Below are 54276 nucleotides of genomic sequence, written 5' to 3'. Positions count from 1 at the left end.
ACTGCCGTGAACGAAACATGGTGCTCCCCGTACGTGCCACGTGTTCAGCAGGTCTGCCCCCCGATGCCGCCGGATGGTCGGCCGGACGGCGGGGGCGATTGAGACACTCGCACAGGAGGCAGTCGGTGTCATGGACACAGTCATGCGACAACACAGGGCATTGATAAGGGAATCACCATGGTCGCAGGTAATGACGGGGGACGGGCGGCGCGGGGGAGCGGGACGGGGGAGCCGACGATCCACCAGCTGCGGCTGTTCCTGGCGCTGAGCGAGGAGCTCCACTTCGGGCGCACCGCGAAGCGGTTGTTCATGACGCAGTCCGCGCTCAGCCAGCAGATCCGGGACCTGGAGAAGCGCCTGGGCGTACGGCTGCTGGAGCGCACCAGCCGCACCGTCGAACTCACCCCGGCCGGCCGGGCGCTGCTCCCGGAGATCAGGGCGTCGGTCGCGGCCACCGACCGATTACGCCGGGCGACCAATGCCCAGCAGCGCCAGCTCTCCGGGCAGCTGGTGGTGGGCGCGATCGGCGCCGAGGTCGCCATGCCGCACACGCGCGCCGTGCTCGGGGCACTGCACGCACGCCATCCCGCCCTCGCGGTACGGATCGTCAGCCTCAACTTCGCCGACCACATCGCCGCCCTGACCGGGGACGAGGTCGACGTGGTCTTCCTGCGCCCGCCGGTCCCCGAGGGCATCGAACTGCACCCTCTCGCGACCGAGCCCCGCGTCGCCTGCCTGCCGGCCGACGACCCGCTGGCGGAGCTGGAGCACGTCACGCTCGCCCAGCTCGCCGATCGCCCGGTCGTCGACGTCCCGCCGCCCGCCCCCCGGGTCTGGTGGGACTTCTGGTCGGTCAACCCGCGACCCGACGGCTCCCCCGTGCGGTACGGGCCCGTCGTCGCGGACATGGAGGCCCTGCTGCACGCCGTCGCGCACGGGCAGGCGATGTGCTTCCTGCCGGCGGCCGCCCGCCACCTCTTCCCCCGGCCGGGCGTGCGGTACGTCGACGTCGTCGACCTGCCCCCGTCCCACTCGGCGCTGGCGTGGCTGGCGAAGAACCGCACCCGGCCCACGGTGCTCGCCGTCCGCCGGGCCGCGCGGTCACTGCGCGCGGACGGCGGGGCCGCGTATCCGCCGGACGAACGGCCCGTCTCCTGACCTTCCGTCAGATTGGAACGTGTTCTAGTCTGCCGCGCATGGGTATCGGAATCACGCAAGAGCATCGCGACCTGGCGGACTCCGTACGCCGCCGGCTCGCGCGGGCGGTGCCGCGCGAGGCCGTGCGGAAGGCGCTCGACGGGGCGCAGGAGGGGCGGCCTTCCTACTGGGACGGGGCCGCGGAGCAGGGGCTGCACGGCATCCACCTGCCCGAGGAGTACGGCGGCGGGGGCGGCACGCTGCTCGACCTCGCCGTCGTACTGGAGGAGACCGGCCGGGCGGCGCTGCCCGGTCCGTACCTGCCCAGCGTGCTCGCCTCCGAGGTGCTGCGGCGCGGCGGACAGGAGTCGCTCGTCGCCGAACTGGCGTCGGGAGCCCGCATCGGCGCCGTCGCGCTCGGCGCGGGGACGCTCACCGCGACGCCGGCCGGCGGCGGTCACCGGCTCGACGGGACCGCGCCGCCCGTCCTCGGCGGCGCGCAGGCGGACGTCGTCGTGCTCGCCGCCGGGAACGCGTGGTTCGCCGTGGACGCCGGGGACCTGGCGGTCCGGCCGCACGTGAGCGCCGACCCGACCCGGGCCACCGCCGAGGTCGCCGCGCAGGCCGTCACCGTCCCCGCCGACCGCCTGCTCGCCCTCGACGGCGACGCCGTCCGCGACCTCGCCGCCGTGCTGTACGCCGCCGACGCGTGCGGCACCGCGGGCTGGGCGCTGGACACCGCGGCCGAACACGCCAGGACCCGCGAGCAGTTCGGGCGGCCCATCGGGCGGTTCCAGGCGGTCAAGCACCTGTGCGCCGACATGCTCGTACGCCTCGAACAGGCCAGGGCCCTCACCTGGGACGCGGCCCGCGCGGCCGGGACCGACGCCGGGGGACTGGTCGCCGCGCTCGCCGCGTCGGCCGCACTGGACGCCGCGTACTCCTGCGCCAAGGACTGCGTCCAGATCCTCGGCGGCATCGGCTTCACCTGGGAGCACGACGCCCACCTCCACCTGCGCCGGGCGCTCGTCGCGCGCCAGCTGCTCGGCCCGGGCGACGCGCACCGGCTGCGCGCCGCACGTCTGGCGGCGGCCGGCGCGCGGCGCGAGCTGCGCCTGGAGCTGCCACCGGAGGCGGACGCGTACCGGGAGCGGGCGCGGGAGGCGATCGCGGCCGCGCACGGTCTCGACCCGGCCGCCGCCCGCCGCGCCCTCGCCCCCACGGGGTACGCAGCCCCGCACCTGCCGCCGCCGTACGGGCGGGGGGCGGGGCCGCTGGAGCAGCTCGCGGTGCAGCGCGAGCTGCGGGAGGCGGGGGTGCGGGTCAGCGATCTGGGCATCGCGACCTGGGTCGTGCCCTCGCTGATCGCGTACGGGACGCCGGAGCAGCAGGAGCGCTACCTGGGCCCGACGCTGCGCGGCGAGATGCTGTGGTGCCAGTTGTTCTCGGAGCCGGACGCGGGGTCGGATCTGGCGTCGCTGCGCACCCGTGCGCACAGGACGCCGGACGGCTGGCGCGTCAGCGGACAGAAGGTGTGGACGAGCGCCGCGCGGTGGGCCGACCACGGCATCCTGCTCGCCCGTACGGACCCCGGCGCCCCGAAGCACGAGGGGCTCACGTACTTCGTCGTCGACATGAAGGCGGCCGACGGCATCGACATCCGGCCGCTGAGGGAGATCACCGGCGACTCGCTCTTCAACGAGGTCTACTTCGACGACCTACTGCTGCCGGACGACGCGGTGGTCGGAGAGGTGAACGGCGGCTGGCGGGTCGCCCGCAACACCCTGGGCAACGAGCGGGTCCACATGGCCGACCAGGTCGCCTTCGACACCGGGCTCGAATCCCTGATCGCGCGGTCCGCCGGACTCGACGACGCGTGCCGCGCCCGCGTCGGGGCGCTCGTCGCCGAGGCGCACGCCCTCGCCTGCATCGGGCTGCGTACGACGACGCGGCAGGTGTCGGGCCTGGACCCGGGGGCCGGCGCGAGCGTACGCAAACTCGTCCAGACGTCGCACCAGCAGAAGGTCGCCGAACTCGCCCTCGAACTCCTCGGTCCGCAGGGCGCGGTGTGCGAGGGGGCGGGGGAGCGGGCCGTGCACGGGTTCCTGATGTCGCGCTGCCTGACGATCGCGGGCGGCACGACCCAGGTCCAGCTCAATGTCGTCGCCGAGCGCCTGCTCGGCCTGCCGCGTGACTGAGGGGAGCTCCGCCCATGACCGGGAAGGCATACGTCGTCGGTGTCGGAACGACGAAGTTCGAGAAGCCCGAGAGTTGTGACTGGCAGTTCTGGGACATGGCGAAGGAGGCCGGGACCGAGGCGCTGACCGACGCCGGGATCGCGTACGGGCAGGTCCAGCAGGTCGCGGCCGGCTACTGCTTCCAGCCGTCGGCCGCCGGCCAGCGGGCGGCGTACGAACTCGGCCTGACCGGCGTGCCGGTCTACAACGTCAGCAACAACTGCGCCACGGGGTCCACGGCGCTGATGCTGGCCCGGCAGCTCGTCGAGGGCGGCATCAGCGACTGCGTGCTGGCGCTGGGCTTCGAGAAGATGAAACGGGGCGCGCTGGGGGGCGGTTCGGACGGGAGCGACTTCGCCACCTCGCCCGTCGCCCGGCACTACGGCGTCATGGCCGCCGGCCACGGTTTCGACATGACCCCGCCCACCGCGCAGATCTTCGGCAACGCGGCGCGCGAGCACATGGAGCGGTACGGCACCACGCCGGCGCAGCTCGCGGCGGTCGCCGCGAAGAACCACCGGCACTCGGCGGACAACCCCAGGGCGCAGTTCCAGGACGTGTGGACGGTCGAGGAGATCCTCGCGGCGAAGACCGTCCACCGGCCGCTCACCAGGCTCCAGTGCTCGCCGACCTCCGACGGGGCGGCGGCCGCCGTGGTGGTCTCGGAACGCTTCCTGGTCCAGCACGGCCTGCACGGCAGGGCTGTCGAGATCGTCGCCCAGGCGATGACGACCGACACCGAGGAGTCGTTCGCGTCCGGCTCCTGCCTCGACGTGGTGGGCCGGCCGATGTCGCGGGCCGCCGCGCTCCAGGTGTACGAGGCGTCCGGCCTCGGCATCGGGGACGTCGACGTGATCGAGCTGCACGACTGCTTCTCGGTCAACGAGCTGCTGACGTACGAGGCGCTGGGCATGTGCGGGGAGGGCGGGTCCGGCAAGCTCGTGGAGAGCGGCGCGACGACGTACGGGGGGCGCTGGGTCGTCAACCCGTCCGGCGGCCTCATCTCCAAGGGCCATCCGCTGGGCGCGACGGGCCTCGCGCAGGCGGCGGAACTGACCTGGCAGCTCCGGGGCGAGGCCGGCGCCCGGCAGGTGGAGGGAGCGCGGGTGGGTCTCGCGCACAACATCGGTCTGGGCGGTGCGGCGGTGGTCACGCTGCTGCGGCGGGCGTGAGCCGCGGGGCGTGGGAGGATGCGCGCGGGCCGGCAACCGGTGGGCCCGCGGAAAGGGCGTCGGCACATGGCAGCGGGATTCTCGGCTTGGAAAGTAAACCGGCGGTACGCGGTGAACGACCGCGTCGCTCACCTGGGCAAGCAGTACCGCTGCCTGGTCGCTCACACGTCGAATTCAGCGAGCAATCCGAAGACGACCGTGAAGATGTGGCAGAAGGACACCCCCTAGGACGACGGTGAGGGCCGTACCGAGCAGCGGCTGCGGCGGGTGCGGCGGGCGTGAGCCGCGGGGCGGCACGCCGATGTACGGGGTGCACCGATGCTGCGAGCATGACAGGCATGGTCCAAGCCTCCTCCTCCGCAACCCGCATACCCGCCGCCCGCACACCGTCCCGCACGTGGGTGGTCGTACTCGCCGCCTGCGCGGGCCAGTTCCTCGTCGTGCTCGACGTGTCGGTGGTCAACGTCGCGCTGCCCTCGATGCGGGCCGACCTCGGCCTGAGCGCGGTCGGTCTCCAGTGGGTGGTCAACGCCTACTCGATCGCCTTCGCCGGATTCATGCTCCTCGGCGGGCGCGCGGCCGATCTCTTCGGCCGCAAGCGGACCTTCCTCACCGGCCTCGCCCTGTTCACCGCGGCCTCCCTCGCCGGCGGGCTCGCGCAGGAGGACTGGCACCTGCTGGCCGCCCGCGCCGTGCAGGGCCTCGGCGCGGCGGTGCTGGCCCCGGCGACGCTCACCATCCTCACCTCCGCCGTCCCCGAAGGCCCCGCCCGTACGCGCGCCATCGGCACGTGGTCGGCGGTCGGCGCGGGCGGCGGGGCGGCGGGCGGGCTCGTCGGCGGCCTGCTGACGGACGCGCTGTCGTGGCGCTGGGTCCTGCTGATCAACGTGCCCGTCGGCGCGCTCGTCCTGGCCGGCGCGGCGCTGTGGCTGGTCGAAAGCCAGGCCCCCGGCGCCCGGCGGCTGGACCTGCCCGGCGCGCTGCTCGTCACCGCCGGGCTCGCGACCCTCGCGTACGGCATCGTGCAGACGGAGGCGGGGGGCTGGGCGGCGGCCGAGACCGTGGTGCCTCTGGTGGCGGGACTCGCGCTGCTCACGGCGTTCGTGGCGGTGGAGGCGCGGACGAGGGCGCCGCTGATGCCCTTGCGGTTCTTGCGCGTGCGCGCGGTGTCGGCGGCGAACGCCGCGATGTTCGTGAACGGCTCCGCGATGTTCTGCATGTGGTTCTTCATGACGCTGTACGCCCAGAACGTCCTGGGCTACACGCCGCTCGGCGCCGGGCTCGCCCTCGTCCCCAGCTCGCTGAGCGTCGTGATCGGCTCGAAGCTCGCCCCGCGCCTGATGGCCGGGATGGGCGCTCGCCGGGTCGCGATCACCGGCACGCTGGTGGCGGCCTGCGGCATGCTGTGGCAGTCCACGATGGGCGCCGACGGGACGTACCTCACCGCCGTCCTCGGCCCCGGGGTCATGATGATGGTCGGCGGCGGCCTCGCGTCGACGCCCCTCGCCTCCCTCGCCACGTCGGGCGGCGAGCCGGGCGACGCCGGCCTGCTGTCGGGCCTCATCAACACCTCACGCACCATGGGTGGCGCGCTGGGCCTCGCGGTGCTGTCGACGGTCGCGGCGTCGCGGACGGCCGGCGCCACCACGGCGGAGGCCCTGACGGCCGGATACGCGCTGGCCTTCCGGGCCGGGGCGGGCGCGCTGCTCGGCGGAGTGCTGCTGATGCTGATCTGGCTGCCGCGCCAGAAGAAGCAGGCGTGACGCGGGAGGCCGGCGCGGGCGGGCCGCACGAGGGCGTAGCGCGGGAGGCCGAGGACGGCGGCGGACGTCCCCCCGTCCACCGCCGCGTTCAGCACGTCTCAGCGCGGCGGGCCGCTCGGGCCCGCGTCCTTCGCGGCCGCCGCGAGCACGGGGTCGACGACGGTCTCGCCGGTCAGCACCCGGCGGATCGTCGCGGCCAGTTCCTCCACCGGGCCGTCCTTGACCAGGAAACCCGCCGCGCCCGCGTCCATCGCGCGCCGCAGCCGGCCCGGCCTGCCGGACGTGGTGAGGACGACCACCCGGCAGTCCGGCGTCTCGTCCCGCAGCAGCGCGGCGGCGTCGAGGCCGCTGAGACCGGGCAGGTCGGCGTCCAGGAGCGCCACGTCGGGCCGGGAGAACAGGGCGGCGTCCACGATTTCGTCGCCCGCCTCGACCTGGGCGACGACCTCGATGTCCGCCTCCATGCCGAGCCGCAGGGCGAGAGCGCCGCGCGTCGTGCCCGGGTCCTCGGCGAGGAGCACTCTGATCACGGGAAGGGCTCCAGTTCGGATCGGTGCCGGCGGACGCCGCGGCGCCCACCGGGTGACGGGCCGGCCGGAGCCTGCGCCCCGGCCGTCGTCCCGATCCTCACACGCACACGGTCCGATGCGTCGGACCGTGGCCGTGCCGGGGTCGTCGGGCTCGCCGGCGCGCGGGCCGGGCGGCGCACAGGCGCGCGTGCGAACCGTGCCGCGCGGCACGCACCGGCGGCCGCCCGCCAGTCACCTGACGTAGCGTCAGTGAACAGCCTTCCCAACTGACGGGGGGTGCGTTATACATAAGCCGCATCGGCCTAGAACGCGTTCTAGAACCGGCGGTCCGCGGCCGGTCCCGTACGACCTCGGTGCGGCCGACGGTGCGGACGGCCGCGCCGAGGTCTTCCCTCCCTCAAGGAGCAGCCTCCTCATGCCCATCGATGCCGCACAGGCCGTCGCAGCCGAACCCCGCAGCGCCGAGATCGCCTGGGACCACAAGGACGTCCAGCTCTACCACCTCGGCCTCGGCGCGGGCACCCCCGCCACCGACCCCGGCGAACTGCGCTACACCCTCGAGTCCCGGCTGCACGTCCTGCCCAGCTTCGCCACCGTCGCCGGAGCCGGGACGGCCATGGCCGGCGGTCTCTCCGCGCCGGGCATCGACGTCGACCTCGCCCACGTCCTGCACGGCGGCCAGAGCATCGAGCTGCACCGCCCGATCCCCGTCAAGGGCGAGGCGGTGCAGAACTCCAAGGTCCAGGCGGTGTACGACAAGGGCAAGGCGGCGGTCGTCGTGCTGCGTTCCGAGGCCGCCGACGCCGACGGGCCGCTGTGGACCAGCGACGCCCAGATCTTCGTACGCGGCGAAGGCGGCTTCGGCGGCGACCGCGGCCCCTCCGCCCGCGCCGAGCGGCCCACCCGCGCGCCGGACGCGCAGACCGAGCTGCACGTGCGTGAGGACCAGGCCCTCCTCTACCGGCTCTCCGGCGACTGGAACCCCCTGCACGCCGACCCGGAGTTCGCGAAGCTCGCCGGCTTCGACCGGCCGATCCTGCACGGCCTGTGCTCGTACGGCATGACGCTCAAGGCGGTCGTCGACACCCTGCTCGGCGGCGACGTCACCCGCGTGAGCGCCTACAGCACCCGCTTCGCCGGGGTCGCCTTCCCCGGCGAGACCCTGCGCCTGCGGATGTGGAAGTCGCCGGGGCGCGTCCAGGTGTCGGTCACCGCCGCCGGGAGGGACGACGCGCCGGTCCTGGCCGACACCACCGTCGTACACATCTGACCTCCGTGAAGGGAGTCGTACCGTGCGCGCAGCCGTACTGCACGAGATAGGGCAGGACAAGCTCGAAGTCCTCGACGACGTCGAGGCGGTGGGCTTCGGCCCCGGCAAGGTCAAGATCCGCGTCCGGGCCACCGGACTGTGCCACTCCGACCTCTCCGCGATGAGCGGCGTCCTGCCGCAGCCCGGCCCCTTCGTCCCGGGGCACGAGGGCTCCGGCGAGGTCGTCGACGTCGGCGACGGCGTCACCGGCCTCAGCCCCGGCGACCGGGTCCTCGTCTGCTGGCTGCCCGCGTGCGGCGCGTGCCCGTCCTGCCGGCGCGGGCAGACGCACCTGTGCCTGGCCGGGCTCATGAACGCGGGCACGCCCAACTTCCGGCGCGCCGGCGGAGACGACGTGTTCGGCTTCGCCGGTACGGGCACCTTCGCCGAGGAGGTCGTGGTCGACGCGGGCTGCGCCGTCCCCATCCCCGACGACCTGCCGTACGAGATCGCCGCGCTCATCGGCTGCGGTGTGACGACGGGCCTGGGCGCGGCCATCAACACCGCGCGGGTGGAGGCCGGTTCCTCGGTCGCCGTCATCGGCTGCGGCGGCGTCGGCATCTCCGCCGTCCAGGGCGCCCGCGTGCAGGGCGCGGCCCGGATCGTCGCCGTCGACCCGGTCGCCTCCCGGCGCGAGGCGGCGCTGCGGTTCGGCGCCACCGAAGCGGTCGCGCCGGACGAACTCGCCGACGCCAAGCAGCGCGTCACGGCGGGGGAGGGGTTCGACTACGTCTTCGAGGTCGTCGGCAGGGCGGCCACCGCCCGGACCGCGTACGAGACCACGCGGCGCGGCGGCACCCTGTGCGTCGTCGGCGCGGGCGCGATGGACGACCTCTTCCAGGTCAACATGTTCGAGCTGTTCTTCGACGAGAAGCGGATCCTGCCGTCCATGTACGGAGGCGGCGACGTGCTGCGTTCGTACGAGCGGGCCATCGCCCTGTGGCGCGCCGGCCGCATCGACCTGGAGGGCCTGATCACCCACCGGGTGCGGCTGGACGGGATCAACGACGCCCTGGACCAGATGCGCACGGGCGAGGCCCTGCGCACCTGCATCGAGATCTGAGGGGACGGCGGATGTCACTGTCACCGCAAGCGCTGCCGCTCGACGGCCTGTCCGCGATCGTCACCGGCGCGGGCCGCGGGCTCGGCCGCGCCGAGGCCCTGGAACTGGCCCGGCTCGGCGCGAGCGTCGTGGTCAACGACTACGGGCAGCCCGGGCGCGACGGCTCCGGCGAGGCGTCGGCGGCCCCGGCCGAGGAGGTCGCCGCCGAGATCCGGGCGGCGGGCGGGCGGGCCGTGGCCCACCTGGGCGACGTGGCGGACCACGAACAGGCCCGGGCGCTGGTCGGGTCGGCCGTCGAGACGTACGGAAAGCTGGACATCCTGGTCAACAACGCGGGGATCCTCCGCGACCGGATGATCTTCTCGATGACCGAGGACGAATGGGACGCGGTGATCCGCGTCCACCTCAAGGGCCACTTCAACACCACCCACTTCGCGGCGGCGCACTGGCGCGCACGCTCCAAGGCGGCCGGCGCACCGGTCTACGGCCGGATCGTCAACACCTCGTCGGAGGCGTACCTGGCGGGCTCGGCCGGCCAGCCCAACTACGCGGCGGCCAAGGGCGGGATCGTCGGCCTGACGACGTCGACGGCCCTGGCGCTGGCGAAGTACGGCGTGACGGCCAACGTGATCTGCCCGCGCGCCCGGACCCGGATGACGCAGGACGTGTTCGCCGGCTTCGCCGAACCGGCGGAGGGCGCACTGGACGCGCTGGCCCCCGAGCACGTCTCCCCGCTGGTCGGCTACCTCGCGTCACCCGCCGCCGGGAGGGTCAACGGCCAGCTGCTCGTCGTCCACGGCGGCATGGTCGCGGTCATGGAACGGCCCAGGGTCGCGGCCAAGTTCGACACGGCGAAGGAGGCCTTTTCGTACGAGGAGCTGACCGGGCGGCTGTCGCCGTACTTCGAGGACCGCCCGCCGGACGAGACGTTCGCGGCGGCGGAGGTGCTGGGTCTGAAGCGGGGCTGAGGCCGGACCCGACGGCCGGACGGGCGACCTCCGCGAGGTACGACCGGTCCGGCGGCCGGGAACCGGTGTGGGGACCGGGGGGCGCTCCCGTACGGGGCCGCCCCCGTACGGCGTGCGCCGCGTCCCTACGCCCGGCGGTGGCGGCCGTGCGCCGGAGCGGTGGCGTCCTCCGTCGTGGCCGCACCCCCTCGGTGCTTTCCGGTGCGGCCGGCGGCGTCCCGCTCGGCGGCCGAAGGCTGCGGCCGCGTCTGGGTCGTGTCGGTTCGTGCGTCAGACATGGTGGGAGATCCCCTGGAATCACTCGATCGCTTTCACGTGGTGCAAGGCCCGTCCCGCCGTCACCACCGGCGTTCAGCCGAATCGACCGCGTGGCCCCGGCGGAGTCTCACCCACGTGCACCGCGCCCGGTGAGGGGCGCCTGCTGGAGCGGTACGGGCTTGCACACAACAGGAGTGTCCGGAGCCTCGAACGGTTCCCCACCTGTGCGTTCCCCGGGTTCGGGTTCCCTGGTCACCACGTCCTGCGGGGCCGCGATCCGCGCCACCCCGCACGGCACCGCACCCGTCGCGTACGGCAGTCGCAGCACCCCCTCGCGCGTCCAGAGACCCGCCCCCCGCACCCACCCCTGGGGCGCCGCGAGGTGATGCAGCCGCCGTCCCGCCGGACGCCACACCCCGACCCAGCTCCCCGCCGCACCGTCGACCCGCAGCGCCACCGCGCAGCTTTCCGGAGTCAGGACCTGTCCGGGCTGCACCGCGAACGGCACCACGGCGACATCGGCCGGTCCCAGGCACTCCGGGAAGCGCACCGGCAGCATGCTGCCCAGTACGCCCCACCCCAACCGGTCGCGTCCCGGCGCGTCCGACCGGATCAGCAGCAGCCCGCTGTCCGGATCGGCCAGCAGCAACCGGTCGTTGCTGCCCTCCGTGATCTGGAGCAGCGGCGTGACCTCCCCGCCCCGCTCCAGGTCGACGGCCACCGCCTTCGTCACCCCGTCGGCCTCCCGGTCCAGGGCGAGCATCCGGCCCGTACGGTCGAGCCACACGCCGCCCGAGCAGCGCCCCTCGACCTCGGCCACGTGCTCGGGGCCGAAGGCGCCGCCCGCCACCTGCCAGATCGTGGTGGAGCGTTCGCCGACGGACAGGGCGTACGCACACCTGCCGTCCGGGGCCGGCGGCAGCAGTTCCAGCCGCTCGCACTCGACCGCGCCCACCGGCACCTCCCCGGTGCGCGGTCCCGTCGGATACAGCAGAGCGAACGAGTGCCGCCCACCGCCGCCGGCGAAGGCGTGCGAGGCTCCCCCCTGCTTCCGGTGGATCAGCACCCGCCCGTCCGCCAGCGGCAGCAGACCGGTGTCCGGCTCCTCGGGCTGGTCGGCCGGCAGCGGCACGGCGTACGGCTCGGGTCCGTCCAGCGTCCACCGCTCGGGGAACCGCGCGTCGCCCTCACCGGCCAGCCGCGCGGCGTAGGAACCGTCGGCGGCGATCGTGAACACCGCCTCACGCACCGCGTCACCGTCGGCCGCGGTCTCGATGGCACAGGCCGTCATCAGGCCATCACCTCCGGCGAACGAAGCTAGTTTTCGCACTTCCTGCCGAACAACACAAGACTGCCCACTTCACACATAAGGGTGGCCGCTGTCCGGTTCCGCTGAGGTCCCGGGGGCTGATGTGCTGGGAGAAGTCCCCATGTCGACAAATGAGGTGGCGCGGCCGGCTCTTTCCGGAGCTCCCTGACGGCCGTACGACGCCGTGGTGCCGCCGCTGAGGCACTCCTCGACGCCGCCACCCCCGACCGGAGCGCCGGGGCGGACGCCGCCCCCCGCTCTCGACGACCTGCGCGGCCACCCGTTCGAACAGAGGGGGCCGGCCTGGTGGAGCAGAGGGGCCGGCCTCGGTCGAGCAGGGGGCCGTCGAGCAGGCCGCCCACACCATGGCGGGCGGGGCACCCGGCGCAGGTAACCTGTCTGCGTGCCCCGTCTGTCTGAAGTCATCGCCGCGCTCGACGCCCTCTGGCCCCCCGAGCGGGCCGAGAGCTGGGACGCGGTCGGTACGGTCTGCGGCGACCCCGACGCGGAGGTGACCCGGGTCCTCTTCGCCGTCGACCCGGTCCAGGAGACCGTCGACGAAGCGGTGAAGCTCGGCGCGAACCTGCTGGTCACCCACCACCCGCTCTACCTGCGCGGTACGACGACGGTCGCGGCGTCCACCTTCAAGGGCCGCGCCGTGCACACCCTGATCAAGAACGACATCGCGCTGCACGTCGCCCACACCAACGCCGACAGCGCCGACCCCGGGGTCTCCGACGCCCTCGCCGGAGCGCTGGACCTGCGGGTCACCGGACCACTGGTCCCCGACCCCACCGATTCCTCCGGGCGCCGCGGCCTCGGCCGCGTCTGCGAACTCGACCCTCCGGCCACCCTCGGCCACTTCGCCGCCCGCGTCGCCGCCCGGCTGCCCGCCACCGCGCAGGGCATCCGCGTCGCCGGCGACCCGGACGCGCTCATCGGCCGGGTCGCCGTCAGCGGCGGCTCGGGCGACAGTCTCTTCGCCGACGTACGGGCAGCCGGCGTCGACGCCTTCGTCACGGCCGACCTGCGCCACCACCCGGCGTCCGAGGCCCGCGAACACACCCCTCTCGCGCTGATCGACGCCGCGCACTGGGCCACCGAATGGCCCTGGTGCGAGCAGGCCGCCGCGCAGCTGGACGAGATCTCCGACCGTCACGGATGGGACCTGCGCGTCCACGTCTCGAAGATCGTCACCGACCCCTGGACCTCCCACCACGCCCCCACGACCGCCCTTCCGACGAGCGCTTCGCGCGCCCCCTTTGATCCTTCTGGAGCCCCCAACTGAACGCCGCGCCCGCCGACCAGATCCGTCTCCTCGACGTACAGGCACTCGACCTGCGCCTGTCCCAGCTCGCCCACCGGCGCACCTCCCTGCCCGAGCACGCCGAGCTCGAATCGCTCACCAAGGACCTCGCGCAGCTTCGCGACCTGCTGGTCGCCGCGCAGACCGAGGAGAGCGACACCACCCGCGAGCAGACCAAGGCCGAGCAGGACGTCGACCAGGTCCGCCAGCGCGCCGCGCGCGACCAGCAGCGCCTCGACTCGGGCGCCGTCTCGTCGCCCAAGGACCTGGAGAACCTCCAGCGCGAACTCGTCTCCCTGGCCAAGCGCCAGGGCGACCTGGAGGACGTGGTCCTCGAGGTCATGGAGCGCCGCGAGTCCATCCAGGAGCGCGTCGCCGAGCTGACCGAGCGCGTCTCCTCCGTCCAGGCCAAGGCCGACGACGCGACCGCGCGCCGCGACGCCGCGTTCGAGCAGATCGACGGCGAGGTCGCCACGGTCACCAAGGAGCGCGAGGTCGCCTCCGCGACGATCCCCGCCGACCTCCTGAAGCTGTACGAGAAGCTGCGCCTCCAGTCCGGCGGCGTCGGCGCGGCCCGCCTCTACCAGCGCCGCTGCGAGGGCTGTCAGCTGGAGCTCAACATCACCGAGGTCAACGAGGTGCGCGCCGCCGCCCCCGACGCGGTGGTGCGGTGCGAGAACTGCCGCCGCATCCTGGTCCGTACGTCCGAGTCCGGCCTGTAGCCGTGGGGCGCAGCTTCGTCGTCGAGGCCGACGGCGGTTCCCGGGGCAACCCGGGCCCCGCCGGTTACGGCGCGGTCGTCCTCGACCCGGAGACGGGGGAGACGCTCGCCGAGGCCGCCGAGTACATCGGCGTCGCCACGAACAACGTCGCGGAGTACAAGGGTCTGATCGCCGGGCTGCGCGCGGCGCACGCGCTCGCGCCGGACGCGACCGTCCATGTCCGTATGGACTCCAAGCTCGTCGTCGAGCAGATGTCCGGCCGCTGGAAGATCAAGCACCCGGACATGAAGCCGCTCGCGGCCGAGGCGGCCACGGTCTTCCCGCGCGTACGGGTCACCTACGAGTGGATCCCGCGCGAGAAGAACAAGCACGCCGACCGGCTCGCCAACGAGGCGATGGACGCGGGCAAGAAGGGCAAGAAGTGGGAGCCGTCGGCCTCCACCGCCGACCTCGCCTCCCGTGCTTCCGCCGAGCCGCGCGTGGTGGGCGACGCGGTGGCCGGTGCGGCGAAGGCCCGGGCGGCGATGGGGCGCGCCGCGACGGTGGCCGAACCGCTGACCCTGCCGGAGGCCGCCGAGGCCGAGCCGGTCACCGCCCCCGCCGTGGGCTGGGGCGCTTCCGCGGACCTGGGCGCGCCGTCGACCTTCGTGCTCCTGCGCCACGGCGAGACCGCGCTCACCCCCGAGAAGCGGTTCTCCGGGAGCGGTGGCTCGGACCCGGAGCTTTCGGCGGTGGGCCGCCGGCAGGCCGAGGCGGTCGCCACCGCGCTGGCCGCGCGCGGCACCGTACAGGAGATCGTCAGTTCCCCGCTGCGGCGCTGCCGTGAGACGGCGGACGCGGTGGCGGCGCGGCTCGGACTCGACGTACACGTCGAGGAGGGCCTGCGCGAGACCGACTTCGGGGCGTGGGAGGGCCTGACCTTCGCCGAGGTCCGCGAGCGGTACCCCGACGACATGAATGCCTGGCTGGCTTCCCCAAAGGCGGCCCCCACGGGCGGCGGCGAGAGCTTCGCGACGGTGGCGCGGCGGGTGTCGACGGCCCGGGACAAGCTGATCGCCCGTTACGCGGGCCGCACGGTCCTGGTCGTCACGCACGTGACACCGGTCAAGACGCTGGTACGGCTGGCCCTGGGAGCGCCGCCCGAGTCGCTGTTCCGCATGGAGCTCTCGGCGGCGTCGCTGTCGGCGGTGGCGTACTACGCGGACGGCAACGCGTCGCTGCGCCTGCTGAACGACACGTCGCACCTGCGCTGAGCCCGGTGGTGACGGTTCCGGGTGCCGGGCCTACGGGAACGGCATTCGGGCCCGCCGCAGGCGCTATTGGCGCAGCCCCGCCGCCTCCCGGGCCAGCGCCTCCACGCGGCCCCAGTCCTTCGCGGCCAGCGCGTCCGGGGGGAGCATCCAGGTGCCGCCCACACAGCCGACGTTGGGCAGGGCCAGGTACGAGGGGGCCGTGGCCAGGGTGATGCCCCCCGTCGGGCAGAAGCGGGCCCGGGGGAGCGGGGCGCCCAGGGATTTCAGGTACGGCGTGCCGCCCGCCGCCTCGGCCGGGAAGAACTTCATCTCCGTCACGCCGCGCTCCAGCAGCGCCACGACCTCCGACGCCGTCGAGACCCCCGGCAGGAACGGGACCCCGGACGCCGCCATCGCCTCCAGCAGCGCGTCCGTCCACCCGGGGCTGACCAGGAAGCGGGCCCCGGCTCCCACCGCGTCGGCGGCCTGGGCCGGGGAGATCACCGTGCCCGCGCCGACCACGGCGTCCGGCACCTCGGCGGCGATGGCCCGCACCGCGTCCAGCGCGGCGGGCGTCCGCAGCGTCACCTCGATCGCCGGCAGCCCGCCCGCGACCAGCGCCCGCGCGAGCGGCACCGCGTCGGCGGAGTCCTCCAGGACGACGACAGGGACGACGGGCGCGAGGTCGAGCACGGAAGTCATGCCGCCATCCTGCCGTCGCCTCACGCTGTGCGCAACGACCGTTGCGCATTGTGCAACGACATGCCCGTGTGCGGCGCCGATGGAACGGTGGCCCTCGCACGTCGACGCGCGTCAGCGGATCACCACCACGCCACCGCGCGTCAGTGGATCTGCGTCACCACCACGTCCAGTGCCCATGCCTTGCCAGCCTTGGCCGGAGCCGTGGCCTCCACGACGTATCCGAGATCCCGCAGCACCGTCACGAGCTCCGCCGGTCCGGCGGGAGCCGCCCCCGCCACCAGCAGGTCCCGTACGATCCGCCCCTTCGTCGCCTTGTTGAAGTGGCTGACGACCGACCGCTTCTCGACCCCGCTCGCGTCGGTCTGCGCGTGCAGCACCCGCACCGTCGCCGTGCGCCCCGCCACGTCACCCTTCGGCTTCCACGCCGACGCGTACGCCGACGACCGCAGGTCCAGCACCAGCCCGTCGCCCGCCGCCACCGGCATCGCGGCGGCCATCGGCTCGCGCCAGTACGCCCCGAGCGCGCCCAGCGCCGGCAGCTTCACGCCCATGGAGCACCGGTAGGAGGGGATCCGGTCGCCGACCCCCACCGCGCCCCACAGCCCGGAGAAGACCAGCAGCGACTGCCGGGCCCGCTCGCGCGCGGCCGCGTCCAGAGTGGCGAGGCCGAGCGCGTCGTACAGCACGCCCGTGTAGATCTCCCCGGCGGGACGCGCCCCGGCGGTCCGCAGCACGACGTTCTTGGCGATCTCACCACGCAGGCCCTCGCTGAGCCCGAGGACCACCCGCGCCTTCTCCTCGTCGGCGGCGCACAGCTCCACCAGCTCGTCCAGCACCGCGGCCCGCGCTCCGGCCAGCTCCGGCAGGGAGAGGGACTCCGGCTTCAGGGGCGCGCCGGACCCGCTGGCGGCCTTTCCCTCGGAGGGCGGCAAGAGGACGAGCACGGCGGAACTCCTTCGGATACGGACACACCAACACGCCAGGGTAAGCGGAGTCCGCTGTGCCGCTCGGCCCCACCCGGCCTACGCTCGGACCATGCCCCGTCGCCCCATCCATGTGACCGGCGCACCGGAGGCCCCTCTCCGGGCGGCCCTGCGCACCCTGCGCGGCACGCTCGACGTGCCGCGCGCGTTCCCGGCGGAGGTCCTCGCGGAAGCGGAACAGGCCGCGCAGGCGCCCCGGCTGCCCGCGTACGACGCGACCGGCGTCCCGATGTTCACCATCGACCCGCCGGGTTCCGTCGACCTCGACCAGGCGATGCACCTGGCCCGCCGCGCGGGCGGCGGCTACCGCGTGCACTACGCGATCGCCGACGTGGCCGCCTTCGTCAGGCCGGGCGGCGCCCTCGACGCCGAGGCCCACCGCCGGGTGATGACGCTGTACTTCCCGGACGGGAAGGTGCCCCTGCACCCGCCGCTGCTCTCCGAAGGGGCCGCGAGCCTGCTCCCCGACCAACCCCGCCCGGCCCTCCTGTGGCGCATCGACCTCGACGGGCACGGCCGCACCGAGTCGGTCGACGTGCGGCGCGCGCTCGTACGCAGCCGGGCGAGGCTCGACTACTCCGGCGTCCAGCAGCGGATCGACGCGGGCACGGCCGAGGAGCCGGTGGCCCTGCTGCGGGACGTCGGGCGGCTGCGCGAGGAACTGGAGCGCGAGCGCGGCGGCATCTCGCTGAACGTTCCGGAGCAGGAGATCATCGAGCGCGGCGACTCGTACTTCCTCGGCTTCCGCGCCCCCCTGCCGGCCGACGGCTGGAACGCCCAGATCTCCCTCCTCACGGGCATGGCCGCCGCCGACCTCATGACCGCCACCGGCACCGGCATCCTGCGCACCCTGCCCGCCGCCCCGCTCGGCGAGGTCGCGCGCCTGCGCCGGTCGGCGAAGGCGCTGCGCATCGAGTGGCCGCACCACACGTCGTACGCCGAGATCGTCCGTTCCCTGGACCCGACGAAGGCCGCGCACGCCGCGTTCCTCCAGGAGTGCACGACGCTGCTGCGCGGCGCGGGCTACACCGTCTTCACGAACGGCGAGGTCCCCGACCCGTCCGTCCACGCGGCCGTCGCCGCCCCGTACACGCACTGCACGGCCCCGCTGCGCCGCCTCGTCGACCGGTACGCGGGCGAGCTGTGCGTCGCCGCAGCGGCCGGCGAGGAGCCGCCGCAGTGGGTGCTCGACGCACTGCCCGGCCTCCCGGGGCGGATGGCCGAGGGGACGCGGCGGGCGGCGGCCGTCGAGCGCGAGTGCGTCGACATCGTCGAGGCGGCGCTGCTGATGGACCGGGTGGGCGAGCTGTTCCACGCCCACGTGGTCGACGTGAAGGAGCGCGACCGGTCCGTCGGCACGGTCCACCTGGAGGACGTGGCGGTGGTCGGCCGCGTGGAGGGCGGCGACGGCGACCTCCCCCTCGGCGAACGCATCAGGGTCCGGCTCACCCAGGCGCACCCGGAGTCGGCGAAGGTGGTGTTCGCCCCCGCGTGACGGCGGCGACGAGCGCGCGCGGGTCGTCGGCGTGGAAACGCACGGCCCGTGCTTCGGCGCGCGCCCCGAGCGGCCGCGAGTAGGCGACGGGTTCGGTCAGTTCCACCAGTACGGTGGTCTGTCCGCCGACGCCGAGGCCCAGGACACCGTCCTCCTTGGCGGCGGAGTAGCGCCGGTCGACGCGTACGGAACCGATGACGGCGGCCGGGACGCGCACGTCGTAGAACCCGGCGTACCGGATGCGCAGCGAACCGTCAGCCGCCACCACGTGCGGCCGGGTGACGCAGCCGGCGTGCAGCCCGAGGATCTGGACGATCGTGTAGACGTCCAGGAAGAGCACGACGGCATGCACCGCCGGCCACGGGATGAGCAGCGCCAGCATCACCGTCTCGACGACGGCGACGAACAGCAGGCCGTACATCATCGCCGTCTGCGGCCCGGTGTACGGCGCCGCGTACACGCCCGGCCCGCCGACCCCGTGCCGCCGCCGGGCTGCCCACAGCGCGAGGCTGTGCAGCGCCCGCAGTTCGTGGCCGACGATGCGCAGGAGGCGCACCGGTGCGGCGGCGCGCACCGCCGCCCAGCCCCCGTCGGCGTACAGCCGCCACACCCGCACGCCCTGCCACACCAGCAGGCCGAGCACCAGGGCCTCGGCAGCGGCGATCAGCGGCAGCGGCACGCGGACCCCGGCCAACAGACACGTGACCAGCGCGATCTCGGCCCCCGCGACGAAAATCCCCGAGGTCGCCCGCCCCGTCATCGCCGCAGCCTCTCCGCGAGCAGCTCCATCACCCGTCGTACGACGGCGGCCTGGGCGGGAGCGAAGTCCGCGAGCATGGCCTCCCCGTACGCACCCGCAGCCACGACCGGCCCCTCGGCCGGGATCGCCGCGATCACGGCGTCCGGCACGGCCGCCGCCAGCTCGTCCGCGAGCGGCCCGATCCGGGCATCGTCGAGCGGGGCGCCGGCGAGCGCGTCGAGCCGCTCGTACAGCGCCGGCATCCGGGGGTCCCGGCTCACCGGCGCGAGCGCCGTGAGGACGTCGTCGCTGCGCCCGTCCCCGGCCAGCAGGGTCAGGTGCGCCCGGTCCTTCGCCGCCGACGGCGAATCGGTGACCGGCAGCGCGCCCAGCAGGCCGGCCAGTGCGGGCGGGAGCGGCCCCTCGGCGGGCAGCGTCCCGGCCTCGGCCTGTGCGAGCAACTCTCCGAGCCGCTCGCGCCGCCGCCGGATCTCCGTCTCCTGGCGCGCGAGGTCGTCGTCGAGTTCACGCAGTACGACGGCGAGCTCGGCCCCCGCGTCGTCGGCGAGAACGTCCCGCACCTCACCGAGCCCGAGCCCGAGCTCGGTGAGCCGCCTGATCCGCGCCAGTACGACGGCGTGCCGCACCCCGTACACCCGGTACCCGTTCGCCCGCCGCGGGGGCTCGGGCAGCAGCCCCTGATGGTGGTAGTGCCGCACGGCCCGCGGGGTGACCCCGGCGAGCGCGGCGAGTTCTCCGATCCGCATGCCCCCAGTAGAAACCCTGACGCTGCGGCAGGGTCAACTGCACCGTCCCCTTCGGCAAGGCACTCACCCTTCCCGAGCCTTTCGGCTTCGATCTGGAGACGGCGGCCTTCGTCTGAGCCGCCCCGCCCCGGCGGGTAGCATGGTCGGCACGGCAGACGAGCCGGGCGGACGGCCGCGTGGAGATCCCCGGATCTCCCCGAGGAACGTCCGGGCTCCACAGGGCAAGGTGGTGGCTAACGGCCACCCGGGGTGACCCGCGGGACAGTGCCACAGAAAACAGACCGCCAAGGACCTCGGTCCTCGGTAAGGGTGAAACGGTGGTGTAAGAGACCACCAGCGCCTGAGGTGACTCAGGCGGCTAGGTAAACCCCACCTGGAGCAAGGTCAAGAGGGGGCGTCGCGAGACGTTCCTGCGCGGACGTTCGAGGGCTGCCCGCCCGAGTCCGCGGGTAGACCGCACGAGGCCGGCGGCAACGCCGGTCCTAGATGGATGGCCGTCGCCCCGACGACCGCGAGGTCCCGGGGCACAGAACCCGGCGTACAGCCCGACTCGTCTGCCGCTCACCCCCGGCTTCCGCCTGCGGGGGCTCCGCGTCCGCCGGCACGCGAGTGGCATCCGCGGGTGCGGGGTTCGGCCGGTGTGCGCATCCTTGACGGGAGTGTCCCAGCGAGTCGAGGAGTCCTCCCGTGGTCATGACCGCCGATCAGCTGTCGGAGCCCGCCGTGCGGGCGTTCGTCTCCGCCGTGAACGCCAACGACCGGGCGGCGTTCCAGCAGGTTCTCGCACCCGGGGCGACCATGTCCGACGACGGCACGGAGCGCGACCTGGCCGAGTGGACGGAGCGGGAGATCTTCTCCTCGGACGGTCGGATGGTCGTCGAGACGGAGAAGGCGGGCGGCCGGTCGCTGGTCGTCCGGTACAGCAACGACACCTGGGGCGAGATGCGCACCGCCTGGGACTTCGTCGTGGACGGCGGGAAGATCACCCGTTTCGAGACGGGGCAGGCCTGAAGCCTGTCCCGTCTCGCGGGGCTCCCCCCTGACGGCTCACGCCGTCACGCGTTCACGCCGGTCCCGTCCGGGGTGCGGGTGCCGTCCGCGGCGTCGGTCGTCCCGTCCGGGATACGGGCGCCCGCGCCGCCGACCCCGACCCGCGCGTCGTCCGCGTGGAGTTCGACCGTCAGGACACCGGGGCGGCCCATGTCGGCGCCCTGGTGGAGGGTCAGCACCGACTGGCCGGGGACGAGGCCCAGTTCGCGGGCGTACGCCCCGAACGCGGCGGCGGCCGCGCCCGTCGCCGGGTCCTCGACCACGCCGCCCACAGGGAACGGGTCGCGGACGTGGAACGTGGTGTCGTCCTCACGCCACACCAGCTGCACCGTCGTCAGGTCCAGCCGGCGCATCAGCGCCGCCAGCCGCTCGAAGTCGTACGACAGGCGTGCCAGCCGCTCGCGGGTCGCGGCCGCCAGGACCAGGTGGCGTGCGCCCGCGTACGCGACGCGCGGCGGGAACGCCGGGTCCAGGTCGGCGGCCGGCCAGTCCAGCGCCGCCAGCGCCTCCGCCACATCTTCCCCGGCCACGTCCTCGACGCGCGGCTCGACGCTGGTCAGGACGGCGCGGTAGGTGCCGTCCGCGCCCCGGGTCACCCGCACCGGCACCGTGCCGGCCTGCGTCTCGAAGACGATGTCGCCGCCCCGGCCCCGGTGCTCGGCCAGCGCGACGGCCGTCGCCACCGTGGCGTGGCCGCAGAACGGGACCTCGGCCTTCGGGCTGAAGTAGCGGACGGCGAAGGCGCGTCCGGGCTCCAGTTCCTCGGTGAGGAATGCCGTCTCGCTGTAGCCCACCTCCGCCGCCACGGCGAGCATCGCCGCGTCGTCGAGCCCGGCCGCGTCGAGGACGACCCCGGCCGGATTGCCGCCCTCCGGGTCGGTCGAGAAGGCGGTGTAGCGCAGGACGTCGGTGCCGCTGATTGACTTCATACCGGGGCCAACGGGCGGCGGGGCGCCGGTGTTCCCTCAGCCCCGTCCCACGTACGGCATCGTCGTCGCCATCACCGTCGCGAACTGCACGTTGGCGTCGAGCGGCAGCTCCGCCATGTGCAGCACCGTCCGCGCCACGTCCCGTACGTCCATCACCGGCTCCGCCATCAGCCCGCCGTGCGCCTGGAGGATGCCGGTCTGCATCCGCTCCGTCATGTCCGTCGCCGCGTTGCCGATGTCGATCTGGCCGCAAGCGATCCGGTACGGCCGTCCGTCCAGCGAGAGGGACTTGGTCAGGCCCGTCATGGCGTGCTTGGTGGTCGTGTACGCGATCGAGTGCGGCCGGGGCGCGTGCGCCGAGATCGAGCCGTTGTTGATGATCCGGCCGCCCTGCGGGTCCTGGCCCTTCATCTGCCGGAACGCCGCCTGCGCGCACAGGAACGAGCCCGTGACGTTGACGTCGACGACCGAGCGCCACTCCTGGTACCCGATGTCCTCCAGCGGCCCGCGCGGGCCGAACGTGCCCGCGTTGTTGAAGAGCAGGTCGAGGCGTCCGTACCGCTCGCGCACGGCGGCGAAGAGCGCGTCGACCTCGTCCGGGAGCGACACGTCCGCCCGCACGCACAGCGTCTCGCCGCCGGCCTCCCGCGCCGTCTCCTCCAGCGGCCCGGTACGCCGCCCTGCCAGCGCGACCGACCAGCCCGCGCCGGCCAGGGCGCGTGCGACGGCGCGGCCGATGCCCGAGCCGGCTCCGGTCACCAACGCGATCTTCGTCTCAGGGTTCATGGGCCAGCAGCGTACGTGACACGTACATGGAAGCGCGGCGACGCCCCGCACCGCTCTCCTGGCGGTGACCACACCCGTCGGGAGAGGGGAAACGCCGCATGTCAGAGCGCGTCGGCCGGGTAGCGCACGCCGATGCGTCCGCGCACCGCGTCGAGCGTCCGCATGACGGCGAGGGTGCCCTCCAGCGGGACGAGCGGCGACTCCTTCTCGCCCGCGCGCAGGCAGCGCATGACCTCGGCGGCCTCGAACCGCAGGCTGTGCCGGCTGTCGACCCCGGCGGTGAACTCCTCGGGCTCCGCGCCCTCCCGGTGCAGGACGAACCGGTCCGGGTAGAAGAAGCCGCGCCCCAGCTCGATCCGGCCCTTCGTGCCCGTCACCGCCGCCGTCATGGGGGTGTCGGCGGTCAGGGAACAGCTCAGCAGCGCCGTCGCGCCCGCCTCCCAGCCGAGCAGCATGCCGGTGTTCAGGTCCACGCCCTCCGGCGACAGCAGCGTGTCCGCCTGTACGCGGTCGGGCTCGCCCAGCAGCAGATGTGCGAACGACACCGGATACACCCCGAGGTCCAGGAGCGCCCCGCCGCCGAGGGCGGGGTCCCGCAGCCGGTGCTCCGGGCCGAAGGGGCCCGCGAGCCCGAAGTCGGCGTGCACGGTCCGCACTTCACCGATCGCGCCGTCCCGCACCAGCTCGGCGAGCCGGCGGACGACCGGGTTGCAGTACATCCACATCGCCTCCATCAGGAAGCGGTCGTGGTGCCGGGCCAGGGCGACCAGCTCCCCGGCCTCCCGGGAGTTGAGGGTGAACGCCTTCTCGCACAGCACCGCCCGGCCCGCCTCCAGGCACAGACCCGCGGCGGCCCGGTGCGCCGAGTGGGGGCCGGCGACGTACACGACGTCCACGTCCTCGTCGGCGGCGAGCTCCGCCCAGCTTCCGTACGCCCGCGGTATCCCGAACCGCTCGGCGAACGCCTTCGCGCCGGCCGTCGTACGGGAGGCCACCGCGACCACCTCCGCGCCGTCGGTGTCGCGCATCGCCAGCAGGTCGGCGGTGAACGACGACGCGATGCCGCCAGTGGCCAGCACGCCCCATCGCACGGTTTCCTTGTGCATTCCAGCCCCCGGGAAAAGGTCTCGACCACTCGGGACGAGCTGAGAGCATAGGTGCAGATTCAACGACATGGAGACGCGAATGCCGGAGACAGGCCAGTCCACGCAAGGTCACATATCCGGCACAGGGGGAACCAAGCAGCGCAATTCGCTCCCCCTCGCCCGTCGCGCGAGCCTCCTGGTCACCCTGGTGCTCGGCGGCCTCACCGCGCTGCCGCCGCTCTCCATGGACATGTACCTCCCCGCGCTCCCGGAGGTCACGCGGTCCCTCGGCTCGCCGGCCGCCACCGTGCAGCTCACCCTGACCGCGTGCCTCGCCGGCATGGCGCTCGGGCAGCTCGTCGTCGGGCCCATGAGCGACCGGTTCGGCCGCCGCAAGCCCCTGCTCCTCGGCATGACCGTGTACGTCGCGGCCACCGCGATCTGCGCCTTCGCGCCCACCATCGAGCTGCTGATCGCCTTCCGGCTGCTCCAGGGACTCGCGGGGGCGGCGGGCATCGTGATCGCGCGCGCCGTCGTCCGCGACCTGTACGACGGCGTGGAGATGGCCCGGTTCTTCTCCACCCTCATGCTGATCTCCGGGGTGGCGCCGGTCATCGCGCCCGTCATCGGCGGACAGGTGCTGCGCATCACCGACTGGCGGGGCGTCTTCGTGGTCCTCACCGCGGTGGGCCTCCTTCTCACCCTCGTGGTGTGGAAGTGGCTCCACGAGACGCTGCCGCAGGAGCGGCGGCACGGGGGAGGCGTCGGCGAAGCCCTCCGTACGATGCGCGGGCTGCTCGCCGACCGGGTCTTCACCGGCTACATGCTGGCCGGAGGCATGGCCTTCGCCGCCCTCTTCGCGTACATCGCCGCGTCCCCGTTCGTGGTCCAGGAGATCTACGGGGCATCGCCCCAGACCTTCAGCCTGCTCTTCGGCCTCAACTCGGTCGGCCTGATCGCGGTCGGCCAGATCAACGGCAAGCTGCTGGTGGGCCGGATCAGCATGGACAAGGTGCTGGCGACGGGGCTCTCCCTGATCGCCCTGGCCTCCCTCGCGCTCCTCCTCATGACCGCCGGGGTCTTCGGCGAGGTCGGCCTGGTCCCGGTCGCGGCCGGCCTGTTCGTCCTGATGTCGTCGATGGGGCTCGCCCTGCCCAACACGAACGCCCTGGCCCTGATGCGCACCCCCCACGCGGCGGGCTCGGCGTCGGCGCTGCTGGGCACGTCGTCGTTCCTGATCGGCGCGATCGCCTCGCCGCTGGTCGGCATCGCGGGCGAGGCGACGGCGGTTCCGATGTCCGTGGTCCAGCTGACCTGCGCCCTGACGTCCCTGGCCCTCTTCGCGGCCCTGTGCCGCCCCTGGCAGCGCACGACCGCGTGACGACCGGTTGACGGCTCGGGCCCCCGCCCGGCGGGGGGCCGCTCAGCCCCGCCGCGCGTAAGCGATCAGATGCGGGCGGTCCTTGCGGTCCGTCCAGAGGAACAGGGCCGTGCCGGCCACCTCCACCGCCGGTACGTGCACGTTCGCCGCCAGCGCCGCCGGCCGACGGGTCGTGAGGTCCGCCTCCACCGGCGTGCGGGTCGCCGTCGTGCCGTAGGCCACGCCCGTGTCCGTCACCACCGTCAGGGACAGCGGCCGGGTGCCGTCGGCCTCCTCGAAGCAGTGCCCCGTCCCCGTCTCCAGGTCGAAGCCGAGGCTCCCCGCCACCAGGTACCGGCCCTCCGGGGACAGCGCCGCCCGCGGATGCGTTCCCGGTTCTATGGCCGGCTTCCGGCACTGCGTCCTCGCGAGCACCTTCCCGGTCGTCGCGTCGTGCACCGCCCACACGTCGTAGTCGGCCGCGCCCTCGCTGCCCCGCTTCTTCCGCCACCGCGCGAGGATCCGCCCGTCCGTCACGGAGGTCGGCACCCCGGAGGCCGCCTCCGTGCCGCCCGGCGCGTGCGTGCGGCTGTGCCAGCCGCCCCGCACCCAGAACTCCCGGCGCCCGCTCACCAGCAGCCCCTTGTCCGTCACCGCCCGCACCTGCGTCTGCACCCGGCACTCCCCGCAGCCCTTCGGGTGGCGCAGGTCCTTCGGGGACGTACGGGTCACCAGGCCCGTCACCGGATCGACGACCGCGCTGTCCGCACCGCCGTCGCTGACGAGGACGCCGGGGCCGTCCGCGCTCACGCTCGGTACGCCGGGCCAGGGCAGCTCGACCCGCTGCTGCGCACCGCTGCGCACGTCGTACACGTCCAGCGCGACGATCGCGTCGGCCGAGGACAGCGCGTCCTCGCCGACCCTCCCGTACGACCAGGTGACGAAGAACTCCCGGCCGTCCTTGGCCACCGCGAGCAGCCGGGGGAAGTGCGCGGGATCCGACAGCGGCTGCCACGCGTCACCCGCCCACCGCGTCCGGCCGCTCGCCGCGTCGACGGTCCGCAGGCGGAACCGGGTGGCGGACGCCCGCTCCAGGAAGCCCACCCGCCCCGCGCTCGCGGCGACGGCGTACTCCTGCGACGCGCCGGTGACCTCCCAGCCCCGTGCGGTGGTGTACGCCGAGGGAACGGCTAGCCGCGTCGCGGGCCCGGCCGCCGCGCTCTTCCTCGCGGGCGCGGAGGACCGGGGCGGCTTCGGCTTCTCGTCCGCGTCGTCCCCGCCCCCGCCCCCGCCCCCGCACGTGGCCAGCAGGAGCAGCAGCGCCAGGACGATCACACCGGCCACCAGAGCCACCCGTACGACCCGCTGTCCCATGGTCCCCCCGAGGGTCACGACAAGGGCGTCAGCGTAGCAACTCCCGCACCCCCCGGATCAGTTCGCCGCCGCCCCGCGACGGGCTCCACGGCCGCCCGGCGGGCGGCGTCCGGTGGACTCCGCGGGGGCCTAAAATTTGACGGTGAACTCCACCCTCCCCACCGCGGAAGCCCTGCGCGGCGCGCTCGCCGGACTTCTGGACGGGCTGCCGCCCAAGCAGGCCGCGCAGGCCGTCGAGCGGCTGATCGCGAACTACCGGGGCGAAACCCCCACCGGCGCCCCCGTGCTCCGCGACCGTTCCGACGTCGCCGCGTACGCCGCGTACCGGATGCCCGCGACCTTCGAGGCCGTACGTTCCGCGCTCGCAGCGCTGCGCGACGCCGCCCCGGAGTGGACCCCGGCGACGCACACGGACCTCGGCGGCGGGACCGGCGCCGCGACCTGGGCGGTCGCGGAGGCGTGGAGGGAGAAGGCGGCCAGTACGGTCGTCGACTGGGCGGAGCCCGCGCTCGCCCTCGGCCGCGAGCTGGCCGAGGCCAGCGGTTCCCCCGCCCTCGGCGCCGCGAGGTGGCAGCGCTCCCGTATCGGATCGGCGCTCCGGATCGAGAGCACCGATCTCGTCACCGTCTCGTACGTGCTGAAGGAACTGACCCCGGCCGACCGCGTCGCCCTCGTGGCCGAGGCCGCCCGCGCCGCGCAGGCCGTCGTGATCGTCGAACCCGGCACCCCCGACGGCTACCTCCGCGTCATCGAGGCCCGGCAGCAGCTGATCGACGCCGGTCTGAGCGTCGCCGCGCCCTGCCCGCACAGCGGCGCCTGCCCCATCGAGCCCGGCGCCGACTGGTGCCACTTCTCGGCGCGGGTCAGCCGCTCCTCCCTGCACCGCCAGGTCAAGGGAGGATCGCTCCCGTACGAGGACGAGAAGTTCAGCTACGTGGCCGCCGTCCGCGCCGGGTTGCCCGCCGAACCGGCCGGCAACCGCGTGATCCGCAGGCCGCAGATCCGCAAGGGCATGGTCCTGCTGGAACTGTGCGCGAAGCCGGAGGAACTCACCCGCGAGACGGTCACCAAGAAGCGCCACGGCGACCTCTACCGCGCGGCCCGCGACGTCGACTGGGGCGACGCCTGGCCGCCGCCCCAGCCGCCCGCCTCCTAGCCGCGCGGCTCGCCGCGCAGTTCCTGCGTGCAGCACTTCACGCTGCCGCCGCCCTTCAGCAGCTCCCCGAGGTCCATCCCGACCGGCTCGAACCCCCGCGCCCGCAGCGGCGCGAAGAGCCCCAGCGCGGCCTGCGGCAGCAGCACGTGCCGCCCGTCGCTCACCGCGTTGAGCCCGAGCGCCGCCGCGTCCGCCTCCTCCGCGACGATCGCGTCGGGGAAGAGCCGGGCGAGGACGGCCCGGCTGCCGGGGGAGAAGGCGCCGGGGTAGTACATGACCTCGTCGCCACGGTCGTCGAGGACGGCCAGCGCGGTGTCCAGGTGGTAGTAGCGCGGGTCGACGAGGTCCAGGCCGATGACGGGACGGCCGAAGAACTCCTGCGCCTCGTCGTGCGACAGCGGGCTGGAGCGGAATCCGCGCCCGGCGAGGATCCACGACGAGGTGACGGCGAAGTCGCCCTCGCCCTCGTTGATGTGCGCGGGCTCGTGGATCTCGGTGAAGCCGTGGGCGCGGAACCACTCCACGTGCGCCTGCGCCTCCAGGGCCCGTTCCGCGTACGCGAACCGGGCGCCCAGTACCCGCCCGTCGACGACGGTGGCGCCGTTCGCGGCATACACCATGTCGGGCAGGCCGGGGCGGGGGGTGAGGAGTTCGACGGTGTGTCCGAGACTCCGGTAGCGGTCGCGCAGGTCCTCCCACTGGGCGAGCGCCAGCGGCAGGTCGACCGGCTTTCCGGGGTCCATCCACGGGTTGATGGAGTACGTCACCCTGAAGTGCTCCGGGGGGCACATCAGGTAGCGGCGGGGCGAGGCGTCACGAGGCAATGAGGGCTCCTCACGAGCGGCGTGGGGGCACAGAGTGTGCGTGAGGCCATGGTCCGCCGAACCGTCCCGCCGCGCAGTGAACCGATCGGGTGGTTCCCGACTGGTCAGCTCGCGTACATCCGGCGGACCGGGCCCCGTACCGTCCCGCCGGAACTTCTCCGGCCGGGGCGGGGACCCATCCGGACCCATCCGGCGAGACGTGACGTCTCGCCCCACTGCTAGATTGGGTCCATGGCCGAGACCCGCACCCCCAAGCCCGGCGGCAGGACCCCCGACACCGCGCGCCGCAGCGAGCGCTCCCGCCGCGCGATCTACGCGGCGGCCCTCTCCCTCGTGGGCGAGGTGGGCTACCCGAAGACGACGATCGAGGGCATCGCCGCCCGCGCCGGCGTCGGCAAGCAGACGATCTACCGCTGGTGGCCCTCGAAGGCCGCCGTCCTGCTCGAAGCCTTCATCGACCTCGGCGAACAGGCCGCGGAGGCGGCCGACTCCGACAGCGGCTCGTACGGGATCCCGGACACCGGCGACCTCGCGGCCGACCTGAAGACGGTCCTGCGCGCCACCGTCGACGAACTCGTCGACCCCGTGTACGAGGCCCCCACCCGCGCCCTCACCGCCGCGGGCATCGTCGACCCGACTCTGGGGGCCGAGTTCGTCGAGAAGCTGCTCGAACCCTCGCTCCAGCTGTACGTGAAGCGGCTGCGCGCCGCGCAGGAGGCCGGCGACGTACGCGCCGGAATCGATCCGCGCGTCGCGCTCGAACTGCTCGTCGCCCCGCTCGCCCACCGCTGGCTGCTGCGCACCCTCCCGCTGACGCACGCGTACGCCGACGCCGTCGTCGACTGCGCGCTGGGCGGCCTGACGCCGCGCTGAGCCCCGCCGCGCGCCGGACGCCGCCCCGGGGTGAGTTCGCTCACGGAGTTCGCCGTACGTTCACCGCGAGGCCACTTATCGGGGCAAAGGCGCCAATCGCACCGCCACTGTGATATCAGCCCGTGTACCCCGGATGGGGAGTGCGGCCACCCGAGGCGCAGGATGGTGGCAGCATGGACAGCACAACGCTGAGGTGAGGGGTTGAATGGGCGCCGATTTCGGCCGCTATCGCGGCACAGAGAGCAGGCAGACAGTGGAAAGCAGACTTCCCCAGTGGCTGCGCCGCCGCCCGAAGGCCACCGACGCCGACGACCTGGCCGAGGGCCGTGAGGCCCTGCTCCTGGCCGCCGCCGCCGCGGGCCTTCCCCTGGCCCCGGCCGCGTACCCCGCCGGATACCGGTGTTCGTGCGAACGCGTCGGGTGTCCCACCCCCGCCCGGCACCCCGTGTCGTTCGCCTGGCAGACCCAGTCGACCACCGACGCCGCGCAGATCAAGCGCTGGGCCGAGGGCCAGCCGCAGGCCAACTTCATCACCGCGACCGGCATGGTCCACGACGTGCTCGACGTACCGCTCGAGGCGGGCCGCAACGCGCTGGAGCGGCTGCTCGAAGCCGGGGTCGACGTCGGCCCGGTGGCCGAGTTCGGCGCCGGCAACGGCGACGCGCGCCTGCTCTTCTTCACCGCCACCCGGGGCACCCCGGACGACGAGGACGAGTGGTGGCCGTGCGAGCTGGACTGCCACCCCGAGACCATGGACGAGCACCCGGGACTGCGCTGGCACTGCCGGGGCAGCTACGTCCTCGTACCGCCGGCGCGGCTCCCCGGTGACCACGCGGTGAGCTGGGTCCGCGGCCTCGAACACCCGCTGCCCGACCCGCTGACCCTCCTGGAGACGCTGACCGACGCCTGCGCGCGGTACGTCGGCGAGGACGACCCGGACGACCACCACGCGGTGGCCTGGCCGCTGGGGCGCTGAGCCGCCGGGCAGGCGCGGCGGCTCACGACCCCTGGGCGGCCGTGAGTCCCTGAATGCGGGCGAGCACGGTCACCCGCGGCGCGTCCTTGCCCGCGCCGGCCGACGTGCCCGCCGTGTCCTTCGCCGGCACCTGCACGACCTGGCTGGAGACCCGCTCCTTGGTGAGCTTCGTCTTCGCGGTGCCGGTCATCAGCGCCCGCACGTCGGCGTTGAGATCCAGCCGGACCCCCTGGGCGACGGTCTGCTGCTCGAACTGGCGGGTGGCGAAGAACACCGTCGCCCCGCCGTCCGCGGTGACCAGCCCCAGCGGAGCGAACGCCCCCGTGTCCAGCGCCTGGTCGCGGTACTGGACCGTACGCCCGATCTGCCGCGCCGCCTTCTGGCGCGCCTGGCGCACGGCGGAGGTGTGCGGCCCCGGCGCGAAGTTCTCCGGCTTGCCGTCCTGCATGTACGACGCGTACTGCACGCTCAGATCCTTCGGCGGCACCACGAGTCCGGGCGCGTCCGGCGCCACCGGCTCGGCCCAGCCGTCCGCGTCCTTCTTGAACGTGGGCATCTCGTTGGGCGTCAGCACCGACAGGTGCGAGACCTCCCACAGCTGATCGGCTCCGCCGCGTACGAACACCAGCAGCCAGCGCGTGTCGAGCCGCCCGGTGTCCTTGTCGCGGTTGCTGTCGGTGTCCGCGACGAACCACCGCGGCCAGCCGGCCTTCTTGGGGATGGAGAACTTCGCGTCCGTCAGCTCCAGCGGATCGTGCCGGGGATTGCCGTTCGGGCTCTGCACCTGGCGCGCCTTGAGGCCGGCCTGGTTGATCGCGCCCAGCGCGCCGGTGACCCGGCCCGCGTCGAGGGCCGGGTCGTACGCCTTGTCCGCCTTGTTGTACGCGGCCGTGAAGTCCTTCAGGGCCCGCGCGGCCTCAGACTTCGTCGCTGCCGGTACGACCTCCAGCTCGCCGTGCACCGTCACGCATCCGCTCGCCGTCAACGACAGTGCCGTCGCCGTCGCGAGACCCGTTACCAGCCGCCTCAGCCTGCTCATGCGCTGCCTTCTGTGTCTTCGTCCCCACCGACTTCCGGAACCCTACCGGGGACGGCGAAAGCGCGAGCGCGGGGATCAGGTACAGCGGCCGCACCGTGACCTGGAGGACAGTCCGATCGGCCGGACGTCGCAGGTGGAGGGCGCCGCGGACCGGGTGCTTCAATGCCGGGATGAACGAACTCGACGTACTCCGCGTCTTCTGCGGTCCCGGCGGACACCACGGCGCCGCCGTCGGCGTCGTGCGCGACGGGCGTACGTATCCCGACGCGGCGTCCCGGCAGGCCCTCGCCGCCGAACTCGGCTTCGGCGAGACCGTGTTCGTCGACGATCCCGAGCGCGGTGTCGTCGGCATCCACTCGCCCGGCCGGGGCCTGCCCTTCGCCGGGCATGCCCTGGTCGGCGCCGCGTGGCTGCTCGACCTGGAAGTCGTCAACCCGCCCGCCGGAGAGGTGTGGGCCCGCCACGACGGCGAGTTCACGTGGATCACGGCGCGCGCCGAATGGGCCCCGCCGCGCCGCCTCCAGCAGTACGCCTCGGCCGCCGAGGTCGACGCGCTGCCCGCGCCGCCCGGCGAGGGCCGGCTGTACGCCTGGGCCTGGGAGGACGAGGCGGCGGGCCGGGTGCGCGCCCGCGCGTTGGCGCGCCGCGACGACGGCGTCGCGGAGGACGAGGCGACCGGCGCCGCCGCGCTCCTGCTCACCGCCGCCCTGGGCCGCGCCCTGAACATCACGCAGGGACGCGGCTCCCAGATCCTGACCGCGCCGGGTCCCGACGCCACGATCGAGGTCGGCGGCCGCGTCCGCTTCGCGGCGCAGGCGCCCGTACCGGCCCGGGAGTTCAGGCGCTGAGCGGGAACTGGCCGCCCAGTTCGCGGAAGACCGCCCCGTTGAAGTCGAAGGCGCGCTTGCACTCGTCGATGATGCGCTGCTTCTCCAGGTCGTCCGCGTTCACCCGGTCCAGGAGCTCGCGGTAACCCCGCTTGAAGGCGGCCGGGTTGGGGATGGCCTCGAAGACGTAGAAGCGCACGCCGTCCCCCTTGCGCGCGAAGCCCCACGTCCGCTCCGCCTTGTCGCGGATGATCTGGCCGCCCGACAGGTCGCCGAGGTAGCGCGTGTAGTGGTGCGCCACGTACCCGGCCGGCCAGTCGCGCGCACACGCGGCGATGCGGGCGGCGTACGCGGCGGTCGCGGGCAGCGGCTCGGCCCCGGCCCGCCAGTCCGCGCCGCGCAGGTGCGCCAGGTCGCGCTCCAGCTCGGGGGCGCGCATCAGCTCCGGCTGGACGAACGGGCCCGCGACCGGGTCGTCCGAGAGGGACTCCGCCGCGTCCTCCAGTGCCCGGTACACAAACCAGAGCTGCTCCGTGTAGCGCGCGTACGCGTCCACGGGGAGCTTCCCGCCGAGCAGGTCGCTCATGAAGGTGGAGGTCTCCGCCTCGGTGTGCTGCGCGTGCGAGGCCACACGGATCAGCGTCGAGAAGGGAGTCGCGGCGTCAGTGGCGGTTGCGTCCAAGGCGGGCCTCCGGGGACCGATGGGGACGGGAAAGGAAGGGCCTGCGGTGGCGGCACGCGCAGCCGCCACCGCCCATCCTCATGCTTAGGCATACCTAAGTCAATGTGTTCCCGACGTCCTGTCGGTAAAAACGCTACGCCCTCACCGGGTTCACGGCAGAGTGAGGATCTCCGCCCCGGTCTCCGTGACGACCAGCGTGTGCTCGAACTGCGCGGTGCGCTTGCGGTCCTTGGTCACGACCGTCCAGCCGTCCTCCCACATGTCGTACTCGTGGGTGCCCAGCGTCAGCATCGGCTCGATGGTGAACGTCATGCCGGGCTGCATCACCGTCGTGGCGTGCGGGCTGTCGTAGTGCGGAACGATCAGACCGGAGTGGAACGACGAGTTGATGCCGTGGCCCGTGAAGTCCCGCACCACGCCGTAGCCGAAGCGCTTGGCGTACGACTCGATGACCCGTCCGATGACGTTGATCTGGCGCCCGGGCCTGACCGCCTTGATGGCGCGGGCGAGCGACTCGCGGGTGCGCTCGACGAGCAGCCGCGACTCCTCGTCGACATCACCGCACAGGTACGTCGCGTTGTTGTCGCCGTGCACACCGTTGATGTACGCCGTCACGTCGAGGTTCACGATGTCGCCGTCGCGCAGCACCGTGGAGTCCGGGATGCCGTGGCAGATGACCTCGTTGACGGAGCTGCACAGCGACTTCGGGTAACCGCGGTATCCGAGGGTAGAGGGATAAGCGCCATGGTCGATCATGAAGTCGTGCGCCACGCGGTCCAGCTCGTCCGTGGTCACACCGGGCGCGATGTGCTTGGCGGCCTCCTCCATCGCCTGCGCGGCGATGCGGCCCGCGACGCGCATGCGCTCGATGGTGTCGGAATCCTGGATCTCCGGGCCGGTGTACGGCGTCGGCGCCGGTTTCCCGACGTACTCGGGACGCCGGATGTTGCCGGGAACGGAACGGGCGGGAGAGAGCTCCCCTGGTACGAGCAGCGACTGGCCAGACATGCAAGCGAGTGTATCCAGCCGCCATCGGGCAGCATGGCGGCAGAGGAAGGAGCCGACGATGGCCCTGTTCAAGAAGCGCACCGCCGGAAAGCCGGGCGAATGGTTCTACTGCCTGGAGCACAAGAAGGTCGAAGAGGGACCGGAATGCCCGGCCAAGGACCGTTTCGGCCCCTACGCCACGCGTCAGCAGGCGCAACACGCGATGGAGACCGCGGCCGAGCGCAACCTGGAGTGGGAGACGGACCCGAAGTGGCACGACAAGGACGGCGCGCGACCGGACGGCGAAGGCACCTGACCCGCGCCGCCTAGCCCACCGTCCCGGCCGCCGCCGCGTCCTTCCGGTCCCGGCGGCGCCGGGCGTCCGCGTCCGTCTCGCAGTCGTACGACATGAGGCGCGGCAGCGCCGCGGCGAGCACGGCGACGGAGACCACGCAGGCCACGCCGCCGCTCCAGATCGCGGGGCGGGTCCCCGACCAGCCCGCCAACGCGCCGGACCGCACCTGTCCGAGCTGCGGTCCGACGCTGTAGGACAGCACCTCTATGCCCGCGAGCCGGCCGCGCAGCTCCTCGGGGACGGTCTGGTTCCAGATGGTCGACCGGCCGAGCCCGCTGAGCATGTCGCCCGCCCCGGCGAACACCAGGCACACGAGCACGGCCCACACGCTGCCGAACCACCCGGCGGCGGCGATCGCGAGTCCCCAGCCCGCCGCGCCGAACACGACCAGTTGCCCGTGCCGCCTCACGCGCGAGGTCCAGCCGCTGGTCAGGCCGACGAGCACCGCTCCGACGGACCCGGCGGCGTACATCAGACCGAGAGCCCACTCGGCGTCGAGGTCGTCCGCGAGGAACGGGAAGACCGCGTTCGGGAACGCGAAGAACATCGCGGCCAGGTCGACCGCGTACGTCCCCAGCAGCACCGGCCGGCTCCACGCGTACCGCGCGCCCTCCGCGATGCCGCGCAGGGAGGGCCTGGGGGCGTCGTGCGACGCCGGAGCGGCCCTCAGGCGCGCGCACAGGGCGACCGACACCGCGAACCCGGCGACCGTGACGCCGTACGCCGTCGCATGCCCCGCGTAGGCGACGACCACGCCCGCGACCGCGGGGCCGGCGATCGCACCGGTCTGCCAGCGCAGCGAGTTCAGCGCCGCGGCGGCGGTGAGCTGGTCGTGCGGCACGATGCGCGCCATGAGGGAGTCCAGCGCGGGGCGCTGGAGCCCGGCGAGGGCGGCGACACCGGCGGCGACGACGTAGAGCGGCCAGAGCAACGGCTCCGGCAGCAGCGCGTTGACGAGCAGCAGCCCGGCCAGCACCCCCAGGCCGGCCTCGCTCAGCAGGATGACCTTGCGCCGGTCGGCGAAGTCCGCCAGCGCGCCGCCGTACAGCCCGAACACGACCAGCGGCACCAGCTCCACCGCGCCCATCGCGCCGACGGCGAGCGGCGAGTCGGTGAGGTCCTTGATCTGCAGAGGCAGCGCGATCATGGCCATGAAGCTGCCGAAGTACGTGACGAGACCCTGCACGAACAGCAGGCGGAAGTCGCGCGAGGAGCGCCAGGGGGCGAGGTCCGGCAGTACCGCCGCAAGCTTCGGGGACACGAGCGTCCATGCTCGGCGCGGCCGCCCCGCCGGGCAACCGGTTTACGCGCGCCCGGCCGACGGCCTCGCGCGTCTGGGGCGCGGGGGCTCCCGGCCCCTACCACCGCCCCGGCGGCGGCGCCGTCAGCTGGTCGGCCAGGTGGGAGAGGCGGTCCCGCAGCCGCTGCCGCCCCCGGGGGGCCGGCACGCTGTTCTCGCCCGCCGCCGCACTCACCAGGTGCTGCACCGTGTCCAGGTCCACGTCCCCGCCCGCCGGCACGGACAACGCCTCGTGCGCCAGCCCCCGGATCTCCCGGTCCCCGCCGTCCAGCGACAGCACGGTCGCCCCGGCCCGCCGCGCGTCGTGCACCCGCTCCAGCAGTCCCGCCCCGGGCCGCTCCGGCGCCACGACGAGCAGCGTCTCGCCCCGGCCCGCCGCCTCGACCCTGCCGAGGCCGACCGACAGGTGCGCCGGCTCCCCGGGCCGCACCCGGTGGCGTACCAGGGTGGGATTGAGTTCCGGGAGCCCGGACCACGCCGCCTCGTCCACGAGGTGCGCCGCCAAGTGCCACGGCTCGTACGCCTCGGTCCCCACCAGCAGCAGCCCGCCGCCCTGCGGCACGACGGAAGAGCGCAGCGCCCCGGCGAACCGCCGGGAGGCCGGCAGCCACTGCGTCCCGTCGAGGACTTCGCGCAGCAGGGCGACACGTACGGCATCCATGCGGCGGCATCCTGCCGCACCTCCGGCGCGCGCCGGCGGTGAATGCCTCGGTCTCACCCGTACGAGCGTGCTACCTGCAAGTAGGGTCGGCCCATGACTTCGACTGACAGCACCCCCGCCGGCCCCGTCGGCGCGCAGAAGCCCGCAGCCAAGGATCCCTGGGACCTGCCGGACGTGTCCGGCCTCGTCGTCGGCGTGCTCGGCGGGACGGGCGACCAGGGGCGCGGGCTCGCGTACCGGCTGGCCCGGGCCGGCCAGAAGGTGATCATCGGATCCCGCGCCGCCGAGCGCGCGCGGAGCGCCGCCGACGAGTTGGGCCTCGGCGTCGAGGGCGCGGACAACGCCCAGTGCGCGCGGCGCAGCGACATCGTGATCGTCGCCGTGCCGTGGGAGGGCCACGCCAAGACGCTCGAAGCGCTGCGCGAGGAGCTCGCCGGCAAGCTCGTCGTCGACTGCGTCAACCCGCTCGGATTCGACAAGAAGGGCGCGTACGCCCTGAAGCCGGAGGAGGGCAGCGCCGCCGAACAGGCCGCCGCCCTGCTGCCGGACTCGCGGGTCACGGCCGCGTTCCACCACCTGTCGGCCGTCCTCCTCCAGGACGAGGCGATCGAGGAGATCGACACCGACGTGATGGTGCTGGGGGAGGCCCGCGCCGACACCGACGTCGTGCAGGCACTCGCGGCCCGCATCCCCGGCATGCGCGGCGTCTTCGCGGGCCGGCTGCGGGGCGCCCACCAGGTGGAGTCCCTGGTCGCGAACCTGATCTCGGTGAACCGCCGCTACAAGGCCCACGCCGGCCTGCGCCTGACCGACGTGTAGGAGCGGGCGTACAGCGGATGCCGGGGCATGGTGGACACTGGACGGAAAGCTTTTCCCCCCGACAGGAGCCGCCCCCCATGCCCCGCCTCGCTCTGTACGCCCTCCTCGTCTGCCTCCTCGCCGTGGCCGCGGCGGTGGTGTCCTTCGTCCAGGGCAGCTGGCTCGGCGTCGTGTGGATCCTGCTGGCCGGAGTCGCCTCGAACATGGCCTGGTACTACGTGCGCAGGGCGAAGGCCGACCGCGGCGCCCCGGTCAGGGGCTGACCCGGGAGGGGTCGGGGTCGCCGTCCCAGAACCGGTAGTACGAGAGTCCCGTCCGCCAGTCGTCGACCCCCAGGCCCCGCAGCACGGCGTCGACCGTGTCGAAGAAGAGCCCGCCGACCTCGGGGATCCACAGCACGGCGAAGACCAGCAGCAGCCCGAACGGCGCGAGCGGCTCGACCTGGCGGCGGACCCGGTGCGAGAGCCAGGGCTCGATCACGCCGTAGCCGTCCAGGCCCGGCACCGGCAGGAAGTTCAGGATCGCGGCCGTGACCTGGAGCAGTGCGACGAATCCCAGCGCGTACAGGAACGGGTCCGGCACGCCGTCCGTCGCGCCGAGCCAGAACGGCGCCGTGCACACCGCCGCGAACAGCACGTTCGTGAGCGGACCCGCCGCCGAGATGAGGCTGTGCTTCCAGCGCCCCCGGACGCGGCCCCGCTCGATGAAGACCGCGCCGCCAGGCAGGCCGATGCCGCCCATGATCACGAAGAGCACCGGCAGCACGATGCTGAGCAGCGGATGGGTGTACTTGAGCGGATTGAGGGTCAGATAGCCCTTCGCGCCGACGGAGATGTCGCCGCCGTGGAGCGCGGTGCGGGCGTGCGCGTACTCGTGCAGACACAGCGAGACGATCCACGCGGACGTGACGAAGAGGAAGACGGCGAAGCCCGTGCTCGCCGAGAACTCCGTCCACACCGCCCAGCCGGAAACCGCCATGGCGGCGACGATCCCGAGGAAGACGGGACTGATCCGCCGGTCGCGACGGGTGAGGGCGGTGGTCATGAGGGGGATCTCCAGAGGCAGGGGCGGGCCGGGCAGCAGGACTGCCTACTGCCTACCCGGCGGGACTGTGAAAACGTCTCGCGCGGCCCCGGTGGTTCCGGCGAAGCTGCATGCATGGCGTTCTGGCGAATCATGTACGACGGCTGGCAGATGGAGTGCTGCGGGGAGCCGTTCCCGGTGGGCGACGAGGTGCGGTGGCGGCTGTCCCTGCGGGATGCGGAGGACTTACCGCCCGGCTGGCAGGACAGCCTGAGCGAGCTGGAACCGGCGGACGGCGGCCTGGTGAGCGGCCCGGGCGTCACCGCGCTGTACGGCCGGGAGCGCCCCGCCCGCCCGCTCGTCGGACTCCTCGCCGTCGAGACGCACGGACCGGGCCCGAACGACGTGCCCGAGACCGTGGGCACGGTCCGCTCCCTCCACATCGTCGTCGAGGGGTACACCGGGACGTCGCTCTCGTACGAGCCGGTGCCGGTAGAGCGGTGGCTGCGGCCCGTCGAGACCTGCCCGAAAGGGTTCGGCGAGGAGACTTGGCCGGCCCGCGAGGGGCGCGGCCAGCGCCGCATCGAAACCGGCGTCCTGATCGGCCTGGAGACGCCGCCCGGCGGCGGCCCCGCGTCCGCACGTCCCGGAGAATAGACCCGTGCGCTATCGCATCCTCGGCCCCACCCAGGCACTTCGCGACGACGGAAGCCCCGTCGCCGTCGGCGGAGCGCGCCTGCGCGCCCTGCTGACGGTCCTGGCGCTGCGGCCGGGGCGCACGGTCACGGCGGGCGCCCTGACCGACGAGGTGTGGAACGGCGACCCGCCGGCCGACACGACCGGCGCCCTCCAGGCCCTGGTCGGCCGCTTGCGCCGAGCCCTGGGCCACGCCGCGATCGCCTCCGCCGACGGCGGCTACCGGCTGTGCGCCGACCCGGAGGACATCGACCTGTACCGCTTCGAACGGTTGGCGGGGGAGGGCGCGCGGGCGCTGGAGGCCGGTGATCCGGGCAAGGCGGCGGAGTTGCTCGGCGAGGCGCTGGAGCTGTGGCAGGGCCCGGCGCTGGCCGGCCTGCCCGACCGTACGGCGGAAGCGGCCCGGTGGGAGGCCCGGCGCCTGGCGGCCCGCCGCGCCCGGCTGTCCGCGCTGCTGGCCCTCGGGCGGGCGGAGGAGACCCTGCCGGAACTCGCGGCGCTCTGCGACGACCATCCGATCGACGAACCGCTCCAGCTCCTGCGCCTGCGCGCCCTGCGCGACACGGGCCGTACGGCACAGGCGCTGGTGGCGTACGACGCACTCCGCCGCGACCTGGCCCACCGCCTGGGCGCGGACCCCTCCCCACGCCTCCAGGCCCTCCACGCCGCCCTCCTGTCACCCTCCAAGGCCGCCGCAGGCTCGACGGTGGCGGGAGGAGGCGTGCGGGGGCGCTCCCCGCAGGGTGTCGAACGCAACCACGCCGCAGGGTCCGCAGTGGTGCCGGAGCGGTCGGCGCCCGAGGAGACGCCCCGGCACGTCACCGCCCCCAAGGCCCCGGCACAGCAAGGGCAAGGCACCGCTGAAGCCACCCGGCAGACCCAAGCCGCCGCAAGCCCCCCGCACGGCAACCTCCGGGCCCGCCTCACCTCCTTCGTAGGCCGCGAGAACGACATCGAGGCCATCACCGCCGACCTGGCGAGCGCCCGCCTCGTCACCCTGCTGGGCCCCGGCGGCGCCGGCAAGACCCGGCTCTCGCAGGAGGCGGCCGAAGCGGCCGAGGCCGCGAACGCCGCCTGGCGGGACGGCACCTGGCTGGCGGAACTCGCCCCCGTGGAAGACCCCGACACCGTCCCCGAGGCCGTGCTCGTCGCGCTGGGCGCACGCGAGACCGTGCTGCGCGGCGCCGGCGCCGAGGAGCTGCGGGCCGCGGACCGGCACGGCGACGACCCGCTCGTACGTCTCGTCGAGCACTGCGCCCGCCGCCGCATGCTGATCCTGCTCGACAACTGCGAGCACGTGATCGACGCCGCCGCCCGCCTCGCCGAGGAACTGCTGGCCCGCTGTCCCGGCGTGACCGTACTCGCCACCAGCCGCGAACCGCTCGGCGTCCCCGGCGAGGTCGTCCGGCCCGTGGAACCGCTGCCCGACCCCATGGCCCTGCGCCTCCTGGCCGACCGCGGCGCGGCCGCCCGCCCCGGCTTCCGCATCGAGGACGACCCGGACGCCGCCGCGGAGATCTGCCGCCGCCTCGACGGCATGCCGCTGGCCATCGAACTGGCCGCCGCCCGCCTGCGGGTGCTGACCTCGCGTCAGATCGCGGACCGCCTCGACGACCGGTTCCGGCTCCTGACCGGCGGCAGCCGCACCGTGCTGCCGCGCCAGCAGACACTGCGGGCGGTCGTCGACTGGTCGTGGGACCTGCTGGACGAGGAGGAGCGCGCGGCCCTGCGCGCCCTGTCCGTCTTCGCCGGCGGCTGCGACCTGCCCGCCGCGGAAGCGGTGGTCGGCCCCGGCGCGCTGGACCTGCTCGGCTCGCTGGTCGACAAGTCGCTGGTGGTCGCGGCCCCTTCGGGCGACGGCGCCATGCGCTACCGCCTGCTGGAGACCGTGGGCGAGTACGCCGCCGAGCGCCTCGACGAGGCGGGGGAGCGCACCGCCGCCGAACACCGCCACCTCGTCCACTTCCGCGAGGTCGCCCGCCGCATGGAACCCCTGCTGCGCGGGCGCGAACAGCTGGCGTGCTTCAGCCGCCTGGAGGTCGAGTACGAGAACCTGCGCACCGCCCTGCGCCGTGCCGTCGCCGCCCGCGACGAGCACGAGGCGCTCTGCCTCGTCCACTCGCTGGCCTGGTACTGGACGATCCGCGGTCTGCGCGGCGACGCCCGCCACTGGTCGCGCGCCGCAGCCGAGCTGGGCCCCGACCCCTTCGCCCCGCCGGCCGCTCCCGCGCCCGCCCTGTACGAGCGGTGCACGGACGCGCCGCCGCCCATGTCTCCCGAGCAACTGCTGGAGGCCAGAAGGGGCGCCTGGCTCATCCACCTGTCGAGCATGAACCACGAACTCGACCAGTGGACCGGCGAGGAGGCGACGGCCTGGCTGCGCAGCGTCGTCGACGTCTACCGGCCCGGCCTGCCGCAGACCTGCCGCGTCCCGGGGACGCTGTGGTTCTACGCCGTCATGCTGACCGGCACGCCGGGACAGCTGCACGAGGTCGTCGACGAGACCGTGCGCGCCTGCCGGGAGTACGGCTACGTCTGGGAGCTGGCCATGGCGCTGCAGCTACGGGCCAACCTGCTGGCGAACCGGACCGAGTGGGCGGGCGACGCGAGCCGCGACGCCGACGAGAGCCTGGAGATCTTCGCCCGGCTCGGCGACGCCTGGGGGGAGGCCGAGGCCCTCGCCGCGCGCGCCGAGTCCCGTGAGCGCAAGGGCGAGTTCGCCCTCGCCGCCGAGGACTACCACGCGGCGATCGGCCGGGCGGTGGGCCTCGGCGCGCAGACCCAGGTGATGCTGCTGCGCACCCGGCTTGCGGGCGTACTGGTGGAGTCGGGCGACGGCGAGGTGGCCGAGCCGATGCTGCGCGCCATCCTCGCCAAGGTCGAACACCAGGGGCACGAGTCGGAGCCCGCCGCCCGCCTGTTCCTCGCGATGTGGCTCGGCCGCACCGGCCGCACCGGCGAGGGCCGGGAGCACATGGAGCTGATGCGCCGCTCCTTCAACCAGTCCAACCTCGCCATCTTCGAGGGCTTCGTCATCGGCGTCCTCGCCTGGATGGACAACCTGGACGGCCGGTACGACGAGGCGCTCGACCGGGCCCGGCACGCCCTGGAGTGGGCGCGCGAGCCGCTGGCCCGCATGGTCGCCCCGCAGATGCCGGCGGTCCACCTGATGACGGCGGCCCGCGCCCTGGCCGGTCAGGGCGGCCACGACCGGGCCCGGGACGCCGCGCGGCTGCTCGGCGGATACCGGGCGCTGCTGCCGCGCGGTCACTACTCCACCAGCCAGGAGCGCGAGTCGGTGGCGGACGCCGAGGCGGCGGCCCGTGCCGTGCTGGGCGACGCCGCGTTCGAGGCGGCGTACGCCGAGGGCGACGGCCTGACGCTGGAGCAGGCCGTCGCCCTCCTCGACCGCTGAGGCGGCCGGCGAGCGGGTCAGGTCTTCTTGCGGAACTTCGAGATCGCCAGCGGCGCGGTCACCAGTGTGATGGCCACGGCCCAGGCCAGCACCATCCACACGTCGCGGGCGACCGGCCCGCCGATGAACAGCCCGCGCGCCGCGTCGGCGAGGCTCGAAAGCGGGTTGTAGTCGGTGAAGGTCCGGAGCCAGCCCGGCATCGTCGACGGCGGGGTGAAGATCGAGGAGCCGAACTGCAGCGGCATGAGCACGAGCATCGCCATGCCCTGCACGGCCTGCGCCGTCTTCACGGACAGTCCGATGACGATGAAGATCCACATCAGCGAGGCGCCGAAGAGGAGCGACAGCCCCACCGCGCCGAGCACGTGCAGCGCAGACGTCTGGACCGACATGCCGAGCATGAAGCCCACGGCCAGCAGGATCGCGAAGGCGACCATCATCCGGCCGACCTCGACGACGATCTTCGCTATGAGGACGGAGGACCGGGCGATCGGCATGGTGCGGAACCGGTCCATCACCCCCTTCTGGAAGTCCTCGTTGATGCCGGTGCCGACCGCCATGGAGACGTTCAGGCCCATCATCGCCATCAGGCCGGGGACCAGGTAGCTGACGTACTCGTCCTGCTTGCCGTTGCCCGCGACCGCGCCGCCGAAGACGAAGACGAAGAGCAGGGTGAAGACGATCGGCATCAGCAGCACGTCGAACATCGACTGCGGATCCTGCTTGATCTGCAGCGTGTTGCGGCGGGCGAGCGCGCCGATGTGCCGCAGATTGGCCCGCAGGCCGATCCGCCCCTCGCCGCCGTCCGACTTCACGGCCGTCGGCGCCGTCGCCGGTGGGGTCACTGTCGCCGCGCTCATGCCGCGACCTCCTCGTGCTTGTCGTCGTCGGCGGACTGGGCGGACCCGGCCGCCGCGTCGCTCGTCTTCTCGCCCGTGATGGCCAGGAACACCTCGTCCAGGCTGGGCAGATGGGTGCCGATGTGCGCGATGCCGAAGCCTCGCGCGCCCAGCAGGCCGACCACGGCGGTCAGTTGCTCGTCGCTGAGGATCGGGACGTACAGCAGGCCCTCGCCCGCGTCGACCTGCGCGCCGGCGATGCCGTCGAGCCCCGCGTCGGCCAGCGCCCGCGCCATCGCGGGCAGCAGGGCCGGGTCGGCCGGACGGACCTCCAGCGTGCGGCCGCCGACCTTCGCCTTGAGCTCGTCGACCTTGCCGCCCGCGATCACGCGGCCGCGGTCGATGACCGTCAGCTGGCTCGCGAGCTGCTCGGCCTCCTCCATGTACTGGGTGGTGAGCAGGACGGTGACCCCCTCGCCCACCATCCGCTTCACCTCGTCCCACACCTCGTTGCGGGTGCGCGGGTCGAGTCCGGTCGTCGGCTCGTCCAGGTAGAGCACGGCGGGCTGCCCGATCATGGACGCCGCCAGGTCGAGGCGCCGCCGCATGCCGCCGGAGTACTGCATCACCGGCTTCTTCGCGGCCTCGGTGAGGGAGAACCGCTCCAGCAGTTCGTCCGCGCGCCGGCGCGCGTCCTTGCGGGACAGATCGAGCAGCCGCCCGATCATGTAGAGGTTCTCCCAGCCCGCGAGCTTCTCGTCGACCGAGGCGTACTGCCCGGTCAGACCTATGGTGCGGCGAAGCTGCCGGGGCTGCTTCACCACGTCGTACCCGGCCACCACGGCCGTGCCGGCGTCCGGCTGGACCAGGGTGGACAGGCAGCGTACGAGGGTGGTCTTGCCGGCGCCGTTGGGTCCGAGGACACCGAGCACGGTGCCTTCCCGTACGTCCAGGTCCACGCCGTCCAGTGCCTTGGTCTCGCCGTAGTGCTTGACCAGTCCCCTTACCTCGACGGCGTTGGCCGCGCCGCCTGTGGGGCTCTTGTCGAATCGCGTCATGCCGACCATGAGAGCAGCCGCCACTGACAACGCGCCGACAGACGACCGACAGACCGCCTGCGGCCCGCCGACAGAACCGGTCTCCGCCCGAGCCCGGCCTCCGCCCCGCGTACGCCGACAGCCCGCCGATGGGGGATGTCGGCGGGCTGTCCGTGGTGCGGCAGTGGCTTCGATATGACTAGTGGAAGGTGTGTTCCTCCTGCGGGAACGTTCCGCCGACGACGTCGCCGGCGAACGCCTTCGCCGCGTCCCCGAGGGTCTGCCGCAGGTTCGCGTACTGCTTGGTGAAGCGCGGCACCTTGCCGCCCGTCAGGCCCGCCATGTCGGTCCAGACGAGGACCTGTGCGTCCGTGTCCGGCCCGGCGCCGATGCCGACGGTCGGAATGTGCAGCGAGCGCGTCACCTCGGCGGCCAGCTCGGCCGGTACGAGCTCCAGCACGAGCGCGAAGGCGCCGGCGTCCTGCGCCGCCTTCGCGTCCCGCAGCAGCTGGTGCGCGGCCTCGTCGCTGCGTCCCTGCACCCGGTAGCCCATGGTGTTCACGGACTGCGGCGTCAGCCCGAGGTGCGACATCACCGGGATGCCGGCCTTCACCAGCAGCTCGGTCTGGGCGTGCGAGCGCTCGCCGCCCTCCAGCTTCACGGCGCCCACCCCGGCGTCCTTGATCAGCCGGGTGGCGTTGCGCAGGGCCTGCACCGGGCCTTCCTGGTACGAGCCGAAGGGGAGGTCGCCGACGATCAGGGCGCGCTTGGTGCCCCGTACGACAGCGGCGGACAGCAGCGTCATCTCGTCCATCGTGACGGGCACGGTGGTCTCGTATCCGAGGTGACAGTTGCCCATGGAGTCGCCGACGAGCATGACCGGGATGCCGGCCTCGTCGAAGACGGAGGCGGTCATCGCGTCGTACGCGGTGAGCATGGGCCACTTCTCACCGCGCTCCTTGGCGGCGGCGATGTCGTGGACGGTGATGCGGCGAGTGCCCGTGCCGCCGTACAGCGCCTTGCTGCTGTCGGCGGATGTCTTCTGGGCAGCCTGAAGCGTCATGACCAACGGCTCCTTCGAAATCTCGAGGCGCCCTGACGGCGTCCCCGGACCACGTCCATGGTGGCATCCCGGCGGCGCTCACGGGAAGTGGGGACCCGCGTCGGTCCGCACACACTGGCTGGTTTGTGCGCGTTTCGTCACAGCGTTCCTCCGACGCGCCCGAGCCGGAACCCCGCACGGCGCCGGTGTCGTCCTCGTGGCAGTACGGCCGTCGTGTCCCGGCGGCCGGGAAAGACACCGGCCATCCCCTAGGGTCAGACGGGGCGGGGCGGTGTGCACGGCAAGGCAGTCAGTGAGGGCAGCGGAATGGCGCAGGCGTACATGACGGACACGGGGAACGGCAGCTCAGGACCCGGGCGTCCGGGATCCCGCCTCCTGCACCGCCTCACCGGCCTGCGCCACGACCGCGGCATCTGGCGGCGCGGCATCCTGCTCGCGCTGTGCGCGGTGCTGCTCACCCTCCTGATGGTCCTGCACGCGCAGATCCCCAACGCGATCGGCAACCTCGGCAGTCTCACGGAAACCTTCCTCCCCTGGCTGGGCCTCGGCATCCCCCTTCTGCTGGCCGGCGCCCTGCTGCGCCGTTCGGCGACCGCGGCGGTCGCCCTGCTGCTCCCGGCCGTGGTCTGGCTGAATCTCTTCGGCGGCCTGCTCACCGACAAGGCCGGTCCCGGCGGTGATCTCACGGTCGCCACCCACAACGTGAAGGCCGACAACGCCGACCCCGGGGGAACGGCCCGTGAGCTGGCCGACTCGGGCGCGGACGTGGTGGCGCTCCAGGAACTGAAGGCCAGCGAGGTCCCGGTCTACGAGGAGGCCCTCTCCGGCACGTACAAGTACCACTCGGTGCAGGGCACGGTCGGCCTCTGGAGCAAGCACCCCATGACCGGCACCGGGCCCGTCGACATCAAGATGGGCTGGACGCGCGCGATGCGCTCCACGGTGGCGACCCCGGCGGGCGACGTCGCCGTGTACGTCGCCCACCTGCCCTCGGTACGGCTCAAGGTCAACGCCGGCTTCACGGCCGGGCAGCGCGACGACAGCGCGGACGCGCTGGGCGAGGCGATCGCCCGCGAACCCGTCGAGAGGGTCGTCCTGCTGGGCGACCTCAACGGCACCATGAACGACCGCGCCCTGAACGCCGTCACCTCGCAGATGCGGTCCACGCAGGGTGCGGCGGGCGACGGCTTCGGCTTCAGCTGGCCGGCGTCGTTCCCGATGGCGCGGATCGACCAGATCATGGTCAAGGGGATCAAGCCGGTGTCGTCGTGGGCCCTGCCGGAGACGGGCAGCGACCACCTGCCGATCGCGGCCCGCGTCGCGCTCTGACGACGGCCGCCGCACCGGTCGGGGCACCGGGCGCGCCCGCTCGCAACCCCGCGTTCACGCCGTGGAACATTTCACCTGAGAGACTTTGTTCAGTACGGGAACGTACTCGCCCGCGCCCCCAGCCACTGAAAAGGTCCCTCCATGCCCAGGCCGCCCCGGCCCGTAGCCCTGCTCGCCCTCGCCGTCAGCGCCTTCGGCATCGGCACGACCGAGTTCGTGATGATGGGCCTGCTGCCCAACGTCGCGGACGATCTGAGCACCTCGGTGCCCACCGCGGGCCACCTCGTGTCGGCGTACGCGATCGGCGTGGTGATCGGAGCCCCGCTGCTCACCGCGCTCGGCTCGCGCATACCCCGCAAGCGCATGCTGCTCCTGCTCATGGCCCTGTTCACGGTCGGCAACCTCGCCTCCGCCCTCGCCCCCGGGTTCGGCTGGCTGGTGGCGGGGCGGGTGCTCGCCGGGCTGCCGCACGGCGCGTTCTTCGGCGTCGGCGCGGTGGTCGCGGCGCGGCTGGTCGCGGACGGACGGCAGGCGCGGGCCGTCGCGACGATGTTCCTGGGCCTGACGGTCGCCAACATCGTCGGCGTACCGGCCGCGACGCTGCTCGGCCAGCACCTCGGATGGCGGGCGACGTTCCTGGTGGTGGCGGCGATCGGGCTGGTGGCGATGGCGGCGCTGGCCCGCCTGGTGCCGTACGTGCCGCTGGACGAGCGGCAGAGCGTACGCCGTGAACTGCGCACCCTCGGCAACCGTCAGGTCCTGCTCGGCCTGCTCACCGCCGTCTTCGGCTTCGCCGGCGTCTTCGCGGTGTACTCCTACCTGGCCTCGATGACCACCGAGGTCATGGGCTTCGGCGCGTCCTCGGTCACCGTCGTCCTGGCCCTCTTCGGCATCGGCATGACGCTGGGCGCCCTGGCGGCGGGCCCCCTGACCGACCGGGCCCTGCGGCCCACCCTGTACGGCTCGCTGGGCGCCCTCGCGCTCGTGCTCCTGGCCTTCAACTACACGGTGCACGTGCAGTGGGCGGCGCTGATCACCGTGGTGGTGCTGGGCGCGGTCGGCTTCATGACCACCACGCCGCTCCAGATGCTGGTCATGAACAAGGCCAAGGACGCCCCGACGCTGGCCTCCGCCTCCAACCACTCCGCGTTCAACCTCGCGAACGCGGGCGGGGCCTGGCTCGGCGGCTCGGCGATCGCCGCGGGATGGGGCTGGACGAGCCCGACTCTGGTCGGATCGGTGCTGGCGGTCACGGGCCTCGCCGTCGCGGTGACGGCCGGCCTCCTGGACCGCGCTCCGGCCTCGTCCCGCTCCCGCGTGGTCGCCTCGGGCGAGGCGGCGGCCCCGGCCCGCGAACCGGCGCACGACACGGCGGGCTGACCGAGCCCGCCGCCCGGCCCCGGACGCCCGCGGCCGGCGCCGGACCGGACGCCCGGGTCCCCGGCGTCAGCCCGACTCGCGCCAGCGGTTGGTGATCGGCAGGCGGCGGTCCTTGCCGAAGCCCTTCGCGGAGATCTTCGTGCCCGGCGGGTACTGCCGGCGCTTGTACTCCGCCTTGTCGACCATCCGGATCGTCTTCGCCACCAGCTCCCGGTCGAAACCGGCGGCCACGATCGCCTCCAGGCCCTGGTCCTGGTCGACGTACCGCTCCAGGATCCCGTCCAGGACCTCGTAGTCCGGCAGCGAGTCCGTGTCGACCTGCCCCGGCCGCAGCTCCGCGCTCGGCGGCTTGGAGATCGAGTTCTCCGGGATCGGCGGGACCTGGCCGCGCTCCTCGGCCGCCTTGTTCCGCCACCGGGCGAGCGCGAAGATCCACGTCTTGTAGACGTCCTTGATGGGCCCGTACGCGCCCACCGAGTCGCCGTAGAGCGTCGAGTAGCCCACCGCCAGCTCCGACTTGTTGCCCGGCGCGAGCACGATCTGGCCCTCCTGGTTGGAGATGGCCATCAGCGTCGTGCCGCGCAGCCGCGACTGGAGGTTCTCCTCGGCCAGCCCGGTCAGGCCGAGGGCGTCCATGTACGCGTCGAACATCGGCTCGACGGCGACGGTCCGGTAGTTCAGTCCGGTACGCCGCGCCAGTTCGGCCGCGTCGTCCTTCGAGTGGTCCGAGGAGTACTTCGACGGCATGGACACGCCGTACACGTTCCGCGCGCCCAGCGCGTCGCAGGCGATCGCGGCTACGAGCGCCGAGTCGATGCCGCCGGAGAGACCGACCAGGACCTTGTCGAAGCCGTTCTTGGCGGCGTACGCGCGCAGGCCCACGACCAGCGCCGAGTACACCTCCTCCTCGTCCTCCAGGCGCTCGGCGTAGCCGCCGGTCAGCTCGGGCTCGTACGCGGGCACCGGGTCCTCGGAGAGGATCACGCGGTCGATGCGCAGCCCGTCGTCGACGACTCCGGTCGGCGCCTCGGCGGCCGGAGCGGCCGCGGGCAGGTCCAGGTCGAGCAGCATGCTGCCCTCGGAGAACTGGGGGGCCCGGGCGACGACGTCGCCGTTCCGGTCGCAGACGATCGAGTCTCCGTCGTAGACCAGCTCGTCCTGGCCGCCGATCATCGCGACGTAGGCCGTGGTGCAGCCCGCCTCCTGGGCGCGCTTGCGGACCAGTTCGAGCCTGCTGTCGTCCTTGTGGACCTCGTACGGCGAGGCGTTGATCGAGACCAGCAGACCGGCCCCGGCGGACCGGGCGGCCGGGACGCGGCCGCCGTCCTGCCAGAGGTCCTCGCAGATGGCGAGAGCCACGTCGACGCCGCGCACCCGGACGACGGGCAGCGAGTCGCCCGGCACGAAGTACCGGAACTCGTCGAAGACGCCGTAGTTCGGCAGGTGGTGCTTGGCGAAGGACAGCGCGACCCCGCCGCGGTGCAGCACGGCGGCGGCGTCCTGCGGGGCGCCGGCGGGCTGGCCGTAGCGCGGCTGGGCCTTCTCGCAGCGGTCGAGGTAGCCGACGACGACGGGGATCTCCCCGAAGCCCTCCTCGGCGAGGCGTGCCGCCAGCGCGCGCACGGCCTCGCGCGACGCCTCGACGAAGGACGACCGCAGCGCGAGGTCCTCGACGGGGTAGCCGGTCAGCGCCATCTCGGGGAACGCCACGAGGTGGGCGCCCTGCTCGGCGGCGTGCCGGGTCCAGTGGACGATCGATGCGGCGTTGCCGGCCAGGTCGCCGACGGTCGAGTCGATCTGATTGAGAGCGAGGCGTAGTTGAGGCACGCGCCCAGTCTAATCGTCTGTCTGACGCTATGTCCTGGGGGAGCCGGTACCCGCCGGCCGGATCCCGTGACCGGGCCGGTCCAGACGGCGTCCTCGAACTTCATGACGTCCGGGCTGAACCCCACCCGCATCCGGTGGGCCGCGTCGGGCGGCAGGGAGACTGCGGGTACCGGTAGCCGCGTGCGGGGGCTCCGGCGCGTCGAAGTAGCGTTCACCCCACTATGCCGATTGCGTTTCTCCGCGGTGCCCGGCCCGTCGCCGTCCTCCTCCTGCTCGGCGCCGTCGCGTACACCGCCTGGGTGCTCGAAGCCGTCCTCGCGACCGGCCTCGACCCCCTGCGCACGTACGTGAGCGAACTGGCCGCCAGGGACCAGCCGTTCGGCGGCCTCTTCCGGGCCACCGACCTCACGGCGGGCCTGCTGATCCTCGCGGGCGCGCTGTGGGCCTTCGCCGCGTACCGCCCGCGCGGGCTGTGGGACGTCACCGGCTGGGCGGCGCTCGCCCTCTTCGGCGCCGCGACCGCCGCCGACTCCCGGCTGCCGATGAGCTGCGCGACGACCGCGGACGCGGCCTGCGCGGCCCGCGAGGCGGCCGGACTCGTTCCGGTGACCCACGCGGCGCACACGTGGAGCAGCAGCGTCGCGTCGACCGCGGCGGTCGTGGGCGTCGTCGCGCTGACCGTCGCGGCGCGCCGCCGCCACGACCGCCGGTCGCTCCTCGCCCGTACCGGACCGTTCCTCGCGGCGGCCGAACTGGCGGCCACCGTCTGGACCCTGTCCTCCATCGCCGCCTTCGAGGCCGGCGGCGGCACCTGGCTCCTGGGGGCCGGGCAGCGGCTCCAGGTACTGATCGCGGCGGTCTGGCTCGTCGTGCTGGCGATGTCGGTGGCGCGCGAGAAGCTGTACGAGTGACCTCGACCGGACGTTTCCTGAGCATCGGCGGCGCGGCGCACCACGTGGTCGTGGAGGGCGACGGGCCGGTGTGCGTGCTGAGCGCCGGGCTCGGCATGAGCTGGTTCGACTGGGACCCCGTGGTGGCACTGCTCGCGCCCTCGCGCACGGTCGTGCGGTTCGACCGTCCCGGCCACGGCCTGAGCGCTCCGGCTCCCGCCGGTACGCCGCCCACCGCCGAGGGCGAGGCGCACCGCATCGCCGCGGTGCTCGACGCGCTCGCGCTGCCCCCGCGCGGCGCACCCGTCACCGTCGTGGGGCACTCGCTCGCCGGGTTCCACGCGGAGGCGTTCGCCCGTCTGCATCCCGCCCGTACGGCCTCCGTCGTACTCGTCGACTCCAGCGTCGAGGAACACGCGCGCACGCCCGCCGCCCCCGCCCTGCGCACCGCCGCGACGCGGGCGCTCGGCACGGCCCTGTCCGCCGCCGGGCTCCCCGCGGCGCTCGGACCGCTCGCACGCCGCGCGGCGGTCCGCGCCGGCCGCGCGCACCCCGCGGGCGGCCCGTGCGACGACCCGGCCCCCGCCCCGCTCGTACGCCGCTGCTACCGCACCTCCCGCGTCCTGCGCGGAGCGCTGCGGGAGAACACCCACTACCGGGCCGTCGCCGCCGGGCTCCTCGCCCTGCGCGCGCGCCACCCCCTGCCGGACGGCGTCCCGGTCACGGTCCTGGCGGCGTACGACGGCGGCGGCGGACGCGGCGCGTCGCGCTGGCTCGAACGGCAGCGCGGCCTCGCGAGCACCCTGGGCGCCCGCTTCGAGGTGGCCGAGCCCGCCGGCCACCTGGTGATGCTGGACCGCCCGGACGCGGTGGTAGGGGCGGTCCTGGCGGCCGGACGGCCGGCCCCGGTCAGGGACGCGGGGCGGCGCCCCGCTCCTTGAGCAGATCGGCCATCAGCGCGATCTCCGACTCCTGGGCGTCGGCCATGCCCTGGGCCAGGGACCTCTGCGGCCCCACCTCGCACCGCTCGGCGCAGCCCTTCGCCATCGTGACGCCGCCCTTGTGGTGGGCGGTCATCAGCCGCAGGAAGAGGATCTCCGCCTGCTCGCCGTCCGCCTCGCGGAGCTTCGCCAGGTCGGTCCTGGTCGCCATGCCGGGCATCAGCGACCCGTCCCGCGCCTCGTGGGACCCGTGGGCACCGTGCCCGCCGTGCCCCGAGCCGCCGCGGGCCATCCAGGCCATCGGCTCGTCGGAGGAGACCTTCGGCAGGCCCCACAGGTCGAGCCAGCCGAGCATCATGCCCCGCTGGTTCGCCTGGGTGTTGGCGATGTCGTACGCCAGCCTGCGCACGTCCTCGTCCTTCGTGCGGTCGCGCACGATGAACGACATCTCCACCGCCTGCTGGTGGTGCACGGACATGTCCCGGGCGAACCCCGCGTCCGCGGAGCCCTCGGCGGGCGTACGGGACGCCGCCGAACCACCGCGGTCGCCGTCCCCGCTCCCGCTCCCGGCGGCGACCGTGACGGCCCCCGCGGCGAAGAGCAGCGCGATTACGACGGCCGTGACGGCCGCCCAGTACGCACGCGTCATCACTGGGCCATTCCGCCCGTGCACGCCGCGCCGGGCTCGGGCGTCTGCGGCCCCTGCACGTACTTCGTGAAGAACTGGTCGACCCGCGGGTCGGCGGCACTGTCCACCGTCACCTGCTTGCCCCACGCGCTGAGCATGAGCGCACCCGTCTGGTCCTTGACCGGGCTCATCAGCGAGTACGGGGTCTTGCCCACCTTCTCGGCGAGCTTCTCGACGTCCGCGTCGGCCGCCTTGTCGTTGTAGGTCACCCACACCGCGCCGTGCTCGAGCGAGTGCACCGCGTTGACCTTGGGGATCTCCTTCTTGTAGACGTCACCCTCGCAGTTCATCCAGACCTGGGAGTGGTCGCCGCCCACCGGCGGAGTCATCGGGTACGAGACGTCCTTCGTGACGTGGTCGCGTCCCAGCTTCTTCGCGTCCCAGGACTTCTCCTGCTTCACGGGCGCCTTGGCCAGGGCGGTCTTCCTGTCCTGCTCCTCCGACTCCTGGAGGAGGACGAACGAGCCGAACCCGACCAGGCCGAGCACGACGACCGAGCTGATGCCGATCACGAGGAAACGGTTCCTGCGCTCGCGGGCCTGCTCAGCGCGGCGCATCTCCTCTATTCGGGCCTTGCGTGACGCGTTGGCGGTCTTGTTGGAAGCCATGGTGTGAGTCCTTCGTGCTGCTGAAAGTGTGTGGGGTCGCGGAGACAAGTGGCGGGGAGCGGGCGTCCCGGCTACGTCCGCATCACCTGAAGGACATGGCGTCCCGGCGCCCGGGCGAATATGCCCGAGCCGCGCGCCGGCCCGGCGGCGGACGGCGGCGCGAAGGGCTGCGGCTCGGCGGCGACCGGCGTGGCCGGCGGCGGCACGGTGAGCACGGCGGGGGACAGGTGCGGGAAGACGCCGCAGTGCGGCGAGTCGTACGGGCAGACGTACGCGGGTCCGCCCCGCGCGGAGGGGACGGCCGTCACGGCGGTCACACTCCCGACACCGTCGGACCCGTGATCGTCCCGGGAGTCGGAACTGATCCCCAGACAGACGAAGAGCGCGGCGAGGAGCGTCGCCACGGCGCTCAGCAGCGCCGTGGGACGTCCCATGCGCCTGGTGCGCCCGGTGCGGGATCGCCGCCGTCCCCCCATGGGCGGAAATCGTAATGCGCCGCGGGGCCCCTTTGGCCATACGGGCCGCATCCCGTTGCGGCCGGCGGGGCGGATGTTTCGCCGCGGGGTGATCGGCAACCCGCCGTTCATGGTGCAAATCGGATACACGATGATGACCGAGCAGGCCGGACCCCGTGACCTGGTCGACCACGTGGTCGCCGCCGAACGGGCCGGCTTCGACTTCTCCGTGACCTCGGACCACTACGCGCCGTGGCTCACCGAGCAGGGGCACGCCCCCTACGCGTGGAGCGTGCTGGGCGCCGCGGCCCAGGCCACCTCCCGCATCCCCCTCATGACGTACGTGACCTGTCCGACGGTCCGCTACCACCCCGCCGTCGTCGCCCAGAAGGCGGCGACGATGCACCTGCTGTCCGAGGGCAGGTTCCGGCTCGGCCTCGGCTCCGGCGAGAACCTCAACGAGCACGTCGTCGGCGCGGGCTGGCCCGCCGCGCACGTCCGCCTGGAGATGCTGGAGGAAGCCGTGGAGATCATCCGCGCGCTGTTCGCCGGCGGCGACGTGAGCCACCACGGCGCGCACTACGACGTGGAGAACGCCAGGCTCTGGGACCTGCCCGATCCACCGCCGCCGATCGGGATCGCCGTCTCCGGCGAGCGCTCCTGCGCGCTCGCCGGCCGTCTCGGCGACCTGGTCATCGCCACCGAGCCCCGGAGCGAGCTCCTGGAGGCCTTCGACCGCAACGGAGGCGGTGGAAAGCCGCGCATCGGCCAGCTGCCCGTCTGCTTCGACCCCGACCGGGACGCGGCGGTCGCGCGGGCCCACGAGCAGTTCCGCTGGTTCGGTGGCGGCTGGAAGGTCAACTCCGAGCTGCCCGGCCCCTCCGGTTTCGCCGGAGCCACCCGGTTCGTACGGCCCGAGGACGTCGCCGCGTCCATCCCGTGCGGCGCGGACGTGGAGACGTTCGTCGAGGCGGTACGGCCGTACGCCGAGGCCGGCTTCACCGAGATCGCGCTGGTCCAGGTCGGCGGCGACCACCAGCGGCCCTTCATCGACTGGGCGGAGAAGACGCTGCTCCCGGCGCTGCGCGAGCTGTGAACCCGCCCGGCCCGTTGCCGGCGGCCGTCCGGACCGCCGGCGGCCGTCCGGACCCCTGCGCCGCGCCGTCGAAGGCGCCCCGGGGGGGGGGGGGGAGGGGGGGGGGGGGGGGAGGGGGGAGGGGGGGGGGGGGGGGGAGGGGGGGGGGGGGGGGGAGGTGGGGGGGGGGGGGGGGGGGGGGGGGGGGGGGGAGGCGGCGCTCTGCTAGGAGGCG

Annotated in this window: 52 protein-coding genes, 1 other RNA gene and 3 pseudogenes (1 of these 56 only partly in view); 30 read left to right on the top strand and 26 right to left on the bottom strand. The window is 73.6% G+C overall.

Annotated features, from left to right (window positions below; genetic code table 11):
• Positions 1–19: the 5' end (the start) of a hypothetical protein gene (locus AC07FK_RS07505; RefSeq protein ID WP_479103404.1), read on the bottom strand. The gene continues 1211 nt to the left of window position 1, outside the view; 19 of the gene's 1230 nt are visible here — the first part of the coding sequence; the start codon lies at positions 17–19; the stop codon falls past the left edge of the window.
• A gap of 158 nt (positions 20–177) precedes the next feature.
• On the opposite strand from AC07FK_RS07505, the gene AC07FK_RS07500 reads away from it, so the two are divergent.
• The 5 genes from AC07FK_RS07500 to AC07FK_RS07480 all read left to right on the top strand — a co-directional run bounded on the left by AC07FK_RS07500 (position 178) and on the right by AC07FK_RS07480 (position 6309).
• Complete coding sequence (locus AC07FK_RS07500; protein WP_479103402.1) at positions 178–1158, top strand: LysR family transcriptional regulator; 981 nt, start codon at positions 178–180, stop codon at positions 1156–1158.
• Between the two features lie 38 nt (positions 1159–1196).
• Positions 1197–3335, top strand: a complete 2139-nt coding sequence (locus tag AC07FK_RS07495; RefSeq protein WP_479103400.1) for an acyl-CoA dehydrogenase — start codon at positions 1197–1199, stop codon at positions 3333–3335.
• A gap of 14 nt (positions 3336–3349) precedes the next feature.
• Positions 3350–4546, top strand: a complete 1197-nt coding sequence (locus AC07FK_RS07490) for a lipid-transfer protein (protein WP_479103398.1) — start codon at positions 3350–3352, stop codon at positions 4544–4546.
• Positions 4547–4612: 66 nt separating this feature from the next.
• A complete protein-coding gene (locus AC07FK_RS07485; protein ID WP_479103396.1) occupies positions 4613–4774 on the top strand; it encodes a carbohydrate-binding protein in 162 nt (53 codons plus the stop codon).
• A gap of 101 nt (positions 4775–4875) precedes the next feature.
• Positions 4876–6309 carry an MFS transporter gene (locus AC07FK_RS07480; RefSeq protein WP_479103394.1) on the top strand — a complete coding sequence of 478 codons (1434 nt, stop codon included), beginning with the start codon at positions 4876–4878 and terminating at the stop codon, positions 6307–6309.
• A gap of 113 nt (positions 6310–6422) precedes the next feature.
• Here the strand turns inward: AC07FK_RS07480 and AC07FK_RS07475 are convergent.
• Positions 6423–6860, bottom strand: a pseudogene (locus AC07FK_RS07475) (response regulator); the annotation flags it as partial.
• Positions 6861–7254: 394 nt separating this feature from the next.
• Here AC07FK_RS07475 and AC07FK_RS07470 point away from each other — a divergent pair.
• The 3 genes from AC07FK_RS07470 to AC07FK_RS07460 are packed head-to-tail and all read left to right on the top strand — an operon-like array spanning position 7255 to position 10179.
• A complete protein-coding gene (locus AC07FK_RS07470; protein WP_479103392.1) occupies positions 7255–8109 on the top strand; it encodes a MaoC/PaaZ C-terminal domain-containing protein in 855 nt (284 codons plus the stop codon).
• Positions 8110–8131: 22 nt separating this feature from the next.
• Positions 8132–9211, top strand: coding sequence for a Zn-dependent alcohol dehydrogenase (locus AC07FK_RS07465; RefSeq protein ID WP_479103390.1), 1080 nt, complete (start codon positions 8132–8134; stop codon positions 9209–9211).
• Between the two features lie 11 nt (positions 9212–9222).
• A complete protein-coding gene (locus tag AC07FK_RS07460; protein WP_479103388.1) occupies positions 9223–10179 on the top strand; it encodes a 3-oxoacyl-ACP reductase in 957 nt (318 codons plus the stop codon).
• A gap of 125 nt (positions 10180–10304) precedes the next feature.
• On the opposite strand, the gene AC07FK_RS07455 is transcribed toward AC07FK_RS07460, so the two are convergent.
• Both AC07FK_RS07455 and AC07FK_RS07450 read right to left on the bottom strand, forming a co-directional pair.
• The gene (locus tag AC07FK_RS07455; protein ID WP_479103386.1) at positions 10305–10457 is read right to left on the bottom strand and encodes a hypothetical protein; all 153 of its coding nucleotides are present in this window, start codon (positions 10455–10457) and stop codon (positions 10305–10307) included.
• Between the two features lie 107 nt (positions 10458–10564).
• Positions 10565–11728 carry a hypothetical protein gene (locus AC07FK_RS07450; protein ID WP_479103384.1) on the bottom strand — a complete coding sequence of 388 codons (1164 nt, stop codon included), beginning with the start codon at positions 11726–11728 and terminating at the stop codon, positions 10565–10567.
• Between the two features lie 421 nt (positions 11729–12149).
• On the opposite strand from AC07FK_RS07450, the gene AC07FK_RS07445 reads away from it, so the two are divergent.
• The 3 genes from AC07FK_RS07445 to AC07FK_RS07435 are packed head-to-tail and all read left to right on the top strand — an operon-like array spanning position 12150 to position 15027.
• The gene (locus tag AC07FK_RS07445) at positions 12150–13034 is read left to right on the top strand and encodes a Nif3-like dinuclear metal center hexameric protein (RefSeq protein WP_479103382.1); all 885 of its coding nucleotides are present in this window, start codon (positions 12150–12152) and stop codon (positions 13032–13034) included.
• Positions 13031–13774 carry a zinc ribbon domain-containing protein gene (locus AC07FK_RS07440; protein WP_479103931.1) on the top strand — a complete coding sequence of 248 codons (744 nt, stop codon included), beginning with the start codon at positions 13031–13033 and terminating at the stop codon, positions 13772–13774. The genes AC07FK_RS07445 and AC07FK_RS07440 overlap by 4 nt, the downstream gene beginning before the upstream one ends.
• Before the next feature lie 2 nt (positions 13775–13776).
• Positions 13777–15027 carry a bifunctional RNase H/acid phosphatase gene (locus tag AC07FK_RS07435; protein WP_479103380.1) on the top strand — a complete coding sequence of 417 codons (1251 nt, stop codon included), beginning with the start codon at positions 13777–13779 and terminating at the stop codon, positions 15025–15027.
• 63 nt (positions 15028–15090) lie between these two features.
• Here AC07FK_RS07435 and eda read toward each other — a convergent pair whose 3' ends face one another.
• Both eda and yaaA read right to left on the bottom strand, forming a co-directional pair.
• The gene (eda, locus tag AC07FK_RS07430) at positions 15091–15708 is read right to left on the bottom strand and encodes a bifunctional 4-hydroxy-2-oxoglutarate aldolase/2-dehydro-3-deoxy-phosphogluconate aldolase (RefSeq protein ID WP_479103378.1); all 618 of its coding nucleotides are present in this window, start codon (positions 15706–15708) and stop codon (positions 15091–15093) included.
• Positions 15709–15848: 140 nt separating this feature from the next.
• Positions 15849–16652, bottom strand: a complete 804-nt coding sequence (gene yaaA, locus AC07FK_RS07425; RefSeq protein WP_479103376.1) for a peroxide stress protein YaaA — start codon at positions 16650–16652, stop codon at positions 15849–15851.
• A 91-nt stretch (positions 16653–16743) separates the two neighbouring features.
• Between yaaA and AC07FK_RS07420 the strand changes: the two genes are divergently transcribed.
• Positions 16744–18186: an RNB domain-containing ribonuclease gene (locus AC07FK_RS07420; RefSeq protein WP_479103374.1), complete on the top strand. Its 1443-nt coding sequence runs from the start codon at positions 16744–16746 to the stop codon at positions 18184–18186.
• Here AC07FK_RS07420 and AC07FK_RS07415 read toward each other — a convergent pair.
• Both AC07FK_RS07415 and AC07FK_RS07410 read right to left on the bottom strand, forming a co-directional pair.
• The gene (locus AC07FK_RS07415; RefSeq protein ID WP_479103372.1) at positions 18137–18946 is read right to left on the bottom strand and encodes a hypothetical protein; all 810 of its coding nucleotides are present in this window, start codon (positions 18944–18946) and stop codon (positions 18137–18139) included. The genes AC07FK_RS07420 and AC07FK_RS07415 overlap by 50 nt on opposite strands.
• Complete coding sequence (locus AC07FK_RS07410) at positions 18943–19692, bottom strand: MerR family transcriptional regulator (RefSeq protein WP_479103370.1); 750 nt, start codon at positions 19690–19692, stop codon at positions 18943–18945. Before AC07FK_RS07410 ends, AC07FK_RS07415 begins: the two co-directional genes overlap by 4 nt.
• A 156-nt stretch (positions 19693–19848) precedes the next feature.
• Here AC07FK_RS07410 and rnpB point away from each other — a divergent pair.
• Positions 19849–20249, top strand: an RNA gene (gene rnpB, locus AC07FK_RS07405) — RNase P RNA component class A.
• A 136-nt stretch (positions 20250–20385) separates the two neighbouring features.
• Complete coding sequence (locus AC07FK_RS07400; protein WP_479103368.1) at positions 20386–20703, top strand: nuclear transport factor 2-like protein; 318 nt, start codon at positions 20386–20388, stop codon at positions 20701–20703.
• A 44-nt stretch (positions 20704–20747) separates the two neighbouring features.
• On the opposite strand, the gene AC07FK_RS07395 is transcribed toward AC07FK_RS07400, so the two are convergent.
• The 3 genes from AC07FK_RS07395 to AC07FK_RS07385 all read right to left on the bottom strand — a co-directional run bounded on the left by AC07FK_RS07395 (position 20748) and on the right by AC07FK_RS07385 (position 23563).
• Entirely contained in the window at positions 20748–21671 is a 924-nt protein-coding gene (locus AC07FK_RS07395) for a PhzF family phenazine biosynthesis protein (RefSeq protein WP_479103367.1), read from the bottom strand.
• Positions 21672–21707: 36 nt separating this feature from the next.
• Complete coding sequence (locus AC07FK_RS07390; RefSeq protein WP_479103365.1) at positions 21708–22457, bottom strand: SDR family oxidoreductase; 750 nt, start codon at positions 22455–22457, stop codon at positions 21708–21710.
• Positions 22458–22558: 101 nt separating this feature from the next.
• Positions 22559–23563, bottom strand: coding sequence for a Gfo/Idh/MocA family protein (locus tag AC07FK_RS07385; protein WP_479103363.1), 1005 nt, complete (start codon positions 23561–23563; stop codon positions 22559–22561).
• 79 nt (positions 23564–23642) lie between these two features.
• Here AC07FK_RS07385 and AC07FK_RS07380 point away from each other — a divergent pair, with 79 nt between their 5' ends.
• Positions 23643–24923: a Bcr/CflA family multidrug efflux MFS transporter gene (locus AC07FK_RS07380; RefSeq protein ID WP_479103361.1), complete on the top strand. Its 1281-nt coding sequence runs from the start codon at positions 23643–23645 to the stop codon at positions 24921–24923.
• A gap of 42 nt (positions 24924–24965) precedes the next feature.
• On the opposite strand, the gene AC07FK_RS07375 is transcribed toward AC07FK_RS07380, so the two are convergent.
• Positions 24966–26276 (bottom strand): hypothetical protein, encoded by a 1311-nt coding sequence (locus AC07FK_RS07375; RefSeq protein ID WP_479103360.1) that lies wholly within the window; start codon positions 26274–26276, stop codon positions 24966–24968.
• 142 nt (positions 26277–26418) lie between these two features.
• On the opposite strand from AC07FK_RS07375, the gene AC07FK_RS07370 reads away from it, so the two are divergent.
• The gene (locus AC07FK_RS07370) at positions 26419–27432 is read left to right on the top strand and encodes a small ribosomal subunit Rsm22 family protein (protein ID WP_479103358.1); all 1014 of its coding nucleotides are present in this window, start codon (positions 26419–26421) and stop codon (positions 27430–27432) included.
• Here the strand turns inward: AC07FK_RS07370 and ddaH are convergent.
• A complete protein-coding gene (ddaH, locus tag AC07FK_RS07365) occupies positions 27429–28289 on the bottom strand; it encodes a dimethylargininase (RefSeq protein WP_479103930.1) in 861 nt (286 codons plus the stop codon). The genes AC07FK_RS07370 and ddaH overlap by 4 nt on opposite strands.
• A 198-nt stretch (positions 28290–28487) precedes the next feature.
• Here ddaH and AC07FK_RS07360 point away from each other — a divergent pair, with 198 nt between their 5' ends.
• Positions 28488–29129: a TetR/AcrR family transcriptional regulator gene (locus tag AC07FK_RS07360; protein WP_479103356.1), complete on the top strand. Its 642-nt coding sequence runs from the start codon at positions 28488–28490 to the stop codon at positions 29127–29129.
• A 205-nt stretch (positions 29130–29334) separates the two neighbouring features.
• Positions 29335–30105: a bifunctional DNA primase/polymerase gene (locus AC07FK_RS07355; protein ID WP_479103354.1), complete on the top strand. Its 771-nt coding sequence runs from the start codon at positions 29335–29337 to the stop codon at positions 30103–30105.
• Between the two features lie 22 nt (positions 30106–30127).
• On the opposite strand, the gene AC07FK_RS07350 is transcribed toward AC07FK_RS07355, so the two are convergent.
• Positions 30128–31144 carry an SCO2278 family lipoprotein gene (locus AC07FK_RS07350; protein WP_479103352.1) on the bottom strand — a complete coding sequence of 339 codons (1017 nt, stop codon included), beginning with the start codon at positions 31142–31144 and terminating at the stop codon, positions 30128–30130.
• A 170-nt stretch (positions 31145–31314) separates the two neighbouring features.
• Between AC07FK_RS07350 and AC07FK_RS07345 the strand changes: the two genes are divergently transcribed.
• Positions 31315–31992, top strand: a complete 678-nt coding sequence (locus AC07FK_RS07345) for a PhzF family phenazine biosynthesis protein (protein WP_479103350.1) — start codon at positions 31315–31317, stop codon at positions 31990–31992.
• On the opposite strand, the gene AC07FK_RS07340 is transcribed toward AC07FK_RS07345, so the two are convergent.
• Positions 31982–32653 (bottom strand): biliverdin-producing heme oxygenase, encoded by a 672-nt coding sequence (locus AC07FK_RS07340; protein WP_479103349.1) that lies wholly within the window; start codon positions 32651–32653, stop codon positions 31982–31984. The genes AC07FK_RS07345 and AC07FK_RS07340 overlap by 11 nt on opposite strands.
• Positions 32654–32803: 150 nt before the next feature.
• Positions 32804–33661: a type I methionyl aminopeptidase gene (gene map, locus AC07FK_RS07335; RefSeq protein WP_479103348.1), complete on the bottom strand. Its 858-nt coding sequence runs from the start codon at positions 33659–33661 to the stop codon at positions 32804–32806.
• A gap of 58 nt (positions 33662–33719) precedes the next feature.
• On the opposite strand from map, the gene AC07FK_RS07330 reads away from it, so the two are divergent.
• Positions 33720–33956, top strand: a complete 237-nt coding sequence (locus tag AC07FK_RS07330) for a hypothetical protein (protein WP_479103347.1) — start codon at positions 33720–33722, stop codon at positions 33954–33956.
• Between the two features lie 10 nt (positions 33957–33966).
• Here the strand turns inward: AC07FK_RS07330 and AC07FK_RS07325 are convergent, their stop codons facing one another.
• A complete protein-coding gene (locus AC07FK_RS07325; protein WP_479103345.1) occupies positions 33967–35256 on the bottom strand; it encodes an MFS transporter in 1290 nt (429 codons plus the stop codon).
• A 97-nt stretch (positions 35257–35353) separates the two neighbouring features.
• Positions 35354–35956 carry a hypothetical protein gene (locus tag AC07FK_RS07320; protein WP_479103343.1) on the bottom strand — a complete coding sequence of 201 codons (603 nt, stop codon included), beginning with the start codon at positions 35954–35956 and terminating at the stop codon, positions 35354–35356.
• 93 nt (positions 35957–36049) lie between these two features.
• Between AC07FK_RS07320 and npdG the strand changes: the two genes are divergently transcribed.
• Positions 36050–36775: an NADPH-dependent F420 reductase gene (gene npdG, locus AC07FK_RS07315; protein WP_479103341.1), complete on the top strand. Its 726-nt coding sequence runs from the start codon at positions 36050–36052 to the stop codon at positions 36773–36775.
• Positions 36776–36792: 17 nt separating this feature from the next.
• On the top strand, positions 36793–37038 hold the full coding sequence (locus tag AC07FK_RS07310) for a hypothetical protein (RefSeq protein ID WP_479103339.1): 246 nt from the start codon (positions 36793–36795) through the stop codon (positions 37036–37038).
• Here AC07FK_RS07310 and AC07FK_RS07305 read toward each other — a convergent pair.
• Entirely contained in the window at positions 37028–37819 is a 792-nt protein-coding gene (locus tag AC07FK_RS07305) for a site-2 protease family protein (RefSeq protein WP_479103338.1), read from the bottom strand. The two genes, AC07FK_RS07310 and AC07FK_RS07305, sit on opposite strands and share 11 nt — an antisense overlap.
• A gap of 114 nt (positions 37820–37933) precedes the next feature.
• Between AC07FK_RS07305 and AC07FK_RS07300 the strand changes: the two genes are divergently transcribed.
• The gene (locus AC07FK_RS07300) at positions 37934–38455 is read left to right on the top strand and encodes a DUF6578 domain-containing protein (protein ID WP_479103336.1); all 522 of its coding nucleotides are present in this window, start codon (positions 37934–37936) and stop codon (positions 38453–38455) included.
• A 4-nt stretch (positions 38456–38459) separates the two neighbouring features.
• A complete protein-coding gene (locus AC07FK_RS07295; protein ID WP_479103334.1) occupies positions 38460–41909 on the top strand; it encodes an AfsR/SARP family transcriptional regulator in 3450 nt (1149 codons plus the stop codon).
• 17 nt (positions 41910–41926) lie between these two features.
• Here the strand turns inward: AC07FK_RS07295 and AC07FK_RS07290 are convergent, their stop codons facing one another.
• Positions 41927–42769 carry an ABC transporter permease gene (locus tag AC07FK_RS07290; RefSeq protein ID WP_479103333.1) on the bottom strand — a complete coding sequence of 281 codons (843 nt, stop codon included), beginning with the start codon at positions 42767–42769 and terminating at the stop codon, positions 41927–41929.
• Between AC07FK_RS07290 and AC07FK_RS07285 the strand changes: the two are divergent.
• Positions 42745–42894, top strand: a pseudogene (locus AC07FK_RS07285) (hypothetical protein); the annotation flags it as partial. The gene AC07FK_RS07290 and the pseudogene AC07FK_RS07285 sit on opposite strands and share 25 nt — an antisense overlap.
• Here the strand turns inward: AC07FK_RS07285 and AC07FK_RS07280 are convergent.
• A pseudogene (locus AC07FK_RS07280) lies at positions 42853–43806 on the bottom strand (ATP-binding cassette domain-containing protein); the annotation flags it as partial. The pseudogenes AC07FK_RS07285 and AC07FK_RS07280 sit on opposite strands and share 42 nt — an antisense overlap.
• A gap of 178 nt (positions 43807–43984) precedes the next feature.
• Positions 43985–44848: a 3-methyl-2-oxobutanoate hydroxymethyltransferase gene (gene panB / locus AC07FK_RS07275; RefSeq protein WP_479103331.1), complete on the bottom strand. Its 864-nt coding sequence runs from the start codon at positions 44846–44848 to the stop codon at positions 43985–43987.
• Between the two features lie 306 nt (positions 44849–45154).
• Here panB and AC07FK_RS07270 point away from each other — a divergent pair, with 306 nt between their 5' ends.
• The gene (locus AC07FK_RS07270) at positions 45155–46177 is read left to right on the top strand and encodes an endonuclease/exonuclease/phosphatase family protein (protein ID WP_479103928.1); all 1023 of its coding nucleotides are present in this window, start codon (positions 45155–45157) and stop codon (positions 46175–46177) included.
• Between the two features lie 141 nt (positions 46178–46318).
• The gene (locus AC07FK_RS07265; protein WP_479103330.1) at positions 46319–47557 is read left to right on the top strand and encodes an MFS transporter; all 1239 of its coding nucleotides are present in this window, start codon (positions 46319–46321) and stop codon (positions 47555–47557) included.
• 66 nt (positions 47558–47623) lie between these two features.
• Here the strand turns inward: AC07FK_RS07265 and AC07FK_RS07260 are convergent, their stop codons facing one another.
• Entirely contained in the window at positions 47624–49384 is a 1761-nt protein-coding gene (locus AC07FK_RS07260; protein WP_479103329.1) for an NAD+ synthase, read from the bottom strand.
• 221 nt (positions 49385–49605) lie between these two features.
• Between AC07FK_RS07260 and AC07FK_RS07255 the strand changes: the two genes are divergently transcribed.
• Both AC07FK_RS07255 and AC07FK_RS07250 read left to right on the top strand, forming a co-directional pair.
• Positions 49606–50295: a DUF998 domain-containing protein gene (locus tag AC07FK_RS07255; RefSeq protein ID WP_479103327.1), complete on the top strand. Its 690-nt coding sequence runs from the start codon at positions 49606–49608 to the stop codon at positions 50293–50295.
• Entirely contained in the window at positions 50292–51215 is a 924-nt protein-coding gene (locus AC07FK_RS07250) for an alpha/beta fold hydrolase (protein WP_479103326.1), read from the top strand. Before AC07FK_RS07255 ends, AC07FK_RS07250 begins: the two co-directional genes overlap by 4 nt.
• Here AC07FK_RS07250 and AC07FK_RS07245 read toward each other — a convergent pair.
• From AC07FK_RS07245 to AC07FK_RS07235, 3 genes are all read right to left on the bottom strand, one after another.
• Positions 51184–51864, bottom strand: a complete 681-nt coding sequence (locus AC07FK_RS07245) for a DUF305 domain-containing protein (protein WP_479103325.1) — start codon at positions 51862–51864, stop codon at positions 51184–51186. The genes AC07FK_RS07250 and AC07FK_RS07245 overlap by 32 nt on opposite strands.
• Positions 51864–52511 carry a DUF3105 domain-containing protein gene (locus tag AC07FK_RS07240; protein ID WP_479103323.1) on the bottom strand — a complete coding sequence of 216 codons (648 nt, stop codon included), beginning with the start codon at positions 52509–52511 and terminating at the stop codon, positions 51864–51866. Before AC07FK_RS07240 ends, AC07FK_RS07245 begins: the two co-directional genes overlap by 1 nt.
• Positions 52512–52582: 71 nt before the next feature.
• Positions 52583–52945, bottom strand: coding sequence for a hypothetical protein (locus tag AC07FK_RS07235; protein ID WP_479103321.1), 363 nt, complete (start codon positions 52943–52945; stop codon positions 52583–52585).
• Between the two features lie 151 nt (positions 52946–53096).
• Between AC07FK_RS07235 and AC07FK_RS07230 the strand changes: the two genes are divergently transcribed.
• Positions 53097–54062: an LLM class F420-dependent oxidoreductase gene (locus AC07FK_RS07230; protein WP_479103319.1), complete on the top strand. Its 966-nt coding sequence runs from the start codon at positions 53097–53099 to the stop codon at positions 54060–54062.
• The last annotated feature ends 214 nt before the right edge of the window (positions 54063–54276 follow it).

It is taken from the genome of Streptomyces sp. NPDC046122 (genome assembly GCF_056429965.1).
This window is presented reverse-complemented; position numbering and strand designations above follow the sequence as displayed.

Excerpts from the sequence above, each read along its gene's own strand:
- AC07FK_RS07500 (WP_479103402.1), top strand. The coding sequence starts at position 178 with ATGGTCGCAGGTAATGACGGGGGACGGGCGGCGCGGGGGAGCGGGACG.
- AC07FK_RS07495 (WP_479103400.1), top strand. The coding sequence starts at position 1,197 with ATGGGTATCGGAATCACGCAAGAGCATCGCGACCTGGCGGACTCCGTA.
- AC07FK_RS07490 (WP_479103398.1), top strand. The coding sequence starts at position 3,350 with ATGACCGGGAAGGCATACGTCGTCGGTGTCGGAACGACGAAGTTCGAG.
- AC07FK_RS07485 (WP_479103396.1), top strand. The coding sequence starts at position 4,613 with ATGGCAGCGGGATTCTCGGCTTGGAAAGTAAACCGGCGGTACGCGGTG.
- AC07FK_RS07480 (WP_479103394.1), top strand. The coding sequence starts at position 4,876 with ATGACAGGCATGGTCCAAGCCTCCTCCTCCGCAACCCGCATACCCGCC.
- AC07FK_RS07470 (WP_479103392.1), top strand. The coding sequence starts at position 7,255 with ATGCCCATCGATGCCGCACAGGCCGTCGCAGCCGAACCCCGCAGCGCC.
- AC07FK_RS07460 (WP_479103388.1), top strand. The coding sequence starts at position 9,223 with ATGTCACTGTCACCGCAAGCGCTGCCGCTCGACGGCCTGTCCGCGATC.
- AC07FK_RS07455 (WP_479103386.1), bottom strand. The coding sequence starts at position 10,457 with ATGTCTGACGCACGAACCGACACGACCCAGACGCGGCCGCAGCCTTCG.
- AC07FK_RS07450 (WP_479103384.1), bottom strand. The coding sequence starts at position 11,728 with ATGACGGCCTGTGCCATCGAGACCGCGGCCGACGGTGACGCGGTGCGT.
- eda (WP_479103378.1), bottom strand. The coding sequence starts at position 15,708 with ATGACTTCCGTGCTCGACCTCGCGCCCGTCGTCCCTGTCGTCGTCCTG.
- AC07FK_RS07420 (WP_479103374.1), top strand. The coding sequence starts at position 16,744 with ATGCCCCGTCGCCCCATCCATGTGACCGGCGCACCGGAGGCCCCTCTC.
- AC07FK_RS07415 (WP_479103372.1), bottom strand. The coding sequence starts at position 18,946 with ATGACGGGGCGGGCGACCTCGGGGATTTTCGTCGCGGGGGCCGAGATC.
- AC07FK_RS07410 (WP_479103370.1), bottom strand. The coding sequence starts at position 19,692 with ATGCGGATCGGAGAACTCGCCGCGCTCGCCGGGGTCACCCCGCGGGCC.
- AC07FK_RS07400 (WP_479103368.1), top strand. The coding sequence starts at position 20,386 with ATGACCGCCGATCAGCTGTCGGAGCCCGCCGTGCGGGCGTTCGTCTCC.
- AC07FK_RS07395 (WP_479103367.1), bottom strand. The coding sequence starts at position 21,671 with ATGAAGTCAATCAGCGGCACCGACGTCCTGCGCTACACCGCCTTCTCG.
- AC07FK_RS07390 (WP_479103365.1), bottom strand. The coding sequence starts at position 22,457 with ATGAACCCTGAGACGAAGATCGCGTTGGTGACCGGAGCCGGCTCGGGC.
- AC07FK_RS07385 (WP_479103363.1), bottom strand. The coding sequence starts at position 23,563 with ATGCACAAGGAAACCGTGCGATGGGGCGTGCTGGCCACTGGCGGCATC.
- AC07FK_RS07380 (WP_479103361.1), top strand. The coding sequence starts at position 23,643 with ATGCCGGAGACAGGCCAGTCCACGCAAGGTCACATATCCGGCACAGGG.
- AC07FK_RS07375 (WP_479103360.1), bottom strand. The coding sequence starts at position 26,276 with ATGGGACAGCGGGTCGTACGGGTGGCTCTGGTGGCCGGTGTGATCGTC.
- AC07FK_RS07360 (WP_479103356.1), top strand. The coding sequence starts at position 28,488 with ATGGCCGAGACCCGCACCCCCAAGCCCGGCGGCAGGACCCCCGACACC.
- AC07FK_RS07355 (WP_479103354.1), top strand. The coding sequence starts at position 29,335 with ATGGGCGCCGATTTCGGCCGCTATCGCGGCACAGAGAGCAGGCAGACA.
- AC07FK_RS07350 (WP_479103352.1), bottom strand. The coding sequence starts at position 31,144 with ATGAGCAGGCTGAGGCGGCTGGTAACGGGTCTCGCGACGGCGACGGCA.
- AC07FK_RS07345 (WP_479103350.1), top strand. The coding sequence starts at position 31,315 with ATGAACGAACTCGACGTACTCCGCGTCTTCTGCGGTCCCGGCGGACAC.
- map (WP_479103348.1), bottom strand. The coding sequence starts at position 33,661 with ATGTCTGGCCAGTCGCTGCTCGTACCAGGGGAGCTCTCTCCCGCCCGT.
- AC07FK_RS07330 (WP_479103347.1), top strand. The coding sequence starts at position 33,720 with ATGGCCCTGTTCAAGAAGCGCACCGCCGGAAAGCCGGGCGAATGGTTC.
- AC07FK_RS07320 (WP_479103343.1), bottom strand. The coding sequence starts at position 35,956 with ATGGATGCCGTACGTGTCGCCCTGCTGCGCGAAGTCCTCGACGGGACG.
- npdG (WP_479103341.1), top strand. The coding sequence starts at position 36,050 with ATGACTTCGACTGACAGCACCCCCGCCGGCCCCGTCGGCGCGCAGAAG.
- AC07FK_RS07310 (WP_479103339.1), top strand. The coding sequence starts at position 36,793 with ATGCCGGGGCATGGTGGACACTGGACGGAAAGCTTTTCCCCCCGACAG.
- AC07FK_RS07305 (WP_479103338.1), bottom strand. The coding sequence starts at position 37,819 with ATGACCACCGCCCTCACCCGTCGCGACCGGCGGATCAGTCCCGTCTTC.
- AC07FK_RS07300 (WP_479103336.1), top strand. The coding sequence starts at position 37,934 with ATGGCGTTCTGGCGAATCATGTACGACGGCTGGCAGATGGAGTGCTGC.
- AC07FK_RS07290 (WP_479103333.1), bottom strand. The coding sequence starts at position 42,769 with ATGAGCGCGGCGACAGTGACCCCACCGGCGACGGCGCCGACGGCCGTG.
- panB (WP_479103331.1), bottom strand. The coding sequence starts at position 44,848 with ATGACGCTTCAGGCTGCCCAGAAGACATCCGCCGACAGCAGCAAGGCG.
- AC07FK_RS07270 (WP_479103928.1), top strand. The coding sequence starts at position 45,155 with ATGGCGCAGGCGTACATGACGGACACGGGGAACGGCAGCTCAGGACCC.
- AC07FK_RS07265 (WP_479103330.1), top strand. The coding sequence starts at position 46,319 with ATGCCCAGGCCGCCCCGGCCCGTAGCCCTGCTCGCCCTCGCCGTCAGC.
- AC07FK_RS07255 (WP_479103327.1), top strand. The coding sequence starts at position 49,606 with ATGCCGATTGCGTTTCTCCGCGGTGCCCGGCCCGTCGCCGTCCTCCTC.
- AC07FK_RS07245 (WP_479103325.1), bottom strand. The coding sequence starts at position 51,864 with ATGACGCGTGCGTACTGGGCGGCCGTCACGGCCGTCGTAATCGCGCTG.
- AC07FK_RS07240 (WP_479103323.1), bottom strand. The coding sequence starts at position 52,511 with ATGGCTTCCAACAAGACCGCCAACGCGTCACGCAAGGCCCGAATAGAG.
- AC07FK_RS07235 (WP_479103321.1), bottom strand. The coding sequence starts at position 52,945 with ATGGGACGTCCCACGGCGCTGCTGAGCGCCGTGGCGACGCTCCTCGCC.
- AC07FK_RS07230 (WP_479103319.1), top strand. The coding sequence starts at position 53,097 with ATGGTGCAAATCGGATACACGATGATGACCGAGCAGGCCGGACCCCGT.